At 68.3% G+C, this 52,559-nt stretch carries 69 protein-coding genes and 1 tRNA gene (1 of these 70 running past the window's edge); 22 read left to right on the top strand and 48 right to left on the bottom strand.

The genetic code is table 11. From position 1 onward, the window contains the following. On the bottom strand, positions 1–512 hold the 5' portion of the coding sequence (locus LPN01_RS13050) for a hypothetical protein (RefSeq protein WP_262828849.1). The gene continues 286 nt to the left of window position 1, outside the view; the window shows 512 of its 798 coding nt (coding positions 1–512); the start codon lies at positions 510–512; the stop codon falls past the left edge of the window. A 53-nt stretch (positions 513–565) separates the two neighbouring features. Then, on the bottom strand, positions 566–769 hold the full coding sequence (locus tag LPN01_RS13045; protein WP_262828848.1) for a hypothetical protein: 204 nt from the start codon (positions 767–769) through the stop codon (positions 566–568). A 159-nt stretch (positions 770–928) separates the two neighbouring features. Here LPN01_RS13045 and LPN01_RS13040 point away from each other — a divergent pair, with 159 nt between their 5' ends. After that, complete coding sequence (locus LPN01_RS13040) at positions 929–1,114, top strand: hypothetical protein (RefSeq protein ID WP_262828847.1); 186 nt, start codon at positions 929–931, stop codon at positions 1,112–1,114. A gap of 73 nt (positions 1,115–1,187) precedes the next feature. On the opposite strand, the gene LPN01_RS13035 is transcribed toward LPN01_RS13040, so the two are convergent. The 31 genes from LPN01_RS13035 to rpsL all read right to left on the bottom strand — a co-directional run bounded on the left by LPN01_RS13035 (position 1,188) and on the right by rpsL (position 21,415). After that, complete coding sequence (locus tag LPN01_RS13035) at positions 1,188–1,487, bottom strand: hypothetical protein (protein WP_262828846.1); 300 nt, start codon at positions 1,485–1,487, stop codon at positions 1,188–1,190. A 159-nt stretch (positions 1,488–1,646) separates the two neighbouring features. Then, positions 1,647–1,847, bottom strand: a complete 201-nt coding sequence (locus tag LPN01_RS13030) for a hypothetical protein (protein WP_262828845.1) — start codon at positions 1,845–1,847, stop codon at positions 1,647–1,649. Positions 1,848–1,989: 142 nt separating this feature from the next. Next, complete coding sequence (locus LPN01_RS13025; protein ID WP_262828844.1) at positions 1,990–3,327, bottom strand: sensor histidine kinase; 1,338 nt, start codon at positions 3,325–3,327, stop codon at positions 1,990–1,992. 40 nt (positions 3,328–3,367) lie between these two features. Beyond that, complete coding sequence (locus LPN01_RS13020; protein ID WP_262828843.1) at positions 3,368–4,063, bottom strand: response regulator transcription factor; 696 nt, start codon at positions 4,061–4,063, stop codon at positions 3,368–3,370. Between the two features lie 233 nt (positions 4,064–4,296). After that, positions 4,297–4,950: an adenylate kinase gene (locus LPN01_RS13015; RefSeq protein ID WP_262828842.1), complete on the bottom strand. Its 654-nt coding sequence runs from the start codon at positions 4,948–4,950 to the stop codon at positions 4,297–4,299. Positions 4,951–4,984: 34 nt separating this feature from the next. Beyond that, complete coding sequence (secY, locus tag LPN01_RS13010) at positions 4,985–6,349, bottom strand: preprotein translocase subunit SecY (RefSeq protein WP_262828841.1); 1,365 nt, start codon at positions 6,347–6,349, stop codon at positions 4,985–4,987. Between the two features lie 189 nt (positions 6,350–6,538). After that, positions 6,539–7,081 (bottom strand): 50S ribosomal protein L15, encoded by a 543-nt coding sequence (gene rplO, locus LPN01_RS13005; protein WP_262828840.1) that lies wholly within the window; start codon positions 7,079–7,081, stop codon positions 6,539–6,541. Positions 7,082–7,203: 122 nt separating this feature from the next. Further along, on the bottom strand, positions 7,204–7,380 hold the full coding sequence (gene rpmD / locus LPN01_RS13000) for a 50S ribosomal protein L30 (protein ID WP_230629390.1): 177 nt from the start codon (positions 7,378–7,380) through the stop codon (positions 7,204–7,206). Positions 7,381–7,385: 5 nt separating this feature from the next. After that, the gene (gene rpsE / locus LPN01_RS12995; RefSeq protein WP_262828839.1) at positions 7,386–8,159 is read right to left on the bottom strand and encodes a 30S ribosomal protein S5; all 774 of its coding nucleotides are present in this window, start codon (positions 8,157–8,159) and stop codon (positions 7,386–7,388) included. Positions 8,160–8,162: 3 nt separating this feature from the next. After that, positions 8,163–8,519 (bottom strand): 50S ribosomal protein L18, encoded by a 357-nt coding sequence (rplR, locus tag LPN01_RS12990; protein ID WP_262828838.1) that lies wholly within the window; start codon positions 8,517–8,519, stop codon positions 8,163–8,165. Then, a complete protein-coding gene (gene rplF / locus LPN01_RS12985; RefSeq protein WP_262828837.1) occupies positions 8,519–9,052 on the bottom strand; it encodes a 50S ribosomal protein L6 in 534 nt (177 codons plus the stop codon). The genes rplR and rplF overlap by 1 nt, the downstream gene beginning before the upstream one ends. After that, entirely contained in the window at positions 9,052–9,447 is a 396-nt protein-coding gene (gene rpsH, locus LPN01_RS12980; RefSeq protein WP_163959475.1) for a 30S ribosomal protein S8, read from the bottom strand. Before rpsH ends, rplF begins: the two co-directional genes overlap by 1 nt. A 9-nt stretch (positions 9,448–9,456) precedes the next feature. Then, the gene (gene rpsN / locus LPN01_RS12975; RefSeq protein WP_262828836.1) at positions 9,457–9,762 is read right to left on the bottom strand and encodes a 30S ribosomal protein S14; all 306 of its coding nucleotides are present in this window, start codon (positions 9,760–9,762) and stop codon (positions 9,457–9,459) included. Positions 9,763–9,803: 41 nt separating this feature from the next. Beyond that, positions 9,804–10,391 (bottom strand): 50S ribosomal protein L5, encoded by a 588-nt coding sequence (rplE, locus tag LPN01_RS12970; protein WP_262828835.1) that lies wholly within the window; start codon positions 10,389–10,391, stop codon positions 9,804–9,806. Then, entirely contained in the window at positions 10,384–10,701 is a 318-nt protein-coding gene (gene rplX / locus LPN01_RS12965) for a 50S ribosomal protein L24 (protein WP_262828834.1), read from the bottom strand. The genes rplE and rplX overlap by 8 nt, the downstream gene beginning before the upstream one ends. Continuing rightward, positions 10,701–11,069: a 50S ribosomal protein L14 gene (gene rplN / locus LPN01_RS12960; protein ID WP_017979484.1), complete on the bottom strand. Its 369-nt coding sequence runs from the start codon at positions 11,067–11,069 to the stop codon at positions 10,701–10,703. The genes rplX and rplN overlap by 1 nt, the downstream gene beginning before the upstream one ends. Positions 11,070–11,234: 165 nt before the next feature. Next, complete coding sequence (gene rpsQ / locus LPN01_RS12955) at positions 11,235–11,507, bottom strand: 30S ribosomal protein S17 (protein ID WP_230629380.1); 273 nt, start codon at positions 11,505–11,507, stop codon at positions 11,235–11,237. Between the two features lie 10 nt (positions 11,508–11,517). Continuing rightward, the gene (gene rpmC, locus LPN01_RS12950; protein WP_262828833.1) at positions 11,518–11,721 is read right to left on the bottom strand and encodes a 50S ribosomal protein L29; all 204 of its coding nucleotides are present in this window, start codon (positions 11,719–11,721) and stop codon (positions 11,518–11,520) included. A 1-nt stretch (position 11,722) separates the two neighbouring features. Beyond that, entirely contained in the window at positions 11,723–12,157 is a 435-nt protein-coding gene (gene rplP, locus LPN01_RS12945) for a 50S ribosomal protein L16 (RefSeq protein WP_163959480.1), read from the bottom strand. A 12-nt stretch (positions 12,158–12,169) separates the two neighbouring features. Further along, complete coding sequence (rpsC, locus tag LPN01_RS12940) at positions 12,170–12,877, bottom strand: 30S ribosomal protein S3 (protein WP_037534164.1); 708 nt, start codon at positions 12,875–12,877, stop codon at positions 12,170–12,172. Continuing rightward, positions 12,877–13,254, bottom strand: a complete 378-nt coding sequence (gene rplV / locus LPN01_RS12935; RefSeq protein WP_254289415.1) for a 50S ribosomal protein L22 — start codon at positions 13,252–13,254, stop codon at positions 12,877–12,879. The genes rpsC and rplV overlap by 1 nt, the downstream gene beginning before the upstream one ends. After that, positions 13,254–13,529: a 30S ribosomal protein S19 gene (rpsS, locus tag LPN01_RS12930; protein WP_262828832.1), complete on the bottom strand. Its 276-nt coding sequence runs from the start codon at positions 13,527–13,529 to the stop codon at positions 13,254–13,256. The genes rplV and rpsS overlap by 1 nt, the downstream gene beginning before the upstream one ends. Positions 13,530–13,531: 2 nt before the next feature. Beyond that, positions 13,532–14,371, bottom strand: coding sequence for a 50S ribosomal protein L2 (gene rplB / locus LPN01_RS12925; RefSeq protein ID WP_163959482.1), 840 nt, complete (start codon positions 14,369–14,371; stop codon positions 13,532–13,534). Positions 14,372–14,376: 5 nt separating this feature from the next. Continuing rightward, a complete protein-coding gene (locus tag LPN01_RS12920; RefSeq protein WP_262828831.1) occupies positions 14,377–14,688 on the bottom strand; it encodes a 50S ribosomal protein L23 in 312 nt (103 codons plus the stop codon). After that, positions 14,688–15,329: a 50S ribosomal protein L4 gene (rplD, locus tag LPN01_RS12915; protein ID WP_262828830.1), complete on the bottom strand. Its 642-nt coding sequence runs from the start codon at positions 15,327–15,329 to the stop codon at positions 14,688–14,690. Before rplD ends, LPN01_RS12920 begins: the two co-directional genes overlap by 1 nt. 2 nt (positions 15,330–15,331) lie before the next feature. Continuing rightward, entirely contained in the window at positions 15,332–16,081 is a 750-nt protein-coding gene (rplC, locus tag LPN01_RS12910; RefSeq protein ID WP_262828829.1) for a 50S ribosomal protein L3, read from the bottom strand. Between the two features lie 284 nt (positions 16,082–16,365). Beyond that, positions 16,366–16,674 (bottom strand): 30S ribosomal protein S10, encoded by a 309-nt coding sequence (gene rpsJ, locus LPN01_RS12905; protein ID WP_007406109.1) that lies wholly within the window; start codon positions 16,672–16,674, stop codon positions 16,366–16,368. A gap of 250 nt (positions 16,675–16,924) precedes the next feature. Then, positions 16,925–18,118, bottom strand: coding sequence for an elongation factor Tu (tuf, locus tag LPN01_RS12900; RefSeq protein ID WP_262828828.1), 1,194 nt, complete (start codon positions 18,116–18,118; stop codon positions 16,925–16,927). Between the two features lie 211 nt (positions 18,119–18,329). Beyond that, complete coding sequence (fusA, locus tag LPN01_RS12895) at positions 18,330–20,426, bottom strand: elongation factor G (RefSeq protein ID WP_262828827.1); 2,097 nt, start codon at positions 20,424–20,426, stop codon at positions 18,330–18,332. Positions 20,427–20,509: 83 nt separating this feature from the next. Next, entirely contained in the window at positions 20,510–20,980 is a 471-nt protein-coding gene (gene rpsG, locus LPN01_RS12890) for a 30S ribosomal protein S7 (RefSeq protein ID WP_262828826.1), read from the bottom strand. Positions 20,981–21,043: 63 nt separating this feature from the next. Beyond that, positions 21,044–21,415, bottom strand: a complete 372-nt coding sequence (gene rpsL / locus LPN01_RS12885; protein WP_029936467.1) for a 30S ribosomal protein S12 — start codon at positions 21,413–21,415, stop codon at positions 21,044–21,046. A gap of 277 nt (positions 21,416–21,692) precedes the next feature. Here rpsL and LPN01_RS12880 point away from each other — a divergent pair. The 4 genes from LPN01_RS12880 (at position 21,693) to nusG (ending at position 22,962) form a co-directional block, all read left to right on the top strand. After that, positions 21,693–21,768, top strand: a tRNA-Trp gene (locus LPN01_RS12880). Between the two features lie 100 nt (positions 21,769–21,868). Continuing rightward, entirely contained in the window at positions 21,869–22,012 is a 144-nt protein-coding gene (locus LPN01_RS12875) for an LPXTG cell wall anchor domain-containing protein (RefSeq protein WP_262828825.1), read from the top strand. Between the two features lie 205 nt (positions 22,013–22,217). Continuing rightward, the gene (gene secE / locus LPN01_RS12870; RefSeq protein WP_262828824.1) at positions 22,218–22,415 is read left to right on the top strand and encodes a preprotein translocase subunit SecE; all 198 of its coding nucleotides are present in this window, start codon (positions 22,218–22,220) and stop codon (positions 22,413–22,415) included. A 10-nt stretch (positions 22,416–22,425) separates the two neighbouring features. Next, the gene (nusG, locus tag LPN01_RS12865; RefSeq protein WP_262828823.1) at positions 22,426–22,962 is read left to right on the top strand and encodes a transcription termination/antitermination protein NusG; all 537 of its coding nucleotides are present in this window, start codon (positions 22,426–22,428) and stop codon (positions 22,960–22,962) included. Positions 22,963–23,069: 107 nt separating this feature from the next. Here the strand turns inward: nusG and LPN01_RS12860 are convergent, their stop codons facing one another. Beyond that, complete coding sequence (locus tag LPN01_RS12860; RefSeq protein WP_262828822.1) at positions 23,070–24,194, bottom strand: lipase family protein; 1,125 nt, start codon at positions 24,192–24,194, stop codon at positions 23,070–23,072. Between the two features lie 106 nt (positions 24,195–24,300). On the opposite strand from LPN01_RS12860, the gene LPN01_RS12855 reads away from it, so the two are divergent. Continuing rightward, entirely contained in the window at positions 24,301–24,651 is a 351-nt protein-coding gene (locus LPN01_RS12855) for a DUF3147 family protein (protein ID WP_262828821.1), read from the top strand. A gap of 13 nt (positions 24,652–24,664) precedes the next feature. On the opposite strand, the gene LPN01_RS12850 is transcribed toward LPN01_RS12855, so the two are convergent. The 4 genes from LPN01_RS12850 to LPN01_RS12835 form a co-directional block, all read right to left on the bottom strand. After that, a complete protein-coding gene (locus tag LPN01_RS12850) occupies positions 24,665–25,546 on the bottom strand; it encodes a sensor histidine kinase (RefSeq protein WP_262828820.1) in 882 nt (293 codons plus the stop codon). Continuing rightward, positions 25,546–27,459 (bottom strand): putative bifunctional diguanylate cyclase/phosphodiesterase, encoded by a 1,914-nt coding sequence (locus LPN01_RS12845; RefSeq protein ID WP_262828819.1) that lies wholly within the window; start codon positions 27,457–27,459, stop codon positions 25,546–25,548. Before LPN01_RS12845 ends, LPN01_RS12850 begins: the two co-directional genes overlap by 1 nt. A 36-nt stretch (positions 27,460–27,495) precedes the next feature. Continuing rightward, complete coding sequence (locus LPN01_RS12840; protein ID WP_262828818.1) at positions 27,496–28,416, bottom strand: ROK family protein; 921 nt, start codon at positions 28,414–28,416, stop codon at positions 27,496–27,498. 66 nt (positions 28,417–28,482) lie between these two features. Then, the gene (locus LPN01_RS12835; protein ID WP_262828817.1) at positions 28,483–28,932 is read right to left on the bottom strand and encodes a MarR family winged helix-turn-helix transcriptional regulator; all 450 of its coding nucleotides are present in this window, start codon (positions 28,930–28,932) and stop codon (positions 28,483–28,485) included. A 123-nt stretch (positions 28,933–29,055) separates the two neighbouring features. On the opposite strand from LPN01_RS12835, the gene LPN01_RS12830 reads away from it, so the two are divergent. Beyond that, on the top strand, positions 29,056–29,481 hold the full coding sequence (locus LPN01_RS12830; RefSeq protein WP_262828816.1) for an organic hydroperoxide resistance protein: 426 nt from the start codon (positions 29,056–29,058) through the stop codon (positions 29,479–29,481). Between the two features lie 52 nt (positions 29,482–29,533). On the opposite strand, the gene glmS is transcribed toward LPN01_RS12830, so the two are convergent. Genes glmS through glmU form a run of 4 tightly spaced genes read right to left on the bottom strand, consistent with a single transcriptional unit; the run spans position 29,534 to position 33,500 of the window. Further along, positions 29,534–31,357, bottom strand: coding sequence for a glutamine--fructose-6-phosphate transaminase (isomerizing) (gene glmS, locus LPN01_RS12825; RefSeq protein WP_262828815.1), 1,824 nt, complete (start codon positions 31,355–31,357; stop codon positions 29,534–29,536). 16 nt (positions 31,358–31,373) lie between these two features. Next, positions 31,374–31,754: a PIN domain-containing protein gene (locus LPN01_RS12820; protein ID WP_262828814.1), complete on the bottom strand. Its 381-nt coding sequence runs from the start codon at positions 31,752–31,754 to the stop codon at positions 31,374–31,376. Next, positions 31,751–32,122: a ribbon-helix-helix domain-containing protein gene (locus tag LPN01_RS12815; RefSeq protein ID WP_262828813.1), complete on the bottom strand. Its 372-nt coding sequence runs from the start codon at positions 32,120–32,122 to the stop codon at positions 31,751–31,753. Before LPN01_RS12815 ends, LPN01_RS12820 begins: the two co-directional genes overlap by 4 nt. Before the next feature lie 25 nt (positions 32,123–32,147). Then, positions 32,148–33,500 carry a bifunctional UDP-N-acetylglucosamine diphosphorylase/glucosamine-1-phosphate N-acetyltransferase GlmU gene (glmU, locus tag LPN01_RS12810; protein WP_262828812.1) on the bottom strand — a complete coding sequence of 451 codons (1,353 nt, stop codon included), beginning with the start codon at positions 33,498–33,500 and terminating at the stop codon, positions 32,148–32,150. 62 nt (positions 33,501–33,562) lie between these two features. Between glmU and LPN01_RS12805 the strand changes: the two genes are divergently transcribed. Next, complete coding sequence (locus tag LPN01_RS12805) at positions 33,563–34,255, top strand: HAD-IA family hydrolase (RefSeq protein ID WP_262828811.1); 693 nt, start codon at positions 33,563–33,565, stop codon at positions 34,253–34,255. A gap of 13 nt (positions 34,256–34,268) precedes the next feature. On the opposite strand, the gene LPN01_RS12800 is transcribed toward LPN01_RS12805, so the two are convergent. Genes LPN01_RS12800 through LPN01_RS12785 form a run of 4 tightly spaced genes read right to left on the bottom strand, consistent with a single transcriptional unit; the run spans position 34,269 to position 36,828 of the window. Continuing rightward, positions 34,269–35,300 (bottom strand): nucleotidyltransferase family protein, encoded by a 1,032-nt coding sequence (locus LPN01_RS12800; protein ID WP_262828810.1) that lies wholly within the window; start codon positions 35,298–35,300, stop codon positions 34,269–34,271. Then, on the bottom strand, positions 35,285–36,139 hold the full coding sequence (locus LPN01_RS12795; RefSeq protein ID WP_262828809.1) for an HprK-related kinase A: 855 nt from the start codon (positions 36,137–36,139) through the stop codon (positions 35,285–35,287). Before LPN01_RS12795 ends, LPN01_RS12800 begins: the two co-directional genes overlap by 16 nt. After that, positions 36,136–36,402 carry an HPr-rel-A system PqqD family peptide chaperone gene (locus LPN01_RS12790; protein ID WP_262828808.1) on the bottom strand — a complete coding sequence of 89 codons (267 nt, stop codon included), beginning with the start codon at positions 36,400–36,402 and terminating at the stop codon, positions 36,136–36,138. Before LPN01_RS12790 ends, LPN01_RS12795 begins: the two co-directional genes overlap by 4 nt. Positions 36,403–36,405: 3 nt before the next feature. Further along, positions 36,406–36,828 carry a hypothetical protein gene (locus LPN01_RS12785; RefSeq protein WP_262828807.1) on the bottom strand — a complete coding sequence of 141 codons (423 nt, stop codon included), beginning with the start codon at positions 36,826–36,828 and terminating at the stop codon, positions 36,406–36,408. A 130-nt stretch (positions 36,829–36,958) separates the two neighbouring features. On the opposite strand from LPN01_RS12785, the gene LPN01_RS12780 reads away from it, so the two are divergent. The 10 genes from LPN01_RS12780 (at position 36,959) to LPN01_RS12735 (ending at position 46,888) form a co-directional block, all read left to right on the top strand. After that, positions 36,959–38,197 (top strand): ATP-binding protein, encoded by a 1,239-nt coding sequence (locus LPN01_RS12780; RefSeq protein WP_262828806.1) that lies wholly within the window; start codon positions 36,959–36,961, stop codon positions 38,195–38,197. A 54-nt stretch (positions 38,198–38,251) separates the two neighbouring features. Then, positions 38,252–39,298 (top strand): substrate-binding domain-containing protein, encoded by a 1,047-nt coding sequence (locus LPN01_RS12775; protein ID WP_262828805.1) that lies wholly within the window; start codon positions 38,252–38,254, stop codon positions 39,296–39,298. A 124-nt stretch (positions 39,299–39,422) separates the two neighbouring features. Next, positions 39,423–40,799 (top strand): phosphate ABC transporter permease subunit PstC, encoded by a 1,377-nt coding sequence (gene pstC, locus LPN01_RS12770; protein WP_262828804.1) that lies wholly within the window; start codon positions 39,423–39,425, stop codon positions 40,797–40,799. Then, the gene (pstA, locus tag LPN01_RS12765; RefSeq protein WP_262828803.1) at positions 40,792–42,048 is read left to right on the top strand and encodes a phosphate ABC transporter permease PstA; all 1,257 of its coding nucleotides are present in this window, start codon (positions 40,792–40,794) and stop codon (positions 42,046–42,048) included. The genes pstC and pstA overlap by 8 nt, the downstream gene beginning before the upstream one ends. Continuing rightward, the gene (pstB, locus tag LPN01_RS12760) at positions 42,045–42,803 is read left to right on the top strand and encodes a phosphate ABC transporter ATP-binding protein PstB (protein ID WP_262828802.1); all 759 of its coding nucleotides are present in this window, start codon (positions 42,045–42,047) and stop codon (positions 42,801–42,803) included. Before pstA ends, pstB begins: the two co-directional genes overlap by 4 nt. A gap of 12 nt (positions 42,804–42,815) precedes the next feature. Continuing rightward, a complete protein-coding gene (gene phoU, locus LPN01_RS12755) occupies positions 42,816–43,526 on the top strand; it encodes a phosphate signaling complex protein PhoU (protein WP_262828801.1) in 711 nt (236 codons plus the stop codon). Then, the gene (gene phoB / locus LPN01_RS12750) at positions 43,526–44,218 is read left to right on the top strand and encodes a phosphate regulon transcriptional regulator PhoB (RefSeq protein WP_163959145.1); all 693 of its coding nucleotides are present in this window, start codon (positions 43,526–43,528) and stop codon (positions 44,216–44,218) included. The genes phoU and phoB overlap by 1 nt, the downstream gene beginning before the upstream one ends. Positions 44,219–44,341: 123 nt before the next feature. Next, positions 44,342–44,776, top strand: coding sequence for a hypothetical protein (locus LPN01_RS12745; RefSeq protein WP_262828800.1), 435 nt, complete (start codon positions 44,342–44,344; stop codon positions 44,774–44,776). Positions 44,777–44,865: 89 nt separating this feature from the next. Beyond that, on the top strand, positions 44,866–45,771 hold the full coding sequence (locus LPN01_RS12740) for an SDR family NAD(P)-dependent oxidoreductase (RefSeq protein ID WP_262828799.1): 906 nt from the start codon (positions 44,866–44,868) through the stop codon (positions 45,769–45,771). Between the two features lie 91 nt (positions 45,772–45,862). Continuing rightward, the gene (locus LPN01_RS12735) at positions 45,863–46,888 is read left to right on the top strand and encodes a hypothetical protein (RefSeq protein WP_262828798.1); all 1,026 of its coding nucleotides are present in this window, start codon (positions 45,863–45,865) and stop codon (positions 46,886–46,888) included. A 34-nt stretch (positions 46,889–46,922) separates the two neighbouring features. Here the strand turns inward: LPN01_RS12735 and LPN01_RS12730 are convergent, their stop codons facing one another. Both LPN01_RS12730 and epsC read right to left on the bottom strand, forming a co-directional pair. Beyond that, positions 46,923–47,261, bottom strand: coding sequence for a DUF2794 domain-containing protein (locus LPN01_RS12730; RefSeq protein WP_262828797.1), 339 nt, complete (start codon positions 47,259–47,261; stop codon positions 46,923–46,925). Next, complete coding sequence (gene epsC, locus LPN01_RS12725) at positions 47,261–47,953, bottom strand: serine O-acetyltransferase EpsC (protein ID WP_262828796.1); 693 nt, start codon at positions 47,951–47,953, stop codon at positions 47,261–47,263. The genes LPN01_RS12730 and epsC overlap by 1 nt, the downstream gene beginning before the upstream one ends. A gap of 171 nt (positions 47,954–48,124) precedes the next feature. Between epsC and LPN01_RS12720 the strand changes: the two genes are divergently transcribed. The 4 genes from LPN01_RS12720 (at position 48,125) to LPN01_RS12705 (ending at position 52,552) form a co-directional block, all read left to right on the top strand. Continuing rightward, positions 48,125–48,898 carry a sulfite exporter TauE/SafE family protein gene (locus LPN01_RS12720; protein ID WP_262828795.1) on the top strand — a complete coding sequence of 258 codons (774 nt, stop codon included), beginning with the start codon at positions 48,125–48,127 and terminating at the stop codon, positions 48,896–48,898. A gap of 142 nt (positions 48,899–49,040) precedes the next feature. Further along, entirely contained in the window at positions 49,041–49,604 is a 564-nt protein-coding gene (gene ahpC / locus LPN01_RS12715) for an alkyl hydroperoxide reductase subunit C (protein WP_262828794.1), read from the top strand. A 110-nt stretch (positions 49,605–49,714) separates the two neighbouring features. Next, complete coding sequence (gene ahpF / locus LPN01_RS12710) at positions 49,715–51,301, top strand: alkyl hydroperoxide reductase subunit F (protein ID WP_262828793.1); 1,587 nt, start codon at positions 49,715–49,717, stop codon at positions 51,299–51,301. A gap of 348 nt (positions 51,302–51,649) precedes the next feature. Further along, positions 51,650–52,552 carry a hydrogen peroxide-inducible genes activator gene (locus LPN01_RS12705; RefSeq protein ID WP_262828792.1) on the top strand — a complete coding sequence of 301 codons (903 nt, stop codon included), beginning with the start codon at positions 51,650–51,652 and terminating at the stop codon, positions 52,550–52,552. Positions 52,553–52,559 lie beyond the last annotated feature (7 nt).

Genomic DNA, 52,559 nt, shown 5'->3' with positions numbered 1-52,559 from the left:
AGCGTCAGGTTCGAATCGGTGACGGCCTTGATCTCCGCCTGTTTCCACGTCCCCGATGCGGCATGCGCGCCGGTGGGTGCCGGGCCGATGCGGGTTTCGGTGGACGTGCCCGACTGCTCCAGCTTCTTGACGTTGTCGGTCGAGCGCCACCGGCTGGTCAGGGTGTTGCCGTCGGCGGACAGCGTGTCGGTGTTGGCGCTGGTGACCTTGCCGTCGCGCATGAAGGTGTAGGCGATCGCGTTGGCGTCGACCGCCTTCACCGCGATATGATCCCAGTAATCGTGGCCCGACGCGGCCTGCGGCGTGCCGTCGGCCTTGACGTCGATCGCGGGGACGCAGCTGGAACAGGTGTAGCGGCCGTCCTTCAGGGCGAAGACGTCGGGTTTGGCCGGCAGCTTGGCGGAGGCGATGTCGGCCTTCCACGTTCCCGTGAAGGACGGCGCGGTCTGCGCACCGGCGGGCACGGCGAGCATGCAGGCGGCGGCGACGAGGGCATGCGGATATCGGAGCATCGTGGAGTTCCTGCGGACGAGAGGGAACGCATTACTCGGTGATGCGGCGGAGGTTATGCCCGATCCGTGACGCGGTCAACAACAGCCGCTCCGGCCCTTTGCCGGGCGAGCGCCATCCACCAGCGCCGCAGCGCGATGACCGTCCAGAGCAGCTCGACCGCACCGAACGGCCACGCCCCCTGCAGGAATCCGTAGATCGAGCTCAGCACGCAGCCCGCCGCGAACCCCAGCGTCCACCACGGCGAGCGATCCTCCATCAGCTAGCACAACAGCATGAAGAGGATGGCGAACAGCCCGAACAGACTTAGCGTATCCATCGCGTCCCCATGCTGTCCCGATCGGGGAAGACCTTGGCGTCCAGTCGCTTAACCAATGAATGGCCACCCGATTAACCAGTTGGAAGGTGCGTTTGCGGCATGAGCGATTCTCCAGCCGGAGAAGAGTTCATGGCCCCCTCGCACCACGCCTATAGCCGGATCGCCAAGCGGGTGCAGGCCCCGATGCCGATCGGCCATACGCCATGGTCCCCGCCCGCGCTCAGCGATCTGGTCGCGCGCATCGACGCCGCGATCGACGCACGCCGAGCGACTGACACCCATTGACACACAGCATTACCGGGAATTTGTGACAGACACCTCACCGGAACCGCGACAGATACGCCGAAAAGTATTCCCATCAATCAGGCAAGACAGGATCGCATCCCACAGTAAAACTGCCGTAGCATTCCCTTCCTGGTCCAGGAAAATACGTCCTGCCAGTCGGGCCGGGAGTGCTCGGACCTTCGTCACCGTACTCGCGTTTGGTACAGTAGACGTTCGCTGCGTCATCATCGCCCATGCCACGCGCAACAAATTCCGACCGGCAATTCGCGTAATCGATGTCGCGTTGCTCAGGAGATTTCTGCTGGCCTGACGCTTCTGTCGTCATTGCGGCCAACAAAGCGATGCAAGAAAAAAATCCGGATATGCGTTTCATGACCGTCTCCTCCAAGAGTTGTTGATCCACCGATCAAACAACTTCCGGTCGAGTCAGTCAAATTGATTAACGCGATGCAAAACAACGCGATAGGCATTCGCAATGAAACGTAACACGGTCAGAAAACCGTGGCCGGCCAACTAAAGGGGCGGATGCCCGTTACATCAGCGGGAACGGGGCCCTGGCGGTGAACGCCATCAGCAGCAGCATCGCCGACAGGCCAGCGGACAAGCCGCACAGCACGTAGCCGACATATTGCAGCATCGGCGGATTGGCCCGCTTCAGCCTGGCGTTGCGGGACGCGCCCTGCAACACGAAGCTCATCAGCATGCCGTAGGTAAAGACGATCGCCCCAAGCATAACGCTCCTTCTTGCCGTTCCCGGCGCAAAGCCCCTCACATGGATGCGGCCCCCCGGCCGCATCGTGTCCGTCACATTATCGCACGCTGGCTAGCAAGTGGTTAACCCGCAGGCCGGGGCGGAAATGCGATGAGCCTCGGCGTCACACCGGCAGGACGATCCGCGCGATCAGGCCCGGCGCGTTGTCGGCGAGTTCGAAGCGGCCGTTGTGCAACCGCGCGACCGCCTCGATCAGCGCCATGCCCAGCCCGGCGCCCGGCGTCGTCCGCGCCGCGTCCAGCCGGCCGAAGCGCTTGAGCGCCTGCGCACGGTCCGATTCGGCGATCCCGCCGCCGCGATCCTCGACCTGGATCGCGATCTCGCCCGCATTGGCGACCAGCCGCAGCGTCAGCACGCCGCCCGCCGCGGCATGCTTCAGCGCATTGTCGATCAGGTTGGTGATCGCCTGGCTGACGAGCTCGCGGTGCAGCAGCATCGCCGGCGCCGACACGTCGATCGCGACGGTGAAATCCAGCCCCGCCTCCTCGGCCACCGGCTCGTACAGCTCGGCGATCTCCTCGACCAGTTCGGCGGGCTCGACCAGGATGAAGCGCTCGCGCGACACCGATTCGGATCGGCTGATCTCGATCACCATGGTCAGCATCCGCATGACGAGGTCGGTTTCGACCAGCAGCCCGCCCAGCGCCGCCTCGCGCGCGGCGGGGTCGGCGATGAGCACCGCCTGTTCGGTCTTGGTGCGCAACCGCGTCAGCGGCGAGCGCAGGTCGTGCGCCAGACTGTCGGTGACGAGGCGCAGTTCGACCATCAGCCGTTCGAGCTTGCCGAGCATCAGGTTGAGCTGGTTCGCCAGGCGGTCGAAGGCGTCCCGCCGGGTCGGCGCGACCGGCACGCGCCGCGACAGGTCGCCCTCCCCCGCCGCCTCGATCACCGCGGCGATATCGTTGAGCCGCGTGCCGACGTAGCGTGCCAGCACCAGCCCCGCGCCGACGCCCAGCACCAGCGACAGCAGCACCGCGACGGTGAAGGCATCCTCGACCGCGCGGCGCTCCGCCTCGACGAGGTCGAGCCGGCGGCCGTTGAGCAGCCAGTGATCGCCGATCGGGTGCAGGATATAGCCGATATCGACCGTCGCGGCCGACGCGTCGATGTCGGCGATCCGGAACGGCGTCGGCGCGAGCGGGATCGCAATGCGCGGCGGCGCATAGCCCGCGACGCGCGCGCCGTTGCGATCGAGCACCGCGAGCAGCAGCGAGGTGTCACCGCTCGCGCGCGCGTGACCGATCGCCTCCACCACCGCCGACAGGCCGCCGACGCGGTAGATGGCGCGCATCGCGTCGGACTGTTCGATCGTCTCGCGCCGGACCGTGCCGATCACCGCGGCGTCCGTCTGTCTCCAGACGAACCCGACCAGGACGAGGTTCGACACCAGCGCCAGCGCGATCGACAGCAGCGCGATACGGGCGGTGACGGACAGGCGCATGGCCCGTCCTACCCTCATCGGCCGGAAAAGCGAGCCTGCGTCAGGCCGGATCGGCCGCAAGACGGTATCCGGCCCCGCGCACGGTATGGAGGATCGGCGAGGCGAAACCGTCCTCGAGCTTGCGGCGCAGGCGGCCGATATGCACGTCGACGACGTTGCTGCCGGGGTCGAAATGGTAGTTCCAGATCTTTTCCAGCATCATCGTCCGCGTCACCACCTGACCGGCGTGGCGGGCGAGGAATTCAAGCAGGTTGAATTCGCGCGCGCCCAGCGGAATGCTGCGCCCGGCGCGGGTGACGTGGCGCGCGAGCAGGTCGATCTCGAGATCGCCGACCGCGAGCCTGGTGCGCGTCGGCTCGGTCGCGGCACGATCGGACCGGCGCATCAGCGCCTCGATCCGCGCCGACAGTTCGGCGAACGAGAAGGGCTTGCACAGATAATCGTCGGCGCCGGCCTTCAGCCCGTCGACGCGGTCGTCGACCGCCGCGAGCGCCGACAGCACCAGCACCGGCGTCGCGATGCCGGCGGCGCGGATCGCGCTGACCATCGACAGGCCGTCGAGGCCGGGCAGCATCCGATCGGCGATGATGAGGTCGAAGATCCCCTCGCTCGCGAGGAACAGGCCGTCACGCCCGTCGCGTGCCGATTCGACCGAATAGCCGCCTTCGGACAGGCCCTTGGCCAGATAGGCGGCGGTCGAGCTATCGTCCTCGACGATCAGGATCTTGCGGCTCACGGGACCTTCCTCACGCGCTCTTCGATACAGGAAAAGCCGGCGGAAAGCATCCCTTCCGCCGGCCCCTACGGCACCCCCGGGAGTGTCGGGTACCGATCTCGTCCAAACTGCCGACCGTCGTGCGACCGTGCGTTCCGTCTAGGCGAGACCGGGTGGCGGCGCGGTGACCGTGACATGACAAAGATGTCATTCGGCCCCGACCGGGATGCGACGGGCCGCGCGACCCCGGGGGTTCAGGCGGTTTCGCCGTCCAAGATCGCGCCGATCGCCTGCGACACGTGATCGATGTCGGCCATGCCGTTGACCCGCTCGACGAGCCCGCGCGTCTGATAGATCGGCAGGATCGGTGCGGTCTTGGCGCGATATTCGGTCATGCGGGTGCGGACGGTTTCCGCATTGTCGTCGGGCCGCCGCTTGAAATCGGTCGAGCCGCAGACGTCGCAGACGCCCTCCACCTTCGGGTGCTTGAAGCGGTCGTGATAGCCCTCGCCGCACTTGGCGCAGGTGTAGCGGCCCTCGACGCGTTCGATCAGCGCCGCCTCGTCGACCTCCAGCTCGATGACATGGTCCAGCGTCAGCCCGCGCGCTTCGAGCAGGCCGTCGAGCGCCACGGCCTGCGCCGCGGTGCGCGGATAGCCGTCGAAGATCGCGCCCCCCGCGACGCCCTGGTCCAGCCGTTCGCCGATCAGCGCCGAGACGATGGCGTCGGACACCAGTTCGCCCGCCTCCATCACGGCCTTGGCCTGCAACCCGACGGGCGAACCCGCCTTGACCGCCGCGCGCAGCATGTCGCCGGTAGACAACTGGACCATGCCGCGCGCCGCCATCAGCCGCTGCGCCTGCGTGCCCTTGCCCGCCCCCGGCGGCCCGAGAAGGATGATGTTCACAGCCGCACTCCCTGTTTGCGCGCGTATGCCAGGCTTAGCGGAGACGCCCGCCCTTCAGCTTCGCCTTCTTGATGAGGTCACCATATTGGTGCGCCAGCAGGTGGCTCTGGATCTGCGTCACCGTATCCATCGTTACGTTGACGACGATCAGCAGGCTAGTCCCACCAAGGTAGAAGGGGATCGACAGCGCCGACACCAGATATTCCGGCAACAGGCAGATGATCGTCAGATAGGCCGCGCCGATCACGGTGATCCGGGTCAGCACATAGTCGAAATAGGTCTCGGTATTCTTGCCCGGACGGATGCCGGGGATGAACCCGCCATAGCGCTTCAGGTTGTCCGCGGTCTCTTCGGGATTGAAGACGACGGCGGTATAGAAGAACGAGAAGAAGATGATGCCGGCGGCATAGAGCGCCATGTACACCGGCTGCCCGTGCGCCAGATACTGGTTGAGGGTGATGATGAAATCGCCCCACTTCGATTCGCCCGCGACGCGCTGTCCGGCGAACTGGCTGATCGTCAGCGGCATCAGCAACAGCGACGAGGCGAAGATCGGCGGGATCACGCCCGCGGTGTTGATCTTGAGCGGCAAATGGCTGCGATCCGCCTGCATCCCGCGCTGCGTCTGGCGCTTGGGATATTGGATCAGGATGCGGCGCTGCGCGCGCTCCATGAAGCAGATGAACAGGATCAGCGCGACGACGGCGATGACGATGCCGATCAGCCGGACCGCGTCGATCGAGCCCGACCGCCCGCCTTCGAGCAAATTGACCAGCGTCGTCGGCAGGTGCGCGACGATGCCCGCCATGATGATGAGGCTGACGCCGTTGCCGATGCCGCGGCTGGTGATCTGCTCGCCCAGCCACATCAGGAACATCGTGCCGCCGATCAGGCTGATGACCGCCGCGACGCGGAAGGTCATGCCCGGTTCGATCACCGCGGCGACGCCGTTGGTCGCGGACAGCGCCTCCAGCCCGACGGCGATGAAATAGCCCTGGATCGCGGTCAGCGCGACGGTGCCGTAGCGGGTGTACTGGTTGAGCTTCTTGCGGCCCGATTCACCTTCCTTCTTGATCGCGGCGAGCTGCGGCGACAGCGAGGTGGCGAGCTGCACGACGATCGAGGCGGTGATGTAGGGCATCACGCCGAGCGCGATCAGCGACATGCGGCTGAGCGATCCGCCCGAGAAGGTGTTGAAGAAATCGAGCACGCCGCCCGTCGTGCGGGCGGACAGCAGGCCGAGCGCGGTCGGGTCGATACCCGGCAGCGGCACGTAGCTGAGCAGGCGGAAGACGATCAGCGCGCCGATCGTGAACCACAACCGCTTCTTGAGATCGGTCGCCTGCGCGAACTTCGCGAGGCTGATGCTTTGCGCCATCTGGTCGGCTGCGGATGCCATGCGTGTCGGTGTCCTGGAAACAAAAGCGGCGGGATGCGTTTTTCTCCGCCCCGCCGCTCATATAGGCGCTGTACGCGCCTTGTCTAATCGGGCCGGCGCTTTGTGACCACGTCGGCGGGGCCCATTTCCATGCGCCCGCGATGGCGGGAGCACGGGGCCGGGACCGCGCCTTCGCGGGGACACAAAGGCTTACGCCTTGAACGACGCCTTCTTTTCCTGGCGCGCCTTGTACTGCAAGCCCTTCTTGGCGGCGGCCTTCTCGGCGGCTGGAACGAGGACCGGGATGTCGAGCGAGCCGCCCGTCTTCTCGACCTGCGCCATCGCACCGGCCGAGGCCCCTGCGACGTGCAGAGCCAGCTTGGTGGTCAGCTCGCCCTTGGCGAGCAGACGGACGCCGTCCTTGCCGCCACGCACGAGGCCGGCCGCCTTCAGCGCGGCCTGGTCGATCGTGCCTTCGGCAGACAGCTTGCCCGAATCGATCGCCTTCTGGATCGCGCCGGTGTTCACCTCGGCATAGTCCTTGGCGAAGATGTTGTTGAAGCCGCGCTTCGGCAGACGCATGTGGAGCGGCATCTGGCCGCCCTCGAAGCCGGCGATGCTGACGCCCTCGCGGCTCTTCTGGCCCTTCTGGCCGCGGCCGCCGGTCTTGCCCTTGCCCGAGCCGATTCCGCGTCCGACGCGGATCTTGGACTTGCGGGCACCCTGGTTGTCGCGGAGTTCGTTGAGCTTCATGATATGCACTCGCTTTCGCTTTTGTCGCGCGCCCGGCCACGGCCGGGGTGTGAAAACTGGAAAAAGAAAGGGGGCCGGTTAGCCCCCTTCCCCGTATTTGTCACTAGGTGTTGATGTGGGCGTCAGCCCTGCACCTCGACCATGTGCTGCACCTTGCGGATCATTCCGCGGACCTCGGGGCTGTCCTCCAGCTCCGAAACCTTGTGCATCTTGTTGAGCCCCAGCCCGATCAGCGTCGCGCGCTGATCCTTGGTGCGGCGGATCGGCGATCCGGTCTGCTTGATCTTGACGGTTGCCATGTCGATTACTCCACGACGGCCGCAGCATCCGCCTCGGCGGTCTGCGACCCACCGCGGCCGAGCAGGTCGGCGATCTTCTTGCCACGACGCTGTGCGACCGACTTCGGCGAAGTCTGCTCGCCCAGGGCCTCGAACGTGGCGCGGATCATGTTGTACGGATTGGACGTGCCGATCGACTTGGTGACGACGTCGGCGACACCCAGGCTCTCGAAGATGGCGCGCATCGGGCCACCCGCGATGATGCCCGTGCCCTGCGGCGCCGACCGCAGCGTCACGCGACCGGCACCGAAGTGGCCGTTGCCGTCGTGATGCAGCGTGCGACCGTCCTTCAGGGGGACGCGAACCATCGCCTTCTTCGCGGCCGCGGTGGCCTTGGAGATGGCTTCCGGCACTTCGCGTGCCTTGCCGTGGCCGAAACCGACGCGACCCTTGCCGTCACCCACGACGACCAGCGCCGCGAAGCCGAAGCGCTTGCCGCCCTTCACCGTCTTCGAGACGCGGTTGATGTGGACCAGCTTCTCGATCAGCTCTTCGCCGCCATCGTCGCTGCCGGGGCCGCCACGACCGCGGTTGTCGCGACCGCGACCGCCGTCACGGCCACCGCGATTGCCGCCGGGACCACCGGGGCCACGACCACCGCCGCCGCCGCCACGACCGCCGCGCGGAGGACCGCCGCGACCGCCGCCGAAACCGCCCTGCTGGCCGCCCTGGGGCGCCGCATTGGCCTCCTGGGGAGCGCCTTCAGCCGCTGCCGGCTGCACGTTGTTCTCGTCAGCCATTCTTTAAAACTCCAATCCGGCTTCGCGCGCGGCTTCCGCCAGCGCCTTGACACGGCCGTGGAACACGAAGCCGCCGCGATCGAACACGACCTGCGTCACGCCCGCCGCCTTGGCCGCTTCCGCGACGCGGGTGCCGACCGCGGCAGCCGCCGCGATGTTGGCGCCCGACGTGTCGCGCACGTCCTTCTCGAGGGTGGAGGCCGATGCGACGGTCTTGCCGGCGACGTCGTCGATCACCTGGGCGTACATGTGCTTGCCCGAGCGATGGATCGACAGCCGCGGGCGCGTGCCCGAGCGTGCCTTCAGCGCAGTACGATTGCGCCGGCGGCGCTTCGCGAAAAGAGAGAGACCCTTGGTCATTACTTCTTCTTCCCTTCCTTGCGGAAGATGAACTCGCCGTCGTACTTGATGCCCTTGCCCTTGTACGGCTCGGGCTTGCGCCACTGACGGATTTCGGCGGCCAGCTGGCCGACCTTCTGCTTGTCGGAGCCGCTGATCTCGACCGTGGTCGCGTCAGGCGTCTTCACCTCGATGCCATCCGGCACGTCGATGTTGACGTCATGGCTGTAGCCGAGCTGCAGCTTGAGGTTGCGACCCTGCGCCGCGGCACGATAGCCGACGCCGGTGATGAGCAGCTTCTTGGTGAAGCCGTCGGTCACGCCGGTCACCAGGTTCTGCACCATCGTGCGCTGCATGCCCCAGAAGGCACGGGCGCGCTTGGTGTCGTTGGCCGGCTGCACCGAAATGCCGCCGTCCTCGATCGTGTAGCTGATCTCGTCGCGCATCGGCATCGTGAGGGTGCCCTTGGGACCCTTCACGCTGATGATGCCCTTGTCGATCGACGGCGTCACGCCGGCCGGTACGGGAACCGGCTTCTTACCGATGCGGCTCATCAGAAGACCTCCGCAAGGACTTCGCCACCGACGTTCTGCTCGCGCGCTTCCGCGTCGGACAGAACGCCACGGGGCGTCGAGACGATGGTGATGCCGAGGCCGTTGCGGACGCGCGGCAGCTCCTGCGAACCGGAATAGACGCGGCGGCCGGGCTTCGAGACGCGCGCGACGTGCTTGATCGCGGGCTGGCCCTCGAAATACTTCAGCTCGATGCGGACGCCGGCGGCCGGGCCCATCTGCTCGTCGCTGTAGCCACGGATGTAGCCTTCGCGCTGGAGCACGTCGAGGACGCGGATGCGCAGCTTCGACGACGGCGACAGGACGGAGTCCTTCTTCGCACGCTGGCCGTTGCGGATGCGGGTGAGCAAATCACCCAGGGGGTCGGTCAATGCCATGATAAATCCTTACCAGCTCGACTTTGTGAGGCCGGGGATCATGCCCTTGTTGGCCAGATCACGCAGCATCACGCGAGCGAGACGGAACTTGCGATAATACGCACGCGGACGACCGGTGATCTCGCAACGGTTGCGGATACGGGTCGGATTGCCGTTGCGCGGCAGTTCCGCCATCTTGAGGCGCGCGATCAGACGCTCGCTCTCGTCGAGGCTCTGGTCGTTGGCCATCGCCTTCAGCTTCGCCAGCTTGGGCGCATATTGCTTCACGAGCTTCTTGCGACGCTCATTCTTGTTGATCGAACTCAGTTTCGCCATGGACTTAAGCTCTCTTCCTTACTTCAGGACGGGCAGACCGCTCACGCGGCCTGCTTCTGCTGCTCAGCCTCGGGCTGAGGGAACGGGAAACCGAACAGGCGGAGCAGCTCGCGCGCCTCGTCGTCGGTCTTCGCCGTGGTGGTGACGATCACGTCCATGCCGCGCACCTTGTCGATGCGGTCATAGTTGATCTCCGGGAACACGATCTGCTCCTTGATGCCGCAGGCATAATTGCCGCGACCATCGAAGCTCTTCGGGTTCAGCCCACGGAAATCGCGGACGCGCGGCAGCGCGATCGTGATGAAGCGATCGAGGAACTCGTACATGCGCTCGCGGCGAAGGGTGACCTTCACGCCGATCGGCATGCCCTCGCGCAGCTTGAACTGCGCGATCGACTTCTTCGCCTTGGTGATGACCGGCTTCTGACCGGCGATCAGCTCCATCTCGGACGCGGCCTGGTCGACACGCTTCTTGTCCTGCGTCGCCTCGCCGACGCCCATGTTCAGGACGATCTTGTCGATGCGCGGGATCTCGTTGACGTTCTTGTAGCCGAACTTCTCGACCATCGCCTTGACGATCGTCTCTTCGTAGATGCCCTTCATGCGGGGCTTGTAGACTGCATCAGCCATCGATCTTGTCTCCGGTCTTGACCGCCACGCGGACCTTCTTGCCGTCCTGCGTCTCGAAACGGACGCGCGTCGGCTTGCCGTCGGCGGTCACGTGCGCGACCTTCGAGATGTGCATCGGCGCCTCGGTCTTCTCGAGACCGCCCTGCGGGTTCGCCTGGGTCGGCTTCTTGTGGCGGGTGGCGATGTTGACGCCCTCGACGACGACCTTGCCGTCCTTTGGCATGGCCAGCGTCACTGTGCCGGTCTTGCCCTTGTCCTTGCCGGACAGGACGACGACGCGGTCACCCTTCTTGATCTTCGCGGCGGCCATTACAGCACCTCCGGCGCAAGGCTGATGATCTTCATGTGCTTCTTGCCGCGCAGCTCGCGCACGACCGGGCCGAAGATACGGGTGCCGATCGGCTCCTCGTTCTTGTTGACCAGGACGGCGGCGTTGCCGTCGAAGCGGATGGTCGAGCCATCGGCACGATGGATGTCCTTGGCGGTGCGGACGATGACCGCGCGATGCACGTCACCCTTCTTCACCTTGCCGCGGGGCTGCGCTTCCTTGATGCTGACGACGATGATGTCGCCGACCGATGCCGTGCGACGCTTCGAGCCGCCCAGCACCTTGATGCACTGCACCCGCTTCGCGCCGCTGTTGTCAGCGACGTCGAGATTGGATTGCATCTGGATCATGGATCCGTGTCCTTCTCGTCTATGGGGTGGATACCGACCCAACCCCGCCTAAAATAATGACCCCGGCGCAGCGGACTGCACCGGGGGAGCGGCCCTGTAACCACTCCGCTGGCAGGGTGCAACCCCTGCCCTCACCCCATCCGCCGGCGCCAGCCGGCGGCGGGATCATGCGTCGACGTCGACCCGCTCGGGCGTCGCGTGGGTGTTGACCCGATCGACGACCTTCCAGGTCTTCAGCTTGGAGATCGGCGCGGTCTCTTCGATGCGCACGGTCTCGCCCTGCTTGTACTCGTTCGCCTCGTCATGGGCGTGGTACTTCTTCGAGCGGCGGATGATCTTGCCGTAGAGCGGGTGCTTGACCTTGCGCTCCACGTTCACGACCACCGTCTTCTCGCCCTTGTCGGACACGATCAGTCCGGTCAGCACGCGCTTCGGCATCTGATGTTCCTTACTTGGCAGCCGCGGCGCTGGTGCGCTGCGCCTGGAGGGTCTTGATCCGCGCGATGTCGCGACGGACTTCCTTGACGCGGCTCGGCTTTTCGAGCTGGTTCGTCGCCGCCTGGAAGCGGAGGTTGAACTGCTCGCGCTTCAGCTGGCCGAGGTTCTCGGACAGCTGATCGTCGCTCTGGCTCACGAAATCACTCTTGGCCATCTTACTCGCCTCCGAGGTGGCTGGTGTCGCCAAGGCGGGCAACGACCTTGACCTTGATCGGCAGCTTCATCGCGGCGCGCTCGAACGCCTCCGCGGCGATCTTGCCCTCGACGCCGTCGAGCTCGAACAGGATCCGGCCCGGCTTGACGCGGGCGGCCCAGAATTCGGGCGAACCCTTGCCCGAGCCCATGCGGACTTCGGCCGGCTTCGACGAGACGGGGACGTCCGGGAAGATGCGGATCCACAAGCGCCCCTGGCGCTTGATGTGACGCGTGATCGCGCGGCGGGCCGCCTCGATCTGGCGGGCGGTGATCCGCTCCGGCTCCATCGCCTTCAGGCCGTACGACCCGAAGTTGAGGCTGGTGCCACCCTTGGCGTCGCCATGGATGCGGCCCTTGAAGGCCTTGCGGAACTTTGTCTTTTTCGGTTGCAGCATGTCTGTTGCCCCTTAGCGACGGTCGTCGCGGGCCGGACGGACGCCGGAAGTCTGCGCTTCCATCATCAACCGGTCCTGCGCCATCGGATCATGGCCGAGGATCTCGCCCTTGAAGACCCAGACCTTCACGCCGCACACGCCGTAGGACGTGTGGGCCTGGGCCTCGGCGTAATCGATGTTCGCGCGCAGCGTGTGCAGCGGAACCCGACCTTCGCGATAGCTTTCCGAACGTGCGATCTCGGCACCGCCGAGGCGGCCGCCGCAGGCGACGCGGATGCCATCGGCACCCAGGCGCATCGCCGACTGCACCGCACGCTTCATGGCGCGGCGGAAGGCGATACGACGCTCGAGCTGGTCGGCGATACCCTGTGCGACGAGCTTCGCGTCGATCTCCGGCTTGCGGATCTCGACGATGTTCAGCGACACGTCGGACTTGGTCATCGCGCCGATCGTCTTGCGCAGCTTCTCGATGTCCGAGCCCTTCTTGCCGATGATGACACCGGGGCGGGCGGCGAAGATCGAGATGCGGCACAGCTTGGCCGGACGCTCGATGACGACCTTGGAAATGGCGGCCTGCGGCAGCGTCTTCATGATGAAGGCGCGGATCTTCAGATCCTCCAGCAGCAGCTGGCCATAATCATGGCCCTCGGCGAACCAGCGGCTGTCCCAGGTCCGGTTGATCTGGAGCCGCATGCCGATGGGGTTGCTCTTGTGACCCATTATGCTTCTTCCTGCTCGCGCACGACGATGCGCAGACGGCTGAACGGCTTCAGGATGCGGGTGGACTTGCCACGGCCGCGGGTCGCGAAGCGCTTCATGGTGATCGACTTGCCGACCGACGCCTCGGCGACGACGAGCGCGTCGACGTCGAGGTTGTGGTTGTTCTCGGCATTGGCGATGGCCGAGGCCAGCACCTTGCGCGCGTCGACCGCCATCGCCTTCGTCGAGAAGGCGAGGATGTTCATCGCATCGCCGACCGGCTTGTTGCGGATCAGCGCGGCGACCAGGTTCAGCTTCTGCGCCGAACCGCGGATCTGCGTGCCGACCGACAGCGCTTCCTTATCACCGACCTTGCGGGGGGAGACTGGCTTGCTCATCAGCGCTTGCCCTTCTTGTCGGCGGCGTGACCCGGGAAGTAGCGCGTCGGCGCGAACTCGCCCAGCTTCATGCCGACCATGTCTTCGTTGACCGACACCGGCACGAACTTGCGGCCGTTGTAGACGTTGAACGTGAGGCCGACGAACGACGGCAGGATGGTGGAACGACGCGACCAGGTCTTGATCGGCGAGCGGCCACCGCTGTCCTGCGCGGTTTCCGCCTTCTTCAGAAGGCTCAGTTCAACGAACGGGCCCTTCCAGACTGAACGAGCCATGGTTAGCCCTTCCTCTTAGTCGAATGACGCGACCGGATAATCATCTTGTCGGTCGACTTATTGTGACGGGTGCGCGCACCCTTCGTCGGCTTGCCCCACGGGGTGACCGGATGACGGCCGCCCGAGGTCCGGCCTTCACCACCGCCGTGCGGATGGTCGACCGGGTTCTTGGCGACGCCGCGGGTCAGCGGACGCTTGCCCATCCAGCGCGAACGCCCGGCCTTGCCGAGGTTCTGGTTCTGGTTGTCCGGGTTCGACACCGCACCGACCGTCGCCATGCACTCGCCACGGATGTAGCGCTGCTCGCCCGAGTTGAGGCGGACGATGACCATGCCGCGATCGCGACCGACGACCTGCACATAGGTGCCGGCCGAACGCGCGATCTGGCCGCCCTTGCCCGGCTTCATCTCCACGTTGTGGACGATGGTGCCGACGGGGACCTGGCCGATCTCCATCGCGTTGCCCGGCTTGGTGTCGGTCTTCTTGGCCGCAAGGACCTTGTCGCCCGGCGCCAGACGCTGCGGCGCGATGATGTAGGCCAGCTCCTCGTCGGCATACTTCACCAGCGCGATGAACGCGGTGCGGTTGGGATCGTATTCCAGCCGCTCGACGGTGCCCTCGACGTCCCACTTGCGACGCTTGAAGTCGACGTAGCGGTACTTCTGCTTGTGACCGCCGGCGATGCCGCGGCTGGTCACATGGCCCTTGTTGTTGCGGCCGCCCGACTTGCGCTTGCCCTCGGTGAGCGCCTTGACCGGCTTGCCCTTCCAGAGCGACGACTTGTCGACGAGGACGAGGCCGCGCTGTGCCGGCGTCGTCGGATTATAATGCTTGAGTGCCATGATCCTCAGATCCCCGTCGTCACGTCGATGGACTGGCCGTCCTTCAGGGTGACAATGGCCTTCTTCATGTCGGAGCGCTGGTAGGGAGCGCCCTTCCACTTCTTGGTCTTGCCCTTCTGGACGATCGTGTTCACGCCGGTCACGGTGACGTCGAAGAGAGCCTCGACGGCAGCCTTGATCTGCGGCTTGGTCGCGTCGTTGGCGACCTTGAACACGACGGCGTTATGCTCGGAGAGCAAGGTCGCCTTTTCGGTGATGTGCGGCGCGACGATCACGTCATAGTGACGGTTGTCGACGGCCTTCTGCTGCTTAGCCATTAGTTGGCCCCTCCCGGGAGGGCGAAGCGCGCCTCCAGCTTCTCGACCGCCGCGCGGGTCAGGACCAGCGTGTCAGCCTTCAGGATGTCATAGACGTTGGCGCCGGCGGCCGGCATCACGTTGACGTGGTGCAGGTTGCCCGCGGCGAGCGCGAAGCTCGTCTCGACGGCGTCGCCGTCGATGACCAGCGCCGACTTTCCGAAGCCGAGCTTGGCGAGATCGCCGACCAGCGTCTTGGTCTTGTTGCCCTCGACCGCCAGGCTGTCCATGACGAACAGCGAGCCGGCCTTGGCGTGGCTCGACAGCGCCATCTTCAGCCCCAGCGCGCGGACCTTCTTGTTGAGGCCCGGGTTGAAGTCGCGGACGCGGGCGCCGTGCGCCTTACCGCCACCGATGAAGACCGGCGCGCGGCGATCGCCGTGACGTGCGGTACCGCCGCCCTTCTGGCGACCGAACTTCTTGCCGGTGCGGGCGACGTCGGCGCGCTCGCGCGTGCCGCGCGCCGTCTCGCGACGCTTCTCGAGCTGCCAGGTGACCACGCGGTGCAGGATGTCGGCGCGCGGATCGAGGCCGAAGACCTCGTCGTTGAGCTCGACGTCCGCCGCGGCGGTGCCGGCGAAGGATTGAACCTTGACCTTCACGTTCAGCCCTCCTGGCCGTCGGTAGCTTCCGGCGCGCTCGTCTCAACGGGCGTGTCGGCTGCGGTGTTGCTGTTGGCAGCCTGCTTCAGGCTGGCGGGATAGGGAGCCTCGGCATGCGCCTTGACCTTGACCGCGTCCTTGACGAACAGCCAGCCGCCCTTCGATCCCGGGACCGAGCCCTTGACGAAGATCAGACCGCGCTCGGCGTCGGTGCCGACGACCTCGAGGTTCTGCTGCGTGCGGTACTTGTCGCCCATGTGGCCGGCCATCTTCTTGTTCTTGAAGACGCGACCCGGATCCTGGCGCTGGCCGGTCGAACCGAGCGAACGGTGCGAGACCGAGACGCCGTGCGTCGCGCGCAGACCGCCGAAGTTCCAGCGCTTCATGCCGCCGGCGAAGCCCTTACCCTGGGTACGACCCTGGATATCGACGAGCTGGCCCGCGACGAAATGCTCTGCCGAAATCTCTGCGCCGACGTCGAGGAGGTTGTCCTCGGTCACGCGGAATTCGGCGACGACCGCCTTGGGCTCGACCTCGGCCTTGCCGAAGTGGCCGCGCTGCGGCTTGGCGACATTCTTGGCCTTGGCGACGCCAGCACCGAGCTGGACGGCGGTGTAGCCATCACGATCTTGTTCGCGACGGGCAATGACCTGGAGGCCTTCGAGCTGCAGGACGGTGACCGGCACGTGGCGGCCATCATCCTGGAACAGGCGGGTCATACCCATTTTCTTCGCGATCACGCCAGTACGCATGATCCATCACTCCATTACAGAGGCACGCCGGGACCATTCCCGAACGTGCGTGCGGCATGTCCAAGGACACGCCATCCGGCCCGATTGTCGTTACGTCGCCCCGTCCCGGGCTGGTCGCCCCCGTTGCCGGGGACATGACGGGAGACGCTGGCCCGACCCCGAAGGGCCGGCGGTATCTCGTGTCTGTCAGGTGCCCCGCTGCGCGGAGTTCCCAAACCGGCCGTTCCACCGGGGTGGAAACGGCAAACCCGCGGGACTCGACGTCGACCGCGGGATGCGCGCCATTACGCCAGCTTGATCTCGACGTCAACGCCCGCGGCCAGGTCGAGCTTCATCAGCGCGTCGACCGTCTGCGGGGTCGGCTGCACGATGTCGAGCATGCGCTTGTAGGTGCGCACCTCGAACTGCTCGCGCGACTTCTTGTCGATGTGCGGGCCGCGGTTGACGGTGAACTTCTCGATGCGCGTGGGCAGCGGAATCGGGCCGCGGATGAGCGCGCCGGTACGACGCGCGGTGTCGGCGATGTCGCCGGTCGCCTGGTCGAGCACGCGATGATCGAACGCCTTGAGGCGAATGCGGATATTGCTGTCCATGATCCCTACCGATGCGATGGAGCACGACCCCGGCCGTCTCCCCCGCCGTGGCGGAGGACTCGTGCCGCTGGTGCTGGACCGGCGGGATGAGATCCCGGCCAGGCCGGGACGACGAGAAAGAGCCGTAACTCAGTAAAACTTGGAAGGCGCGCCCTAACGGAGCCCTCATAAAATAGCAACGGCCCGACTCTCCTTTTTTGGGGAGAGCCGGGCCGCTGTCTGTCAGGCCGGCGCCGGGGCGCCGGACCGATTACTTGGCGATTTCGCTGACCACGCCCGCGCCGACGGTACGACCGCCCTCACGGATGGTGAAGCGCTGGCCGACGTCCATCGCGATCGGCGCGATGAGCTTGATGCCGAGCGAGATGTTATCGCCGGGCATGACCATCTCGGTGCCCTCGGGCAGCTCGACGGTGCCGGTCACGTCCGTGGTGCGGAAGTAGAACTGCGGGCGATAGTTGGCGAAGAACGGCGTGTGACGGCCACCCTCTTCCTTCGACAGCACGTACACTTCCGACTGGAAGTCGGTGTGCGGCTTGATCGAGCCCGGCTTGCAGAGCACCTGGCCACGCTCGACCTCGTCGCGGGCGACGCCGCGGATCAGCGCGCCGACGTTGTCGCCGGCCTGGCCCTGGTCGAGCAGCTTGCGGAACATCTCGACGCCCGTGACCGTGGTCTTGCGGACGGTCGGGTGGATGCCGACGATCTCGACTTCCTCACCGACCTTGACGATGCCCGTCTCGACGCGGCCCGTGACCACCGTGCCGCGACCCGAGATCGAGAACACGTCCTCGATCGGCATCATGAACGGCTTGTCGAGCGGACGCTCCGGCTGCGGGATGTACTCGTCGACCTGCTTCATCAGCTCGAGCACGGCGTCCTTGCCGAACGTGTCGTTCGAACCCGACAGCGCGCAGGTCGCCGAACCCTTGATGATGGGGATGTCGTCGCCCGGGAACTCGTACGAGCTGAGCAGTTCGCGGATTTCCAGCTCGACCAGCTCGAGGATTTCCTCGTCGTCGACCAGATCGACCTTGTTCATGAACACGACCATCGCCGGCACGCCGACCTGGCGCGCGAGCAGGATGTGCTCGCGGGTCTGCGGCATCGGGCCGTCGGTGGCCGACACGACCAGGATCGCGCCGTCCATCTGCGCCGCGCCGGTGATCATGTTCTTCACATAGTCGGCGTGGCCCGGGCAATCGACGTGCGCATAGTGGCGGTTCGTCGTCTCATACTCGACGTGCGCCGTCGAGATGGTGATGCCGCGCTCGCGCTCCTCGGGAGCCTTGTCGATGTTCGCGAAGTCGACGGCGGTACCGCCGGTCGTCTCTGCCAGCACCTTGGTGATCGCGGCGGTCAGCGACGTCTTGCCGTGATCGACGTGGCCGATGGTGCCGATGTTGAGGTGCGGCTTGTTCCGCTCGAATTTTGCCTTAGCCATGTTCCTACCTTCTGATTCGAATTCGGTGCCGCCGGGGCCACGCGAACGCGGCCGTGTAGCGGGTGATGATGGGTAACGCCAGCCCTTCCCCGTTTTGCCGGAGAGGCCGACACCGGCGTGGATCCGGTGTCGTCGGACGGGCTCGGCTCGGGCCGACCCGAGGGCCGGCCTGTCGCCGTCTCGGGGCCAGGTTGCCCCGGCCCCGCGCGGCTTAGGCCATCTTGGCCTTCACCTCGTCGGCGACGTTCTGCGGCACTTCGTCATAGTGCGAGAACTGCATGCTGTACTGCGCGCGGCCCTGCGTGAACGAGCGCAGCTGGTTCACGTAGCCGAACATGTTCGCCAGCGGGACCATCGCCTCGACCGTCTGCGCGTTGCCGCGGCTGTCGGTACCCTGGATCTGGCCGCGACGGCTGTTCATGTCGCCGATGACGTCGCCCAGATAATCCTCCGGGGTGACGACCTCGACCTTCATGACCGGCTCGAGCAGCGTGATGCCCGACTTCTGCGCCGCTTCGCGCATCGCGCCGCGCGCGCAGATTTCGAACGCCAGCGCCGACGAGTCGACGTCGTGGTACGCGCCGTCATAGACCAGCACCTCGAAGTCGATGATCGGGAAGCCGACCAGCGAACCGGTCGCCGCGGTTTCGCGGAAGCCCTTCTCGATCGCGGGGATATATTCCTTGGGAATATTGCCGCCCTTGATCTCGTCCTTGAAGATGATCCCCGAACCGCGCTCGCCCGGCGTCAGCTTCACCTTGACGCGGCCGAACTGGCCGGTGCCGCCCGACTGCTTCTTGTGGGTGTAGTCGATGTCGACGGGCTTCTTGAGGTACTCGCGATACGCCACCTGCGGCGCGCCGACGTTGGCCTCGACCTTGAACTCGCGCTTCATGCGGTCGACCAGGATCTCGAGGTGGAGCTCGCCCATCCCCTTGATGATGGTCTGGCCGGATTCGGCGTCCGACGACACGCGGAACGAGGGGTCCTCGCGCGCGAGACGATTGAGCGCGACGCCCATCTTCTCCTGGTCGGCCTTGGTCTTCGGCTCCACCGACAGCTCGATCACGGGCTCGGGGAATTCCATCCGCTCGAGGATGATCGGGGCGTTCTGCGCGCAGAGCGTGTCACCGGTCGTGGTATCCTTGAGGCCCGCGAGCGCGACGATGTCGCCCGCGAACGCTTCCTGGATGTCCTCGCGGCTGTTCGCATGCATCAGCAGCATGCGACCGACCTTTTCCTTCTTGTCCTTGACCGAGTTGGTGACCTGCGACGCGGTCTCCAGCTTGCCCGAATAGATGCGCGCGAAGGTCAGCGTGCCGACGAACGGATCGTTCATGATCTTGAACGCCAGCGCCGAGAACGGCGCCTCGTCCGACGACGGACGCTCGTCCGGCGTCTCGCCGTCGAGCTTCACGCCCTTGATCGCAGGAACGTCGAGCGGGCTCGGCAGATAGTCGACGACGGCGTCGAGCAGCGGCTGCACGCCCTTGTTCTTGAACGCCGAACCGCAGACGATCGGCACGAACGCCATTTCGAGCGTGCCCTTGCGGATCAGCTTCTTGAGGTCGGCGACCGACGGCTCGTTGCCCTCGAGATACGCTTCCATCAGCGCATCGTCCTGCTCGACCGCCATCTCGATCAGCTCGCTGCGATACTTCGCGGCCTTCTCGGCCATGTCGGCCGGGATGTCCTGATATTCGAACTTCGCGCCCAGCGACTCCTCGAGCCAGATGATCGCGCGGTTGTTGACCAGGTCGACGAGGCCCTTGAAGCCGCCCTCGATGCCGATCGGCAGGTACAGGACCGCCGGACGCGCGCCGAGGCGCTCGATGATCGAATCGACGCAGAAGTAGAAGTCGGCGCCAGTGCGGTCGAGCTTGTTGACGAAGCACATGCGCGGCACGCCGTACTTGTCGGCCTGACGCCACACCGTTTCCGACTGCGGCTCGACGCCCGCGACGCCGTCGAAGCAGGCGACCGCGCCGTCGAGCACGCGCAGCGACCGCTCGACCTCGATCGTGAAGTCGACGTGGCCGGGCGTGTCGATGATGTTGATGCGGTGCTCGGGGCCCTTGCCCTCCTCGGCCGACCAGAAACAGGTCGTCGCGGCGGACGTGATCGTGATCCCGCGCTCCTGCTCCTGCTCCATCCAGTCCATCGTCGCGGTGCCTTCATGCACTTCGCCGATCTTGTAGGACTTGCCGGTGTAATAGAGGATGCGCTCGGTCGTGGTCGTCTTGCCGGCGTCGATGTGCGCCATGATGCCGATGTTGCGATAGCGATCGAGCGGATGGCTGCGGGCCATGATCGTGTTTCCTTAGCGATGTGGGGAGCGCAGCTTCCGCCGGCTCCCCACGATATAGGTTAGAAGGTCGAGGCTTCCAAGCCTTACCAGCGATAGTGGCTGAAGGCGCGGTTGGCTTCGGCCATGCGATGCGTGTCTTCGCGCTTCTTGACCGCGTTGCCGCGATTGTTCGCCGCGTCCATCAGCTCGCCCGACAGGCGGGCGGCCATGGTGTTCTCGCTGCGCGCGCGGGCGGCCGTGATGAGCCAGCGGATCGCCAGTGCCTGGGCACGCTCGGGACGCACCTCGACAGGAACCTGGTAGGTCGCACCGCCGACGCGGCGCGAACGCACCTCGATGCCGGGCTTGATGTTGTTCAGCGCGTCGTGGAACACGCCGATCGGCTCGCGCTTGGCGCGGGTCTCGACGGTTTCCAGCGCACCGTAGACGATCAGTTCGGCGACGGACTTCTTGCCGTCGAGCATGACCGAATTCATGAACTTCGAGAGGACCTCATCCCCGAACTTGGGATCAGGCAGGATGACCCGCTTTTCGGGACGACGACGACGTGCCATTTCAAAAACCTTTCTAACTTCAGCCTGGTGGGCGAGCCCCGCACGGCGGCAGGGCCGACCGGCTTACTTCGGACGCTTGGCGCCGTACTTGGAGCGGGACTGGCGACGATCCTTGACGCCCTGCGTATCGAGCACGCCGCGCAGGACGTGGTAGCGGACGCCGGGAAGATCGCGCACGCGGCCGCCGCGGATCAGGACCACCGAGTGCTCCTGAAGGTTGTGGCCTTCGCCCGGAATATAGCTGATGACTTCGCGCTGGTTGGTCAGGCGGACCTTGGCCACCTTGCGCAGCGCCGAGTTCGGCTTCTTCGGGGTCGTCGTGTAGACGCGGGTGCAGACGCCGCGCTTCTGCGGGTTCTGCTCCATCGCAGGGACCTTGGACTTGGCCTTCTGCGGTTCGCGGCCCTTGCGGACCAGCTGGTTGATCGTCGGCATGAAGCCTTCACCTCGTAAATGGGTTACTTTGCTGGAGCCATCACAGCACTTCGGAATACAAAAAGGGACGTGGGCAGCGCATGCGCCACCCCGGCCCCGACAATTTTGCATCCAGCAATGTTCAAGCTTGCCCACCGGATGGCTCCGGCGAACGGGGCGGGCCTATACGTGGAGTCGCGCGATCGGTCAATCGCCGCTCCGCGCCGATGGCGGGGATCGTACGGCCACGCGCCGGCTTGCCCTTTCCGGCCGACGGCGCTAGAGGGCGCGGCGCTGCAGGAGTGTAGCTCAGTTGGTAGAGCATCGGTCTCCAAAACCGAGGGCCCACGGTTCGAGTCCGTGCACTCCTGCCAGTCTCCCCGCCGCTTGCGGGTCCGGCCCGATTCGACCGGCCGAGGCCTTTCCGGCACGACGCGACGTGACGAACGCGATATCGGTGCTATAGGCGTGGGGATGGACGAGACGACCCGACACACCATCGTGTTAGCCATCATCGGCGTTTTGATATTGGTGGGCGTGCCCGCGCTGGTGCTCTACCTGCGCCGGCGAAAACGCGAAAAGCTGCGCCGCCGCGGCATCAAACGCTACGGGCACTGATCCCCGCCGCATGCGCGCGGCCGCCGCGGCGGGACGCGCGCCGTCGCCACCAGACTTGCGCTCGCCGGCCCGCCGGGCTATCTGCGCGGGCCATCCGACAGCGAGGACGGGCCTTTCGCCGGTTTCCCACATCAGGGAAAGCGGCGGAGCCTTCATGCCCCGCTGAATCGGATTTCGTGATTCCAGCGGGTTCTGAGAAAAAACAGTGGCGAAAACGACCCCCATCGAATTCATCCGTCAGGTGCAGGCCGAGACCAAGAAGGTCGTCTGGCCGACCCGGCGCGAAACGATCATGACGGGCGTCATGGTGGTCATCATGACGACCGTCCTCGCGCTGTTCTTCCTGGGCGTCGACACGTTCTTCAACGCGGTCGTCCAGGCGCTGCTCAAGCTCGCGAAGTAAGGGTTTTCCAATGGCGCGCTGGTACATCATTCACGCCTATTCGGGCTTCGAGGGCAAGGTCCGCGACGCGATCATGTCCGAGGCGACACGGCTCGGGCTGGAACAGCTGGTCGAGCAGATCGAGGTTCCGACCGAGACGATCACCGAGGCACGCCGCGGCAAGAAGATCGCGGTCGAGCGCAAGTTCATGCCGGGCTACGTCCTCGCCAAGCTCAACATGAACGACGACGTCTATCACCTCGTCAAGAATACGCCCAAGGTCACCGGCTTCCTGGGGAGCATGGGCAAGCCGCAGGCGATCAGCGAGGCCGAGGCCGCGCGCATGCTCAACAGCAAGGAAGAGGCGGCGGCGGCCCCCAAGACCAAGGTCAAGGTCGACTACGAGATCGGCGACGCGGTCAAGGTGCTGGAAGGCCCGTTCGCGAGCTTCAACGGCATCGTCGAGGAACTCGATTTCGACAAGTCCAAGGTCAAGGTGTCGGTGTCGATCTTCGGTCGCGCCACCCCGGTCGAACTCGACTTCGAACAGGTCGAACGCAGCAAGTAATGCGATCGCCGGCCCGTCCGGACGGCCGGTGACACGCGGATCGCGAGGCCGGGGTGGCGACGCCCCGGCCTTTTCCATTGCGGCGGCGCGACCGCTGCGCCGGCTGGTCAGATCCGGCCGCAGTCGCTCGGTGCCGGCCGGCCGGCGAAGCGGTCGCCGATCCAGCGCAGCGTCGCGGCCGCCGAATCCCGCGCGCTGGTCGCATGCCCCGACCCGCCGATCGTCAGGTAGCGCAGCCGGGCGCCCCCGCGGCACAGCGCCTGCGCATAGGCGCGCGTCACCGCAGGCGCGACCAGATCGTCCTTCGGATTCTGCGCGATCAACATCGGCACGCCGAACGGCGTCGTCGTCGGGCTGTTGAGCCGCGCCAGCCGCGCCCATGGCTGGATCGTGCCGAGATCCCGGTCCTTCAGCCGCGCCTGCACCGTCGCGACCCCGAGCATCGTCATCAGCTTCGGCCTGGCGTCCAGCTTGATGCAATTGTTCTTCGCCAGCCGCGTCATGATCGCCCGTGTCTGCGGACCGCCCAGCGTCGCCAGCGGCGCGCCGTAATGCGCGGCCCAGCTGTAGCCGATGAACGCCGTCATCAGCGCCCCGACCGTGCGGTCGGGTACCTGCCGGACGTTGGCGACGAGATCGGTCGTCGGCGCCGCCGCAGCCACGCCCACCAGCTGGAGTTCCGGCGCATAGGCTCGCGCGATCTGGCCGGTCCACAGCGCGGCGTGGCCACCCTGCGATTCGCCCCACACCGCAAATCGCCGGCCCGCCGCGGCCGCGGGGATCGATCGCGCCGCACGCACCGCGTCGAGCACGGAACGGCCGGTATCCTGCCCGACCAGATACGGATGCACGCCCGCGCTGCCCAGTCCGGGATAGTCGGGCGCGACCACGACATAGCCCTCGCGCACGCCGTCGAGGCCGGGCGAATGCGTCCAGAAGCCGGGCGCCAGCGACGGCGCGCATTGGGTGGCGACGCCCGACGTGCCGTGCGTCCATGCCAGCACGTCGCGCGGAACCCGGGGCGTGGCCCCCTGCGGCGCGACGACCATCCCCGTCACCCGCGCCGGCCGACCACGGCCGTCGGTGGTCCAATAGACGATCGTCCAAGCCTGCATGCCGGCGGGCGCGGTGCGCACCGGCTCCGCGGCGATCAGCTGCCCGGCGCGTTGTGCGCCCGCCGCCCCCGGACACACGGTCGCACAGATCGCGATAGAGGCTATAGATGGCCGCATACGCCCTCCCCAGGCGGCGGATGCCGCGATGGAGAGGCTATGCCGGGGATCGGCGTTTGTCGAACGATCCGCTTCATGCCGCCGCCGCCGCGGGCTACAGGAGCCCATGCTCTACCTCACCGCCAAGGCATTGATCTCCGGCGCGCTGATCGCCGTCGCCTCGACGCTCGCGCGGCGCTATCCCGGCTTCGGCGCGCTGGTCGCGTCGCTGCCGCTGGTGTCGGTGCTGGGCATGATCTGGCTGTGGAGCGACAAGCCCGATCCCGAAACGATGGCCGCGCATGCCGGGGCGACCTTCTGGTACGTGCTGCCGTCGCTGCCGATGTTCCTGCTGATCCCGGCGCTGCTGCGCCACGGCGTCGGATTCTGGGCGGCGCTGGTCGCGGGCTGCGCCCTCACCATCGCGCTCTACGCCGCCATGACGTGGATCGCGCCGCGCTTCGGCCTCCAGCTATAGCGCCGGCGCGCCGTCAGGCGGCCAGCGCCACCGGCACAGCGGGACGGAGCGTCAGGATCGCCACGGCGCCCCGCCCCCTGCCCTCGCTCTCCAGCCGCAGGCTGCCGTCCATCGCGGTCATGGCATTCGCACACCAGTGCAGGCCGAGCCCCCCCGACTTGTGGCCGCGGGTCGAGAAGCCGCGCTGGAACATCGTCGCGCCGGCCGCCGGGTCGAAGCCCTCGCCGTCGTCGCGGATCCGGACGCGAACGACATCGCCAGCGGCGTCGATCGTCACGCCGATCGAGCCGCCGTCACGGCCCGAAGCGACGATCGCCTCCGCCGCATTGCCGAGCAGGTTGCCGATCACTTGGCTGAGGATGACGCGGTTCGCCAGCACCAGGGGCGCCTCCGCCGGAAAGCCGAACGCGATCGACGCGCCGTCCGCATAGCGTGCGATGGCGGCGTTGCCGGCGAGGATCGCGCTGACGTCGCACGGGTCGAGGCGGGGGCGCTCGTGCGCATAGCGCTGTTGCTCGCCGATGATCTCCAGCACGTGCGCCATCGCCTCGCGCCCGACCCTGAGTTCGTCGCGCATCGTCTCGCGATCCGCGGCCTCGGCGGCGAAGGCCGCGGCGGCGAAGGCGGAGAGCTTCGCCCGACGATCGGGGGACAGATCGTCGCGCGCGAGCTCGTCCAGCGCACGCGCGACGGTGGCACGGTCGACCGGCGGCGGCTGGGCGATCCCCCGGCTCAGGATCGTGCTGATCGGATTGAGCGCGTTGCGGACATTGTGCATCACCGCGACCGCGCTGTCGCTGCGGCCCAGCGCGAAGCCCTGCACCTCGACCCGTTCGCGCAACGTCCTGAGCTGCGCCAGCATCGCGTCGAGGCTGCGGCCGAGCGGCGCGCGCATCAGCCGCGCGTTCCGGTCGAGGGCCGCTCCTGCGCGGGGTCGCGGCCGAAGAAACGCTGGTCCGCCAGCTCGAAGGCGAGATGCGGCTCGACCGGACGCGAGAAGAAGAATCCCTGCAGATGGCTGGCACCCGCCAGCCGCAGCGCCTGCACCTGCGCCTCGGTTTCGACGCCCTCGGCGATCACCTCCAGCCCCAGCGCCCGGCCGAGGTGGATGATCGAATGGACGATCGCCGCGCTTTCCCGCTCGCGCCCCATGCCGTCGATGAAGCTGCGGTCGATCTTCAGGCTGTCGAGCGCGAACTTGCGGATGTTGTAGAGCGAGGAATAGCCGGTGCCGAAATCGTCGAGCGCGATGCGGAAGCCCATCTGGCGCAGCCGGTACAGCGTCTCGGCGGCGCGTTCGGCGTCGTCGAAGATCGCGGTTTCGGTGATCTCGATCTGCACGCGGCCGGGCAGGACGCCGGCGCGCTCGACGCTTTCCATGAGGTGGCCGACGAAATTGTGCCGGCGGAACTGGCGCGGCGAGAAATTGACCGAGACATACTGGCCCGGGAATCGCCCGACCGCCGCGAGCGCCTCGGCGAGGACCCAGTCCCCGACGTCGTGGATGACGTTCGATTCCTCGGCGATCGGGATGAACGTCGCCGGACTGAGCGCACCATAATCCTCGGTATGCCAGCGCACCAGCGCCTCGAACCCCACCACCTCCAGGTCGCCGCGGCTGACGATGGGCTGGTAGACGAGGCTGAGTTCGCCGCGCGCGATCGCCTGCGCCAGCCCCTGTTCGATGCGGCGGCGAAAACGGATGCCTTCGTCCATCGTCTCGTCGAACAGGCGGGTGACGCCGCGGCCGGCGCGCTTGGCGTCGTTGAGCGCGAGGTCGGCGCGGCGCAGCGCATCGACGGGATCGCACACCGCCGCGCCCTCGACGACGACCAGCCCCGCCGATGCGCCGCTCTGCACCGAATTGCCGAACAGCTGATGCGTACCGGCGCAGGCGGCGACGATGCGGTCGCAGGCCATCACCGCGGCATCCTCGCCCGCGCAATCGAACAGGACGCCGAATTCGTCACCGCCGAGCCGCGCGACCACCGCGCCCTCGGGCGCCTGCGCGTGCAGAATGGCGTAGACGTCGCGGATCAGCGCATCGCCCGCGAGATGGCCGAGCGTATCGTTGACGAGCTTGAACCGGTCGAGATCGAGCATCGCGGTGGCGAACAGCCCCGGTCGCCGCGCGCGTTCGGCGAGCGCGCGCTGGAAGGCGAGCCGGTTCGGCGCGTCGGTGAGCGAATCGTGCGTCGCCATGTGCAGCGCGCGGCTTTCGTTCGCGGCAAGCTCCGCGCCCTGCACCTCGAGCTGCGCGACCTGCGCCGCCAGCTGCGCGCGCGCGGCGGCCTGCTCGCGGTCGACCTGCCACCGGTGCGCGAGCGCGGTCGCGGTCTGGACGATCTCGGCCACCTCGAACGGCTTGGCGGTGTAGAAGATCTTGTCCGTGGGGCCGGCGGCGCGGCTGATCTCGATCGGCGCGAAATCCGAAAAGCCGGTGACGATGCACAGGTTGATCTCGGGATCGACCGCGCGGATCCGCCGCGCCGTCTCGCGCCCGTCGATGCCCGGCGGCATGCGGATGTCGATGAACGCGGCGGCGAAGGGGGTGCCGGCGGCGCGCGCGGCGGCGACCGCGGCGACGGCATCGGTCCCCTGGTGACAATGCGTCAGCGCGAATGCGTCCGGCTCGTCCGCGGCATCGAGGGCGGGCGCACCGAACAGCTCGGCCGCCATCGCGTCGAGCGCCTCGCCGTCCGCACCGCGCCGGACGGCGAAGCTGCGCACGTAGCTGTCGTGCATCGCCGGTTCGTCGTCGACGATCAGGAGGCGCTTGGGTACGCTGGCGATCATCGGTACGAACATCCCTCGAATGATTGACGAGGCGGTATCCGAACGTGGTTAACAGGTTGTAAACGAATTCCGGTGATCCGCGAGCGCCTGCGCGCCCAGGACGATCGCGCCGAGCGGGCCGGCGTTGCCGCCGAGCGCGGGGGCGACGACGAAGCCGGGCTCGGCGATTTCGGGCAGCGCGATATAGCCCGCCAGGCTCTTCACCATCGCCGCGCGGACGCGGGGGAACAGGTGGTCGTTGCCGACCATGACGCCGCCGCCCATGACGATCCGCCGCGGCACGCCGGTCAGCACCAGCGTGTGGCACAACTGGCCCAGCACATGCGCGACCGGCTCCCACACCGGATCGTCCGCGGCGATCTCCTCACCCTTCCGCCCGGCGCGCGCGCCGATCGCGGGCCCTGCGGCGAGCCCCTCCAGGCATCCGCCGTGGAAGGGGCAGATGCCCATCCAGTCGTCGTGCGGCAGCCGGTCGGGGCGGATGTGACCGAACTCGCTGTGGGTCAGGCCGTCGACGGGCTTGCCGCCCGCGATCAGGCCGACGCCGATGCCGGTCCCGACCGTCGCATAGGCGATGTCGCGCAGGCCCCGTGCCGCCCCCCAGCGCGCCTCGGCCAGCGCCGCGCCGACCACGTCGGTGTGGAAACCGGTCGGCACGTCGTACCGGCGCGCGAGCCGCCCGGCGACGTCGGTCCCCGCCCAATGCGGCTTGGGGGTGGAGGTGATGTGGCCGTAATCGGCGGATGCGCGGTCGATCGAGATCGGCCCGAAGCTCGCGATGCCGAGCGCGTCGAACCCACCCCAGCCGTCGAGCACCCGCTCGATCCCCGCCAGCGCCTCGTCCGGCCGCGTCGTCGGCAGCTGTACCCGATCCTCGATCGCATCCGGCCCGCGGGCGAGCAGGCAGACGATCTTGGTGCCGCCCAGTTCGATGCCGGCTACCAGAGGGGGGACGCTCGCCACGATCATGTTCTCCTTCGCCGCCGGGGTTAGACCAGAACCGGCGGCTAGGGTAGCGGGCTCACGCCCCGCGCGTCACGCGGCGGCGGCCGCCGATGCGAGCGCGCGACGCAGCGCGCCGACCTCCGCGTTCAGCGCTGCGATCCGGTCGCGCGTCATGCCGCTGCGGCGCATCAGGATCGGGGCGAGGCAGCCGGTTTCCGCCCAGCGGGTCCGGCCGACGTCGGTCAGCCGCACGCGCACCTGCCGCTCGTCCTCGGGATGGCGCGTGCGCGTCACCAGCCCCGCAGCCTCCAGTCGCTTGGCGAGCGGCGTGATCGTGCTCGGTTCGAGCGCCAGCCGGTCGGCAAGGCCGCCGATCGACCGCCCCTCCTCGCCCGCCTCGTGGATCGCCTGCAGGACCAGGAACTGGGGATAGGTGATGCCGAGCCGGTCCAGTGCGGGCTTGTACGCACGATTGATCGCGATCGACGCGGCATAGAGCGAAAAGCACAATTGGTCGTCGAGCGGCAGGGGGTCGGCCATCGCATCCTCCTTGGGGCCGCAATGATTATCAGGAAAACGATTATCACGCAAAATAATCGTGGACAGCACCAAGCGCGCTTCCTATTTGCTTATCGCGATAAGCAATCAGCCGAGGAAAACGCCATGTCGATCGACGTCAAGTACAGCACCAATGCCACCGCGACCGGCGGCCGCGACGGCCACGCCCGTTCGGACGACGGCCGCATCGACGTCGCGCTGTCGACGCCCAAGGAACTCGGCGGTGCGGGTGGCGAGGGCAGCAATCCGGAGCAATTGTTCGCCGCGGGCTATTCCGCCTGTTTCATCGGCGCGCTGAAGGTCGCCGGCCAGCAATTGAAGGTGAAGATCCCCGATGCGGTCGCGGTATCCGCGACGGTCGGCATCGGCCCCCGTGCCGCGGGCGGCTTCGGCATCACCACCGACCTCACCGTTTCGCTGCCCGGCGTCGCGCGCGAAACCGCGGAGCGGCTGGTCGAGACCGCGCACCAGATCTGTCCCTATTCGAACGCGACGCGCGGCAATGTCGACGTCGGGCTGACGCTGGCATGACCCTGCGCCATGGCCGCGCCGCCCGGGGTCGCCGGGCCGGCGCGGTCGTGGCCTATTCCACCGTCACCGATTTCGCCAAGTTGCGCGGCTGGTCGACGTCCGTGCCCTTCGCCACCGCGACGTGATAGGCAAGCAGCTGCACCGGCACCGCATAGACCAGCGGCGCGATCAGCGGATGCACCTTGGGCATGGTGATCGTCGCGATGCAATTCTCGCCCGCCGCCTGGATACCGTCATAGTCGCTGATGAGCACGACCTTGCCGCCCCGCGCCTGCACCTCCTGCATGTTGCTGACCGTCTTGTCGAACAGCGGTCCCGACGGTGCGATGACGATGACCGGCACGTTCTCGTCGATCAGCGCGATCGGTCCGTGCTTCATCTCGCCAGCGGCATAGCCTTCGGCGTGGATGTAACTGATTTCCTTAAGCTTCAGCGCGCCTTCGAGGGCGAGCGGATAGTCCGTGCCGCGGCCGAGATACAGGACGTCGCGCGCCCCCGCGATCACGCCCGCCATCGCCTCGATCGCCTCGTCATAGGCGAGTGCGCCGTTGAGCGCCGCCGGCGCCTCGGCCAGGTGCTTCACCAGCGCGCGCTCGTCCGCGGCGGACAGCTTGCCCTTGGCGCGCGCCAGGTTGGCGGCGAGCGCGGCGAGCACCGCGAGCTGGCAGGTGAACGCCTTGGTGCTGGCGACGCCGATCTCCGGTCCCGCATGCGTCGGCAGCAGCAGGTCCGCCTCGCGCGCCATGCTGCTGGTCGGCACGTTGACGACCGCGGCGATCGTCTGCCCTTCCGCCTTGGCGTGGCGCAATGCGGCGAGCGTGTCCGCCGTCTCGCCCGACTGGCTGATGACGATCATCAGCCCGCCCGGCTCCATCACCGGCCCGCGATAGCGGAATTCGGATGCGACATCGATGTCCACCGGCACGCGCGCGAACTGTTCGAACCAGTATTTGGCGACCATCCCGGCGTAATAGCTGGTGCCGCAGGCGACGATCGTGACGCGCCTGATCGCCGCCAGGTCGAAATCGGGGATGGGCAGCGTCACCCGCTCCTCCATCCGCTGGAGGTAGGAGCGCAGCGTCTGCGCGACGACGATCGGCTGTTCGTAGATTTCCTTCAGCATGTAATGGCGGTGGTTGCCCTTGCTGACGAGGTCGCCGGTGACGCCCGAGATGGTGATGGCACGCTCGACGGGCTTGTTGTCCCGGTCGTAGACCTGCGCGCCCTCGGCGGTGCAGACGACCCAGTCGCCCTCGTCGAGATAGGCGATGCGCTGCGTCAGCGGCGCGAGCGCCAGCGCGTCCGACCCCAGATACGTCTCGCCCTCGCCATGGCCGACGACCAGCGGCGAACCGAGCCGCGCGCCGATCAGCAGCTCGGGATGCTTGCGGAACAGGATGGCGAGCGCGAACGCACCGTGCAGCCGCGGCAGCACCTCGCGCACGGCGGCGGTCGGCTCGATCCCCGCCTCCACCTTCTCGCTGATGAGGTGGGCGACGACTTCGGTATCGGTTTCGCTGGTGAAGACGCGGCCGCGCGCGATCAGTTCGTCGCGCAGCGGCTTGAAATTCTCGATGATGCCGTTGTGGACCACCGCGACCTCGTCGGTCGCGTGCGGGTGCGCGTTGTTGGTGGTCGGGCCGCCGTGCGTCGCCCAGCGCGTGTGCGCGATGCCGGTGGTGCCGGGCAGCGGCGACGCGGCCAATTCCTTCGCGAGGTTGACCAGCTTGCCGCTCGCGCGCCGCCGCTCGATCCGGCCATCATGGTCGGTCGCGATACCGGCCGAATCATAGCCGCGATATTCCAGGCGCTTGAGGCCGTCGAGCAGACGATCCGCGACGTCTTCGGCGCCGACGATTCCAACGATTCCACACATGGTACGGGACCTGCCTTCAGAGGGTGTAGGGGATGCGGACGCCCGGCATGTTCGCCGGGAAGTCCCTGGTATTGCGGGTAACGAGAATGCGGCCGCGCATCTGCGCAGTGGCGAGGATGACGGCGTCGGGCGACTTCAGCCCCGCCCGCTGACGCCGCAGCGCCGCCGCCCGCAGCGCGATGTCCTCGTCGATCTCGTCGAGGGCGAACCGTCCCAGAAACTGGAGGGCCTCGCGTACGACGCCCTCCCCTCCCTTCGACAGCACTTCGATCCACGCCATGCGACTGATGCGCAATTCCTCACCGGTATCGCCGATGCGCGCCAATTCGACATGCGCCGGCTCATGACCCAGCAACGCATCGATCAGAATATTGGCGTCGAGGCTGTAACCGCTCATGCGTCCGACGCGGGCGTCCTGACGGCAGACTTCGCCATCAAGGCGAGATAATGCGCGCGTTCCCTATCGTCCTCCGGCGTGAAACAGTCGGGCGATTCGGCGCGCACCTCCTCGTAATCGTCGTCCCAAGGACGGGTCCACTCGGCACGTCGGCGTCGGTCGTATTCGGCGGGGTCGATGACGATGCCATGACGCGCCCAAAGGCCGAACCCCTTTTCGAGCCAATCCAGAGGCCCCGCAGCAGGCGCTTCCGCCCGGTATTGCGACACCGCCTCGCGCACCAAGGCGGCGCGCGACTTGCCTTGCTCGGCCGCCCGGCGATCGAGCCATTTCATATCGTCCTCGGGCAAGTCGATCAGCGTGCGCATAGCTTCACGATATCATCGACCGATATCACTTTCCAGCCTTGCGCGCCCGCATCATGTCGCGAAAGCGCGCCGCCCAGCCGGGCTTGGTCGCGCGTTGCGCCCGCACCAGCGTCAGGGCGTCGGCCTCGACGTCCGTCGTCACCACCGATCCGGCCCCGACGATCGCGCCCGCGCCGATCGAAACCGGTGCGACCAGCGCCGAATTCGATCCGACGAACGCGCCCGCGCCGATCACCGTCCGGTATTTGAAGAAACCGTCGTAATTGCAGGTGATCGTGCCCGCGCCGATGTTCGCGTCCGCGCCGACCTCGGCATCGCCGATATACGACAGGTGATTCACCTTGGCGCCGACGCCGATCGCCGCCTTCTTGATCTCGACGAAATTGCCGACCTTCGCCTTTTCCGCCAGCGTCGCGCCGGGGCGCAGCCGGGCATAGGGACCGACGTCCGCCTGCGCGCCGACGGTCGCACCCTCCAGATGGCTGAACGCCCGGATCGTGGCGCCGTCCGCCACGTCGACGCCCGGCCCGAAGACGACGTTGGGCTCGATCACCACGTCGCGGCCGATCTGCGTGTCGTGCGCGAACCAGACCGTGGCGGGCGCGACCAATGTCGCGCCATCGGCCATCGCCTGCGCGCGCCGCGCCGCCTGCCAGCCCGCCTCGACCGCCGCCAGCTCGCCGCGGCTGTTGATCCCGGCGACCTCGTCCTCGCCCGTCTCGATCGCCACCGCGCGACCGCCCTCCGCGATCGCCAGCGTGACGATGTCGGGCAGATAATATTCGCCCGCCGCATTGTCGTTGCCGACCGCGTCGAGCAGCCGCCACAGATCGCGCGTGCGCACCGCGGTGACCCCCGAATTGCACAGGTCGACGGCGCGTTCCGCGGCGCTGGCGTCCTTGAACTCGACCATCTTGCGGATCGTGCCGTCGGCGTCGGCGATGACCCGGCCATAGGCGCGCGCGTCGGCGGGGCGGAAGCCGAGCACCGCCACCGTCGGCGCGTCCGCCGCCTCCAGCCGTTCCGCCAGCCGCGCGACCGTCTCGGTCGCGAGCAGCGGCGTGTCGCCGAAACAGACGATGGCGACGCCGTCGAACCCGGCGAGCGCGTCCCGCGCCTGCAAGGCGGCGTGTGCGGTGCCGAGCTGGTCGTGCTGCCACGCGATCTCGACCCCGGTCGCCGCGACCGCGCGCTCGACCTGTTCGCCCGACGCGCCGACCACGACGACGCGGCGGACCGCCCCGGCGCGATCGAGGCTGTCGATCAGGTGAAGCAGCATCGGCCGACCGGCGATCGGGTGCAGGACCTTGTGCAGGTCGGACTTCATCCGGGTGCCCTTGCCCGCGGCGAGGATGATGACGGCGAGAGGCGTGTCCATGGCGCCAGCGCCTGCCATGGAAGGCTTGCCATTTCCATACCGAGCCGTCACCGCGCGGCGATATGACGCAGATTTCATCGCCCCGTCCGCCGTTCGACATCGTCGGATTCGACCTCGACGGGACGTTGCTCGACACCAGCGGCGACCTGGCCGCGGCGGTCAATCACGCGCTCGGGTCGATCGGCCGCGCGCCCCTGACGGTCGAACGGGTCCGGCCGATGATCGGCGGCGGCGCGCGCCACATGCTGGCGCAGGGGATGGCGGCCTCGGGCGGCTGCGACGAGGCGACGCTCGACCGGCTCCACCGGCGGCTGCTCGCCTGGTACGAAGAGCATATCGCGGTGCTGACGCAGCCCTATCCCGACGTGCTCGACACGCTCGACGCGCTGGCGGCGCGCGGCGTGCGGCTGGCGGTGGTGACCAACAAGCTGGAGGCGCTGGCCCGCAAGCTGCTCGACGCGCTCGACCTGACCCCGCGCTTCGCCTGCATCATCGGCGGCGACACGATGGGGCCGGGCAACGCCAAGCCCAGTCCCAAGCCGATCTACGAGATGCTGGCGCGCTGCGGCGGCGGCACCGCGGCCTTCGTCGGCGATTCGGTCTTCGACATCCGCGCCGGCCAGGCCGCCGGGCTGCCCACGGTCGCCTGCTCGTTCGGTTTCCTGATGCAGCCGGTCGATGAGCTCGGCGCGGACGCGATCATCGACGGCTATGCCGAACTGATCCCGGCGCTGGAGCGGCTCGCGGCGCGCTGATGGGCACCACGCGCTACCGTCCGCGCGCGCGCCACTTGGTCCACAGATGCCGCGCCAGCATGGCCGGCGGCATGCGCAGCCAGTGCGAGCGGACGTAGAAGGCGAACCGCGTCACCGGCCGGGTCGGCCGCCCCCAGTCGTCGCGGGCGAGCAGGCGGCGGCGGTAGAGGGCATCGAGCGGCGCCGGCGCCACGCCGACCCGCGCCGGCCGGTCGGCTTGCGTCACAGGCGTACCGAAGATCCGGTGCGTCAGCCGCAGCGCGCGCGCCACCGCCGCCGACAGGCCGTGCCGCGCGGCCTCGTCGACTACCGCCAGCGCGACATCGGGATCGTCCTCGGCGCCCTCGCAGAGCAGGCAGTGGATGTCCCACAGGTTGCGCAAGCCACCCGACAGGTCGCCGTCGGCGAACAGGTGCGCGGCGGCATGGACCACCATCGCCTCGGGCGACAGCACCGACAAGCCGTTGCCGAGCGGCACCGCGCCGGCGAGCAACGCCGCCGCATCCGGCGTGACCCGCGCGGTCAGCGGCAGGATGGTGTGGTGGACGTCGATCATCCGGTCGCGCGTGCGGTGGATCAGCGGCGGCAGTTCATGCATCCAGCGGCGGTAATAGGCATCGTCATAGGGATCGGGCTTGACCCATTCCCAGCCCGCGCCCAGCAGCGCCGCCTCGACCGCGGCGAGCGCGGCGTGCGGCACGAGGATGTCGAGGTCGCCGATCGACCGGCCCCGCCCCGCCGACAGGCCGGCGGCGACGAACGCGGTGCCCTTCAGCAGCACCACCGGACAGCCGATCGGCGCCAGCGCGCGCCGCGCCATCTCCGCCTCCCACAGCGCGGCGCGGCGCCCGTTTTCCGCCGCGTCGCGCGCGTCGGCGAGCAACAGCGCGACGTCCTCGGGCAACGGCAGCCCATCGAGCCGATACGCCAGCGTGCCCAGCAGCCGTTCGGCGCGCGCGGTGGTGACGAGGCCGATCCAGTCGGTGTCGAGCGTCAGCGACTGCGGGTCGGCCAGCGCGCGGGCGAGGGTCAGAGCGTCCGCCACGCCGCCTCCACCTGCGCCACCGCCGCCGCGCCGTCGGGATAATCGATCGCACGCGCGGGCACGTCGCGGACCAGGCGGGTGAGCGCGCCGAACCCCGCCTCGCCCAGCGCGACGTAATTGGTCGACGCCTGCGTCAGCCGCACGAAGGCTTCGCTCGGCCGGACCGCACGCACGTCCGCCGCCGCACCGAAGCGGGGGAACAGCAGCAGCGCGGGCCGGGCGGGCTCGTCCATGGCGCCGACCGCGAGTCCGTCGGGGACCATGTGGCGGATGGTGCCCTTGGGCGTGCCCGTCAGCAGCGGCCCGAGCTGCGCGTCCGGGCGCGCCGCGTGCGCGGCGGCGATGCCCTCGTTCTTGAGACTGACGAGGCGGGGAAAGGCGTGGACGAGGCCGGTGTCGGGATCGATCAGGGCGAATTCGTCGCCCATGAACCGCCATCCGCGCGCGGCGAGCAGCACCGCCAGCGTCGACTTGCCCGCGCCCGATTCGCCGGTCATCAGCACCGCGCGCCCGTCGCGCTCGACGCAGGAGGCGTGGAGCAGCAGGAACCGTCGCCCGCCGAGCGCCAGTTGCAGGTTCATCGCCATTTCGGCGGCGAGCAGCCCCTGCGCCAGCGGCAACGGCGCGGCCTCGGGCAGCATATGGTCGCCGCCGATGCAGATCGACGGGCGGATCCAGCGCCGCCACGGCCGCCCCGCCTCCAGCCGCACGGTGAAATCGGGCAGGTTCGGCGACGGGTAGAAGCGGTACAACTCGCGCAGCTGCTCGACCGGCGCGCGCCAGTCGCTGCCGATCCGGAAGCCGATCGGGCCGATCCGCACGGTGAAGCTGTGCCTCATGTCGCCTCGACCAGCCCCGCCTCGCGCAATTCGTCGAGCCGGGCGGCGAGCGCGTCGCGATCCGCGTCGGCGAGCGCGAAGCGTCCGGCCAGTCGCGCCAGCAGGTCGTCGAGGTCGAGCGAGGCGTCGCCCAGCACCGCCAGGATCTCCGGCGCCGGGCTGGCGAGCAGGTGGGTGATCCCGGACGGGCGATGGAAGACGGCGGTGAACGCGTCGAGGTCGGCGGTCAGCAACGCCTCGGGTGGCGGGGCGCGGTATCGCAACGGTCAGCCGCGCGGCATCTGCAACGAGGCGAAACAGGTGAAGCCGCCCTGCCCGCGCTGGAGCCGGCGGATATAGCCGATATAGGCGCGGTTGCTTTCGTAGCTGGTGCCGGGCAGTTGCGTGCCGGCGAGCGCGCGGCGCACCTCCTCGCCCTTGAACGGGCGGGGCGCGGGCGGGAACGCGCCCTTGGTCCCGGCAGGGACGACGGCCCCGGTCGGATCGATGAAGCTGCCCGCTCGGCTCATGTCGGGAACCGGGATCTCGCAGGTCAATACCGACCCCGCCGTCTGGCCGAGCGCCGGCCGGATCGACACCACCGCGCCCGCGGTGATCGCGCCCAGCATCAGCACGCGGCGGCGGTCGGCCAGGGGCGCCGCCGCCCCCTCCGTCGGATCGTTGCCCTCGATAGGCGTCTCGTCGCTCATGGCCCCCCGCTAGCGGATCTTGCTTTCACATTCGCTAACCACTGGCAAGCGCCCGGCCTTTCCGGCGCGCGGGGGCAAGGCCCGACGATCCCCCTCCCCGTCGCGGCCAACCTCGGCTAGCCAGACGCGCATGATGTCCCGATTCGCCCGACGGCTCAGCGGCGCGCTGGGGATCGCGCTCGCCGCCGCGATCGGCGTGCTGGCGGTGGACGGGCGCATCGACGGCGCGGCGGTGGCGCTGGTCGGGGCGGTCGCCGCCGCCCTCGCCGCCATGGGCCGCGGCGACGAGGGGATCGCGGCGACCGGGCACAGTGCCCCCGACGCCAACCTGTTGCTGGCCGAGGTGATCGACGTGATCGCCGAACCCGTGCTGCTGGTCCGCGGCGGCATCGTCACCTGCGCCAATACCGCGGCCAGGGCGTTGCTCGGCCGTCATATCGTCGACGAGGACGTCCGCGTCGCGATCCGCCATCCCGCCGCCGCCGACCGCCTGACCTCTGGCGCGCCGCTGCCGGGGCGCCCCGTCGAGCTGGTCGGGCTCGGCACCCCCGACCAGAAATGGGAGATGCGCACCGGCGAGACCGGCGATGGCGCGCGCATCGTCCATCTGGTCGACCGCAGCGGCAATTACGCGGCGGAAAAGATGCGCGTCGACTTCGTCGCCAACGCCAGCCACGAACTGCGCACGCCGCTCGCCTCGATCCTGGGGTTCATCGAGACGCTGAACGAGGAGGCGGGCGAGGACCCGGCCTTGCGCAAGCGCTTCCTCGACGTGATGTTCGCCGAGGCGCAGCGGATGCAGCGGCTGGTCGAGGATCTGATCTCGCTCAGCCGGATCGAGGCGGAGAAATACCGGCTGCCCGACGCCCGGATCGACCTCGGCGAATTGCTCGACGACGTCGTGGCGGAAATCGCGGCGGCGCGCAGCCCGCGGGCGGACGACGTCGCGGTCACGGTCGAGCCGGCGTTGCCCGCAGTGATCGGCGACGAGGCGCAATTGTCGCAGCTGCTCCACAACCTGATCGGCAACGCGATGAAATACGGCCGCGCCGGGACGCCGGTGACGGTGCAGCTCGGCCTCGACCGGTCGGGGCTGCTGCGCCTCGCCGTCACCGACGAGGGCGAAGGGATCGCCGCCCAGCACATCCCGCGCCTGACCGAGCGTTTCTATCGCGTCGACGCCGGGCGCAGCCGCAGCGTCGGCGGCACCGGGCTCGGCCTTGCGATCGTCAAGCATATCGTCGAGCGGCATCGCGGCCGGCTCGACATCGCGAGCAAGGTCGGCATCGGCACCACCGTGACCGTCGCGATCCCGCCGGCGGAAACGCTCGCGCGCGCCGCGTCCGGGACGGGTGTCATCAAAGGGTAACCGAACCGTCACACAGGCGGGGCGTGGCGACTCGGGGTCGCCTGCGGGAACCCGATGCGCCTTCCTTCTCTCGGCCTTTTCGTCGCGTCGGCCCTGGGCCTGGCGGCCTGTCGGGACCAGGCCGACGGCGGCGGCGGCGGATCGCGCGAACAGATCACCGCGGTGGGATCGTCGACCGTCTATCCGTTCACGACGCTGGTGGCCGAGACGTTCGTCGCCAACAATCCCGATGCGAAGGCGCCGGTGATCGAATCGACCGGCACGGGCGCGGGGATGAAGCTGTTCTGCGCGGGCGTCGGCGCGGGCCATCCCGATATCGAGGATGCGTCGCGGCGGATGAAACGCGGCGAATATGCCGCCTGCGCGGCGAACGGCGTCGGTCCGGTGATGGAGGTGCAGGTCGGGATCGACGGCATCGCCTTCGCCGAGGCGAAGGGCGGGCCGGGCATGACGCTGACCCCCGCCGACCTGTATCGCGCGCTCGCGGCAGCACCGCTCGGGCGGCGCAACACCGCGCGGCTGTGGCGCGACGTCAACGCGGCGCTGCCGGCGACGCCGATCCAGGTCTATGGCCCCCCGGCGACCAGCGGGACGCGCGACGCGCTCGCCGAACTGATCCTGACGCGGGGCTGCGAGGCGACCGATCCGGCCGCGAAGGCGCTCGATCCGGAGGCGCACAGGGCGCGCTGCACCCGCGTGCGCGAGGATGGCGCCTATGTCGACGCCGGCGAGAACGACAATCTGATCGTGCAGAAGCTGGCGGCGAATCCGACCGCGATCGGCGTGTTCGGCTACAGCTATCTCGAACAGAATGCAGCGAGCGTGAACGGCGTCGCCATCGACGGGGTCCGCCCGACCTATGCGACGATTGCCGCCGGCGCCTATCCGGGATCGCGGCCGCTCTACCTGTACGTCAAGATCGCACACCTGCGCGCGGTGCCGGGGCTCGCGACTTTCCTGAGCCTCTATGCGGGCGCGTGGGGACCGCAGGGACCGCTGGTCCGCCGCGGCCTGATCGCCGCTCCCGCCGCGGTGCGGGCGAAGGCGGCGGCAGTCGTGGCCGACGAGACGCCGCTCGATCCCGCGACGCTGCCGTCGTGACGCGCGATGCGCTCGCCCCGTCACCCCGGACCGGTTCCGGGGCTCACCGCGCCGCAGGGGCAGCGCTGGCAGGCGGCGCGCGCCTTGCCACCCCCCGACTCCCGGCCGACGGATTTCGGCCAGCATGAGCGGGCTCGCGATCGTTATCGTCGTGGTCGGGCTCGCGCTGATCGGCTGGCTCGTGGCGCGCATGCGGGCGGCGACGTTCCGCAAGCCGGGGGTGGCGCGGTTCACCGCTTTGCCTGTCCATTACGGCTATTTCGTCGCGATCTGCGCGCTGGCGCCGCCGCTGCTGTTCCTCGCCGTGTGGAGCCTCACCTCGCCCGCGCTGGTCACCGACGCGGTCGTCGCGACCCCGGCCGCCGCGGCGCTGCCCGCCTCGGGCTTCGAGCGCGCGTCGATCCTGTCGGAGGCGCGGGCGCTCGCCGCCGGGCGGGGCCACGGCGCCTTCCATGCGCTGTCGCGCGACCTCGCCCCCGCCTATGCCGCCGCGCAGGCGCGCTACGACTGGATCGCGACCGCCGCGGCGCTGCTGCTCGCCTTCACCGGCGGCGGCGTCGCCTTCACGCGCGTGCGCCCCGATTTCGCCGCGCGGACGCAGGTCGAGCGCGGCGTCATGCTGCTGCTGCTCGCCGCATCGCTGATCGCGATCCTGACCACGGTCGGGATCGTCGCGTCGCTGCTGTACGAATCCGCGCGCTTCTTCCGCATCGTGCCGGTGGGCGAGTTCCTGTTCGGGACGCACTGGAGCCCGCAGGTCATCGATGCGCGCGATCCGGGCGCGTCGCTCGGCGCGGTGCCGCTGTTCTGGGGGACCTTCTTTATCGGTGCGGTGATCGCGATGGCGGTGGCGATCCCGTTCGGGCTGATGAGCGCCATCTACCTGACCCAATATGCAAAGGGCTCGACCCGCCGCTGGATGAAGCCGGTGCTGGAGATGCTCGCAGGCGTGCCCACCGTCGTCTACGGCTATTTCGCCGCGCTTACCGTGGCACCCGCGGTGCGCCAGTTCGGCCTCGCGCTGGGCATCGCCGATGCCTCGTCGGAAAGCGCGCTGGCGGCGGGCGCGGTGATGGGGATCATGATTATCCCCTTCGTCTCGTCGATGGCCGACGATGCGATCGCCGCGGTTCCGGCCGCGATGCGCGACGGCAGCCTGGCGATGGGCGCGACGCAATCGGAGACGATCCGCCGCGTCATCCTGCCCGCGGCGCTGCCCGGCGTGGTCGGCGGCATCCTGCTCGCGGTGTCGCGGGCGATCGGCGAGACGATGATCGTCGTCATGGCCGCATCGGGCGTCGCGACGCTTACCGCCAACCCCTTCGCCAGCACCACCACCGTCACCAAGCAGATCGTCGACCTGCTGACCGGCGAGGCGGAGTTCGACAGCGCCAAGACGCTCGCCGCCTTCGCGCTCGGGCTGACGCTGTTCGTTATCACGCTGGCGCTCAACATCGTCGCGCTGACCGTCGTGAAGCGGTATCGCGAGGCGTATGAATAGCCCCCGCCAGCCGACCGACTGGAAGGCCGCGGCGGTGCAGCGTCGCACGCGCCGGCGCTATGCGGCCGAGCGCCGCTTCCGGCTGATGGGGCTTGCCGCGGTATGGCTGTCGGCGGGGTTCCTCGCCTTCCTGCTCGCCAGCATGCTGTGGCAGGGGGCGAGCGGGTTCCGCAGCACGCGCGTGCTGCTGCCGGTCGATCTCGCCGCGGCGCGGCTGCCCGTGACGGCGGCGCAGGTGCAGGGCCCGGGCGCGGATCTGGCGCTCGCCGCCACCGGGCTGGAAACCGCGGTCGATGCGGCGGCGGTGCGGGCCTATGGCCGCGACGGCACGATGCTGTTGTCCGACGGCGCGTGGCTGGTGGTGCGCGACCGGATCGAGCACGATCCCGCCGTGCTGCACGGCCGGCTGACGATCGCCGTGCCCGTCGCGAGCGCGATCGACGTCGCCGCCAAGCACGACGGCAGCCCGGCGGCGGAGGCGATCGTTGCCCGGCTGGCGGCGCGGGGCGTGCTCGACACCGGCTGGAACCTCGGCTTCCTCACCGGGGCCGATTCGACCGACCCGACCCGCGTCGGCATCTGGGGCGCCTTCAAGGGATCGCTGCTCACGATGCTCGTCACGATCGGCCTCGCCTTTCCGATCGGCGTGCTGGCGGCGCTCTACCTCGAGGAATATGCGCCGCGGAACCGCTGGACCGACCTGATCGAGGTGTCGATCAACAATTTGGCCGCGGTCCCGTCGATCATCTTCGGGCTGCTCGGCCTCGCGGTGTTCCTCGGCACGCTGCACCTGCCGCGCTCGGCGCCGCTGGTCGGCGGGCTGACGCTGGCGCTGATGACGATGCCGGTGATCGTCATCGCCGGCCGCAACGCGATCAAGGCGGTGCCGCCCTCGATCCGCGACGCCGCGCTGGCGGTCGGCGCCTCCCCGGTCCAGGTGGTGTTCGACCACGTCCTGCCGCTCGCGCTGCCCGGCATCCTGACCGGCACGATCATCGGCATGGCGCGGGCGCTGGGCGAGACCGCGCCGCTGCTGATGATCGGCATGCGTGCCTTCATCGCCGCCGCACCGTCGCGGCTGACCGATCCGGCGACCGTGCTGCCGGTGCAGATCTTCCTGTGGTCCGACGACGTCGATCGCGGCTTCGTCGAGAAGACGTCGGCGGCGATCGTCGTGCTGCTCGTCTTCCTGCTCGCGATGAACGGCCTCGCCATCTACCTCCGCAACCGATTCGAGACCCGCTGGTGACCCCCAAGATCTCCGCCCGCGACGTCAGCGTCTTCTACGGCGCCAACCAGGCGATCGACCACGTCTCGATCGACGTGACGCAGGACAATGTCGTCGCCTTCATCGGCCCGTCGGGCTGCGGCAAGTCGACTTTCCTGCGCACGCTCAACCGGATGAACGACACGGTGCCGTCGGCGCGCGTGACGGGGCAGATCCTGCTCGACGGCGAGGATATCTATGCCCCCGCGATGGACGTCGTGCAGCTGCGCGCACGGGTCGGCATGGTGTTCCAGAAGCCCAATCCCTTCCCCAAGTCGATCTACGAGAACGTCGCCTACGGCCCGCGCATCCACGGGCTGGCGACGGCGCGCGCCGACCTGGACGCGATGGTCGAGCAATCGCTGCGCCGCGCCGGATTGTGGGACGAGGTGAAGGACCGGCTGAGCGACAGCGGCACCGCGCTGTCGGGCGGCCAGCAGCAGCGGCTGTGCATCGCCCGCGCGATCGCGGTCGATCCCGAGGTGATCCTGATGGACGAGCCGTGCAGCGCGCTCGATCCGATCGCGACCGCGAAGATCGAGGAGCTGATCCACGCGCTGAAGGGCCGCTACGCGATCGTCATCGTCACCCACAACATGCAGCAGGCGGCGCGCGTCTCGCAGCAGACCGCCTTCTTCCACCTCGGCCGGCTGGTCGAGTTCGGGCGCACCGGCGACATCTTCACCAACCCGCGGGAGGAACGCACCCGCGACTATATCACCGGCCGCTACGGCTAAGGATCGGCGCACATGGTTGAACATACCGTCAAGGCGTTCGACGCCGACATCGGCCAGCTGCGGGGCATGATCTCGCAGATGGGCGGGCTGGCCGAGGACGCGATCGGGCTGGCGATGCAGGCGCTCGCCCGCCCCGACCCCGAACTCGCGGCGCGGGTGCGCGCCGACGACAAGGCGATCGACGCGATCGAGGCGGAGGTCGAGCGGCTGGCGGTGCGGATCATCGCGCTGCGCGCACCGATGGCGGTCGACCTGCGCGAGGTGGTGGCGGCGCTGAAGATCGCCGCGGTGGTCGAGCGGATCGGCGACTATGCCAAGAACATCGCCAAGCGCGTGCCGATGATCGCCAGCACCAACGAGGGCGGCGACCACCGCATCGAGCCGATTTCGCTGCTGCCGTCGATGGCGCGGATGGCGAGCGACATGGTGCGCCGCGCGCTCGACGCCTTCGCCGCGCGCGACGCGGAAGCGGCGATCCGGGTGGTCGAGAGCGACGCCGCGCTCGACGATTTCTACGACAGCATCTTCCGCACGCTCGTCACCTACATGGTCGAGAATCCGCGCACGATCAGCCAGGTCGCGCACCTGCTGTTCGTCGCCAAGAACCTGGAACGGATCGGCGACCACGCCACCAATGTCGCCGAAATGGTCTATTTCGCCGCTACCGGCACCCAGATGGCCGACCGCGACCGCGGCGGCGCCAACTTCGAGGACAAACGCTGATGGCACGCGCATCCATGCTGCTGGTCGAGGACGACGCCGCCCTCGCCGAACTGCTGATCTATCACTTCAAGCGCGAGGATTTCGAGGTCGCGCACACCCCCGACGGCGAAGAAGCGCTGCTGCTCGCCAAGGAAAAGGCGCCCGACATCGTGCTGCTCGACTGGATGGTCGAGGGACTGTCGGGCATCGAGGTGTGCCGTCGCCTGCGCCGGATGACCGAGACGCAGAACGTGCCGATCATCATGCTGACCGCGCGCGGCGAGGAGGAGGACCGCATCCGCGGGCTGGAGACGGGCGCCGACGATTACGTCACCAAGCCCTTTTCCCCGCGCGAACTGGTCGCCCGCGTCAGCGCGGTGCTGCGCCGCGTCCGTCCGGCGCTCGCCGGCGAGGCGCTGACCTATGACGACATCGAGATGGATACGGTCGGCCACAAGGTCCGCCGCTCGGGCGAGGTTGTGCCGCTGGGGCCGACCGAATTCCGCCTGCTCAAGCACTTCCTGGAACATCCCGGCTGGGTGTTCAGCCGCGAACGGCTGCTCGACGCGGTCTGGGGCCACGACAGCGACATCGAAAGCCGCACCGTCGACGTCCACATCCGCCGCCTGCGCAAGGCGATCAACGTCGGCGATCGCCCCGACCTGATCCGCACGGTACGGTCGGCGGGCTATTCGCTCGATTCGGGCGCCTGACCTGCCCGCCGGGACGGGGCCGGATAGAATCGCATACGAAACGACGGAGAAAAATACCGCATCGGGCGTTGGGCGGGGGTGTCGAAGCCATTCGGCGCATGAGATTCCAAAGGAGACCCCGCGATGAAGCTCATTCTGCTAGCCGCCACGGCCCTGATCGCCGCCCCGGTTCTGGCGCAGACCACGCCGCCGCCACCGCCGCCCGCCGATGCGCAGACCGCACCCGCCGACCCCGCCACCGCGCCTGCCGATCCGGCAGCGGCGCCGGCCGCGGGCGACCCTGCGATGGCACCAGCCGATCCGGCCGCGCCAGCGCCCGCCGCACCGATGCCGCAGGCCGGTACGCCGGCGCCGATGGCGACCGGTTCGGGTGATCCCGTCGGCGGTTACGCCCCGACCGGTTCGGCGGTGACCGGCACGCCCACAGCGGGGGTTCAGCCCACATTCCGTCCCGCGCCGTCGCCGGCCGAGGCCTATCCCGCCCCGGCACCGCTGGCGAAGTACCCGATCTGCAAGAAGGGTCAGTACGACAAGTGCATGCAGCGCGGCGGCAAGTGAGCCGCTGACGGCGGCCGGCAAAGCCGGTTGCCAGATGCTACTTAACGTTTAGGGAAAGGCGCTCCACGGGTACGAGGAGCGCCTTTTCCATGTCCAATCCCATTCGCTTCGATGGCCGCGTCGCCATCGTGACCGGTGCCGGCGGGGGCCTCGGTCGCCACTATGCGCTCGAACTGGCGCGGCGTGGCGCGCGGGTGGTGGTCAACGACCTCGGCGGGGCGCGCGACGGCACCGGCCATTCCGACGCCGCACTGGCGGTGGTCGAGGAGATCCGCGCGGCGGGCGGCGAGGCGATGTCGAACGGCGGCAATGTCGCCGATTTCGATCAGATGGCGGAGATGGTCGCCAAGGCGAAGGAAGCCTGGGGCGGCGTCCACATCCTCATCAACAATGCCGGCGTGCTGCGCGACAAGACCTTTGCCAAGATGGATCCGGCCGATTTCGAATTCGTCGTCCGCGTCCATCTGATCGGGTCCGCCTTCGCCACCAAGGCATGCTGGGAGACGTTCCGCGACCAGAATTACGGCCGCGTGCTGATGACGGCCTCGTCGACCGGACTGTTCGGCAATTTCGGCCAGGCGAACTACGGCGCCGCCAAGATGGGCCTCGCCGGCCTGACCAAGACGCTCAGCATCGAAGGCGCGAAGAACAACATCCGCGTCAACACGATCGCACCGACCGCGGGCACCCGCATGACCGAAGACCTGTTCCCCGACGCCGCGTTCAAGGCGTTCGCGCCCGAAAAGGTCGCGCCGGGCGCGCTGTATCTGGTCAGCGAGGACGCGCCGACCAACGTCATCCTCGGCGCCGGCGCGGGCGCGTTCCAGACGTCCTACGTCACGCTGACCAGGGGCGCGCTGCTCACCGGCGACGACCTGTCGCCCGAAGGCGTCGCCGCGCATTGGGCAGCGATCGCGGACCGCACGGACGAAATCGTGCCGCGGACGGGCGCGGAACAGTCGATGTCGATCGGTAAGCTCCTGCAAGGCGGTTGACACCCCTGCCTCCCTTCCGCGCTCGCGACAGGTGTATTGATTCCATAATACACAGCTGGTACCGCCTTCCGGTCAACAAGGGAGGAAGGCCATGTACAGCGAAAGCGACATCGATGGCGCGGTGACGGCGGGGGCGATCTCGCCCGACGCCGCCGCCGCGCTGCGCCGCCACGTCGCCGCGAGCCACGCGACGCCGGCAGTGGACGAGGAACATTTCCGGCTGCTGACCGGATTCAACGACATCTTCGTCTCGATCGCGATCGTACTGCTGCTCGTCGCGGTGGGACAGATCGGCCTGTCGATCGCGAAGCCTGCGGGCGGTGCGCTGGTCGCCGCCGCGGCCTGGGCCCTCGCAGAATATTTCACCGCGCGCCGCCGCATGGCGCTGCCGAGCATCCTGCTGCTGGTCGCCTTCGTCGGGGGCGTCGCCGGCGGGTTGATCGGGCTGGTCGAAACGATCGCGCCGGACATCGACGGACGCGCCGGCGCGCTCGCCGCCGCGGCCATCGGGCTCTGTTCCGCGGGCGCGGCGTGGCTGCACTGGCGCCGGTTCATGGTGCCGATCACGGTCGCGGCGGGGGCGGCGGCGCTGGTCGCGACCGGCATCGGACTCGTCGTCGCCGCGATCCCGGACATCAGGCAGGCGGTCTGGCCGCTGCTGCTGATCGGCGGGCTGGCGGTGTTCGCGGTCGCCATGCGCTGGGACATGAGCGACACCGAACGCAAGACGCGGCGCGCCGACGTCGCCTTCTGGCTGCACCTCGCCGCCGCGCCGATGATCGCACATTCGATCTTCCAGATGCTCGGCGTGTTCGCGGGCGACATCGGCGCGGGCAAGGCGCTGGTCGTGCTGGCGCTCTACCTCTGCTTCGCCGCGGTCGCGCTGGCGGTCGACCGCCGCGCGCTGCTCGTGTCCGGCCTCGTCTACGTGCTGGCGGCGCTCTACGCCCTGTTCCGCAGCGCGGGCGCGATCGAACTGGGTGCGGCGCTGACCGCGTTCGTGATCGGATCGGCGCTGCTCAGCCTGTCGGCGTTCTGGCAGCCGATGCGGCGTGCGGTGGTCACCGCGCTGTCGCAGTCGCTGCGCCATCGCCTGCCCCCAGTCGCGGTGGCGTGACGATCCGCGTCCCCCGGCCGGTGCCGGGGGACGCTCAGTCGACCAGCTTCATCAGCCGCCGTTCGACCGGTGCGAGCACCGGACCCAGCTCATGGCCGCGCTTCAGCACCATGCCCTGTTCGCCGATCAGCGCCCACTGCCCCTGCCGCCCGCGCAGCGCCGGGCGCTTCTCGATGCGGAACTCGGGGCGTTCGGCGGCGCGACGGAACGCGGCGAAGACCGCGGCGTCCTTGCCCAGATCCATCGCATAATCCTTCCAATGCCCCGCGGCGACCATCCGGCCATACAGGTCGAGGATACGGTTGAGCTCGGCGCGCTCGAACCCGACCTGCGCGGGCGGGGCGGCATGGGGAAACGGCGTGACGATACCCATCAGGCGCGGTCACGCTCCGCTTCGGGCGATTGCTCGGCGAGCAGCGCGTCGAGCCGCTTGCGCATCGATTCGAGTTCGCAGCGCATGATCTCCATCTTCTGCGTGGCGGGGTCGAACATCTCGCTGCACGGCGTGCCATAGGGGACGAAGCGGCTCGGCACCGTCGCCGCGCCGCCCTCCACCATCGTCGCGCGCGCCGGGATGCCGACCATCACCGCGCCTTCGGGCACGTCGCGCGTCACCACCGCATTGGCGCCGACGCGCGCGCGCGATGCCACCAGGATCGGCCCCAGCACCTGTGCGCCCGACCCGATGATGACACCGTCGGCCAGCGTCGGATGGCGCTTGCCCGCGACCCCGTTGTCGGGGCTGGTCCCGCCGAGCGTCACGCATTGGTAGATAGTGACGTCGTCGCCGATCTCCGCCGTTTCGCCGATCACGACGAAGCCGTGGTCGATGAAGAAATTGCGGCCGATCTTCGCGCCCGGATGGATGTCGATCGCGGTCCAGCCGCGCGCGATGTGGTTGACCAGCCGGGCGAGGAAGAACAGCCGGCGCCGGTACAGCCGATGCGCCACGCGGTGGAGCCCCAGCGCCCAGACGCCGGGATACAGCAGGATCTCCGCCCGGGAATGCGGGGCCGGATCGCGCGCCCTGATCGAATCGAGATAGGCGCCGAGCCGTCCGAACATCCACCATATCCCTTCAAACCCCGCCGCATGTAATCGCTCCGCCCGCCGATTTCCATGCCCGCGCCGCCGCAGCTTGGCGCGGGCAAAGCCCAGCTTTGTTGTCGGGATTGATCCGGACGTGCAGGTAAGGCCGGGCGGACCTTCCCGCGCCTTGCGGAGTTACGCGCGCCGATGCCAGATTTCCTCACCGCCATCGACTGGAGCCAGGTGGTGCCGTTCATCGCGATCGGTTTCGCCGCGCAGGTCGTCGACGGTGCGCTGGGCATGGCGTTCGGCGTCATCAACTCGACGCTGCTGGTGACGGTGATGGGCGTGCCGCCGGCGGTCGCCTCCGCCAGCGTGCACGCGGTCGAGACCTTCACCACCGCCGCGTCGGGCATCAGCCACATCGCGCATCGCAACGTCGACTGGAAGCTGTTCCGGCGGCTGGTCATCCCCGGCATGATCGGCGCGATTTTGGGCGCGACGCTGCTGTCGAACATCGACGCCTCGGTCGCGCGGCCGTTCGTGATGCTCTACCTCGCCTGCATCGGGCTCTACCTTCTGTTCCGCGCCGTGAAGGGCACGATCGAGCCGCGCAAGCCGCGCGTGATCGCGCCGCTGGGCCTCGTCGGCGGGTTCCTCGACGCGGCCGGTGGCGGCGGCTGGGGGCCGGTGGTGACGAGCAACCTGCTGATCCAGGGGGCGACGCCGCGGCACACGATCGGGACCGTCAACACCGCCGAATTCTTCCTGACCGCGACCGCGTCGGTGACGTTCTTCATCGCGATCGGCTGGTCGGCGTTCACCGTCCATACGCTGGGTATCCTCATCGGCGGGCTGGTCGCGGCGCCGATCGGCGGCGTGCTCGCCAAGCGGGTGCCGACCCGCCAGCTGATGGCGCTGGTCGGCGTGCTGCTGACGCTGACCAGTGCCTGGTCGGTCTATGCCGCGTTCGCGAAGTGAAATTGCGGCTGCCCTTGGTCCGCTAAGTCACTCTTTTCGCTGCTGATCGTCTCAGGCGATCACGTCGCGGAAAGAGATTGATTTTGCACTGCGGCATGACACCCCATATCCCGCGTTCATCCATTCCACCGGAGACGCGATCATGTCCCTCATCGGCAGCAAGCTGAAGCCCTTCACCACCCAGGCGTATCGCCAGGGCAAGTTCGTCAGCGTCGGCGATGCCGACGTGCTCGGCAAATGGGCGGTATTCTTCTTCTATCCGGCCGACTTCACCTTCGTCTGCCCGACCGAGCTCGAGGACCTCGCCGACGTCTATCCGACGCTCCAGAAGATGGGCGTCGAGGTGTACAGCGTGTCGACCGACACCCACTTCAGCCACAAGGCGTGGCACGACAGCTCGCCGGCGATCGGCAAGATCAACTATTACATGCTGGGCGACCAGAGCCACGCGATCAGCCGCAACTTCGACATTCTGCGCGAAGGTCAGGGCCTGGCCGATCGCGGCACGTTCGTGATCGATCCGGAGGGCACGATCCAGCTGGTCGAGGTGACCTCGGAAGGCGTCGGCCGCAACGCCGCCGAGCTGCTGCGCAAGATCAAGGCCGCGCAGTACATCGCCGCGCACCCGGGTGAGGTGTGCCCGGCCAAGTGGGAAGAGGGCGAAGAGACGCTCGCCCCCAGTCTCGACCTCGTCGGCAAGATCTGACGCGACGTCCGGCGCCCGCACCGCGCGGGCGCCGGACCCTGCCGCGCCGCCCCTTCGCAACGGGGCGGCGCGCCTGCCCTCTACGACGCCCGCATTTCAGGAATTCCATCATGCTCGACGCCAATCTGACGCAGCAGCTGAAGGCCTATCTGGTCAACATCCGCCAGCCGATCGAGCTGGTGACGAGCCTGGGCGACGACGCCAAGTCGCGCCAGATGGGCGAGCTGGTCGACGAGATCGCGGCGCTGTCGGACAGCATCGCCGTCGTCGCCGCGGACGACCGTCGCAAGCCGAGCTTCATGATCCGCCGCGTCGGCACCGACATCGGCGTGCGCTTCGCCGGCCTGCCGATGGGGCATGAATTCACCTCGCTGGTGCTGGCGCTGCTCCAGGTCGGCGGCCATCCCTCGAAGGCCGCGCAGGAGCTGATCGCGCAGGTCGAGGCGCTGGAGGGCAGCTTCCACTTCGAAACCTATTTCTCGCTGTCGTGCCAGAACTGCCCCGACGTGGTGCAGGCGCTCAACCTGATGGCGGTGCTCAACCCCCGCGTCACCCACACCGCGATCGACGGCGGCCTGTTCCAGGACGAGGTCGCGGACCGCAAGGTGATGGCGGTGCCGACGATCTTCCTGAACGGCGAGGTGTTCGGACAGGGCCGGATGGAGCTCGAACAGATCGTCGCGCGGCTCGACACCGATGCGCCCGCCCGCGCCGCGGCGAAGATCGCGCAGAAGGATGCGTTCGACGTGCTGGTCGTCGGCGGCGGGCCGGCGGGCGCGGCGGCGGCGATCTACACCGCGCGCAAGGGCATCCGCACCGGCATCGTCGCCGAACGCTTCGGCGGGCAGGTGCTCGACACGATGGCGATCGAGAATTTCATCTCCGTCTCGCACACCGAGGGGCCGAAGCTCGTCGCCGACCTCGAACGCCATGTGCGCGACTATGACGTCGACATCATGAACCTGCAGCGCGCCGAGCGGCTGGTCCCGGCCGGGCCCGACGGGCTGTACACGGTCGCGCTGGCGAACGGCGCGTCGCTGCGTGCGCGCACCGTCATCCTGTCCCCGGGCGCGCGCTGGCGGCAGATGAACGTGCCGGGCGAGGACGCCTATCGCAACAAGGGCGTCGCCTATTGCCCGCATTGCGACGGGCCGCTGTACAAGGGCAAGCGCGTCGCGGTGATCGGCGGCGGCAATTCGGGAGTCGAGGCGGCGATCGACCTCGCCGGCATCGTCGCGCACGTCACGCTGATCGAATATGATGCGGAACTGCGCGCCGACGCGGTACTTCAGCGCAAGCTCGCCAGCCTTCCCAACGTCCGCATCGTCACCTCCGCGCAAACCATTGAGGTGGACGGCGACGGCGACCGGGTGACCGGCCTGTCCTATCGCGATCGCAACCGCGACAGCGTGCACCGTATCGATCTGGAGGGCGTGTTCGTGCAGATCGGGCTCGTGCCCAACACCGAATGGCTCGCCGGTGCGATCGCGCTCAGCCCGCGCGGCGAGATCGAGGTCGACCATCGCGGCCAGACGTCGCTGCCCGGCGTGTTCGCGGCGGGCGATGCGACGACGGTGCCCTTCAAGCAGATCGTGATCGCCATGGGCGAAGGGTCGAAGGCGGCGCTGTCGGCGTTCGACCATCTGATCCGCATGCCCGCCGAGGAAACCCACGACTGGGAAGAAGCGGCGGAATAGCCCTCCCTTCCGCAGGGGAACGATCCCCGCAATTCCTCCCCTGCTTTCGCAGGGGAGGGGACCGTTCGCGCCAGCGAATGGCGGATGGGCAGCCCAGCCGGACCATTGCCCGCGACTGCCCCTCCACTCCCGGCTGCGCCGGGCGGTCCCCCTCCCCGTACCGGGGAGGAATGACGTTCCGCGATCCGCACCTGCGAATGATGGGCACAGCACTGCGGGATTACCGCCCGTGGCTGCCCGTCCGCCGTACCAGAGGCGAACGAGATCCCCCGCGCCGCTGTGGTGCCCACCGCAAAAGCGCAGGATTGGGGGTGGCGCCTCCCCCGCGGCGCCTCTATCGCCCCGCGCATGGCGGCGACGTATCTCCCCACGCTCAAACAGCTCCAGTATCTCGTCGCGCTGAAGGACGCGGGCCATTTCGGCCGCGCTGCGGAAGCGTGCTTCGTCACCCAGTCGACGCTGTCGGCGGGCCTGCGCGAGCTCGAGACGCTGATCGGCGTGACGCTGGTCGAGCGTACCCGGCGCGTCGTCCGCTTCACGCCGCTCGGCGACCGGATCGCGGACAAGGCGCGCCGCGTGCTGCGCGAGGCGGAGGAACTGGGCGATATCGCCCGCGCCGCCGGCCGGCCGCTGTCGGGCGAGATGCGGATGAGCGTCATCCCGACGATCGCGCCGTTCATGCTGCCCCATATCCTGCCCCGCCTGCGCCGCGACTATCCCGACCTCAAGCTGTTCCTGCGCGAGGAACCGTCGGGCGCGGCGTGCGAGGGGCTGCACAACGGGCGTACCGATTGCGTGCTGCTCGCCCTGCCCTTCGCCTGCGGCGACGTCGCGTCGCACCCGCTGTTCGACGATCGCCTGTTCGTCGCCTACCAGCCGCAGGACATGCCGAGCGATCCGCCGAAGATCCCCGCCGCGCTGATCGACGAGACGCGGCTGCTGCTGCTCGAGGACGGCCATTGCCTGAAGGACCATGCGCTGTCCGCCTGCAACCGGCCCGAACTGCGGGCCGAGGCGACGATGCTCGGCACCTCGCTCCACACGATCGTGCAGATGGTCGACAACGGGCTCGGCATGACGATGCTGCCCGAAATGGCGCTGAAGGCCGGCATACTCGACCATACCGGCATCGTCGCGCGCCCGCTCGATGCGGACAATGCCGTGCGGCGGATCGCGCTCGTCTGGCGGCGCGCGTCGCCGCGCGAGAAGGATTTCCAGCTTCTCGCCGAAGCGCTGGCCGAGGCACGCTGATGCAACC

Source organism: Sphingomonas sp. A2-49 (assembly GCF_025548555.1).
Lineage (GTDB): Bacteria > Pseudomonadota > Alphaproteobacteria > Sphingomonadales > Sphingomonadaceae > Sphingomonas.
The sequence above is the reverse complement of the archived record's forward strand: the minus strand, read 5'-3'. Positions and strand labels throughout refer to the sequence as shown.

Excerpts from the sequence above, each read along its gene's own strand:
- LPN01_RS12840 (WP_262828818.1), bottom strand. The coding sequence starts at position 28,416 with ATGATCGTGGCGAGCGTCCCCCCTCTGGTAGCCGGCATCGAACTGGGC.
- LPN01_RS12785 (WP_262828807.1), bottom strand. The coding sequence starts at position 36,828 with ATGAGCGACGAGACGCCTATCGAGGGCAACGATCCGACGGAGGGGGCG.
- LPN01_RS12875 (WP_262828825.1), top strand. The coding sequence starts at position 21,869 with ATGGACGAGACGACCCGACACACCATCGTGTTAGCCATCATCGGCGTT.
- LPN01_RS12815 (WP_262828813.1), bottom strand. The coding sequence starts at position 32,122 with ATGCGCACGCTGATCGACTTGCCCGAGGACGATATGAAATGGCTCGAT.
- fusA (WP_262828827.1), bottom strand. The coding sequence starts at position 20,426 with ATGGCCCGCAGCCATCCGCTCGATCGCTATCGCAACATCGGCATCATG.
- ahpC (WP_262828794.1), top strand. The coding sequence starts at position 49,041 with ATGTCCCTCATCGGCAGCAAGCTGAAGCCCTTCACCACCCAGGCGTAT.
- LPN01_RS12835 (WP_262828817.1), bottom strand. The coding sequence starts at position 28,932 with ATGGCCGACCCCCTGCCGCTCGACGACCAATTGTGCTTTTCGCTCTAT.
- ahpF (WP_262828793.1), top strand. The coding sequence starts at position 49,715 with ATGCTCGACGCCAATCTGACGCAGCAGCTGAAGGCCTATCTGGTCAAC.
- LPN01_RS12860 (WP_262828822.1), bottom strand. The coding sequence starts at position 24,194 with ATGCGGCCATCTATAGCCTCTATCGCGATCTGTGCGACCGTGTGTCCG.
- rplN (WP_017979484.1), bottom strand. The coding sequence starts at position 11,069 with ATGATCCAGATGCAATCCAATCTCGACGTCGCTGACAACAGCGGCGCG.
- rpsG (WP_262828826.1), bottom strand. The coding sequence starts at position 20,980 with ATGGCACGTCGTCGTCGTCCCGAAAAGCGGGTCATCCTGCCTGATCCC.
- nusG (WP_262828823.1), top strand. The coding sequence starts at position 22,426 with ATGGCGCGCTGGTACATCATTCACGCCTATTCGGGCTTCGAGGGCAAG.
- LPN01_RS12720 (WP_262828795.1), top strand. The coding sequence starts at position 48,125 with ATGCCAGATTTCCTCACCGCCATCGACTGGAGCCAGGTGGTGCCGTTC.
- LPN01_RS12805 (WP_262828811.1), top strand. The coding sequence starts at position 33,563 with ATGACGCAGATTTCATCGCCCCGTCCGCCGTTCGACATCGTCGGATTC.
- rplE (WP_262828835.1), bottom strand. The coding sequence starts at position 10,391 with ATGGCTGATGCAGTCTACAAGCCCCGCATGAAGGGCATCTACGAAGAG.
- rplX (WP_262828834.1), bottom strand. The coding sequence starts at position 10,701 with ATGGCCGCCGCGAAGATCAAGAAGGGTGACCGCGTCGTCGTCCTGTCC.
- secY (WP_262828841.1), bottom strand. The coding sequence starts at position 6,349 with ATGGCATCCGCAGCCGACCAGATGGCGCAAAGCATCAGCCTCGCGAAG.
- LPN01_RS13035 (WP_262828846.1), bottom strand. The coding sequence starts at position 1,487 with ATGAAACGCATATCCGGATTTTTTTCTTGCATCGCTTTGTTGGCCGCA.
- LPN01_RS12820 (WP_262828814.1), bottom strand. The coding sequence starts at position 31,754 with ATGAGCGGTTACAGCCTCGACGCCAATATTCTGATCGATGCGTTGCTG.
- LPN01_RS12795 (WP_262828809.1), bottom strand. The coding sequence starts at position 36,139 with ATGAGGCACAGCTTCACCGTGCGGATCGGCCCGATCGGCTTCCGGATC.
- glmS (WP_262828815.1), bottom strand. The coding sequence starts at position 31,357 with ATGTGTGGAATCGTTGGAATCGTCGGCGCCGAAGACGTCGCGGATCGT.
- rplP (WP_163959480.1), bottom strand. The coding sequence starts at position 12,157 with ATGCTGCAACCGAAAAAGACAAAGTTCCGCAAGGCCTTCAAGGGCCGC.
- rplV (WP_254289415.1), bottom strand. The coding sequence starts at position 13,254 with ATGAGCAAGCCAGTCTCCCCCCGCAAGGTCGGTGATAAGGAAGCGCTG.
- LPN01_RS12730 (WP_262828797.1), bottom strand. The coding sequence starts at position 47,261 with ATGGGTATCGTCACGCCGTTTCCCCATGCCGCCCCGCCCGCGCAGGTC.
- rplB (WP_163959482.1), bottom strand. The coding sequence starts at position 14,371 with ATGGCACTCAAGCATTATAATCCGACGACGCCGGCACAGCGCGGCCTC.
- LPN01_RS12850 (WP_262828820.1), bottom strand. The coding sequence starts at position 25,546 with ATGCGCGCGCCGCTCGGCCGCAGCCTCGACGCGATGCTGGCGCAGCTC.
- LPN01_RS12745 (WP_262828800.1), top strand. The coding sequence starts at position 44,342 with ATGAAGCTCATTCTGCTAGCCGCCACGGCCCTGATCGCCGCCCCGGTT.
- rplC (WP_262828829.1), bottom strand. The coding sequence starts at position 16,081 with ATGCGTACTGGCGTGATCGCGAAGAAAATGGGTATGACCCGCCTGTTC.
- glmU (WP_262828812.1), bottom strand. The coding sequence starts at position 33,500 with ATGGACACGCCTCTCGCCGTCATCATCCTCGCCGCGGGCAAGGGCACC.
- LPN01_RS13025 (WP_262828844.1), bottom strand. The coding sequence starts at position 3,327 with ATGCGCCTGTCCGTCACCGCCCGTATCGCGCTGCTGTCGATCGCGCTG.
- LPN01_RS12735 (WP_262828798.1), top strand. The coding sequence starts at position 45,863 with ATGTACAGCGAAAGCGACATCGATGGCGCGGTGACGGCGGGGGCGATC.
- LPN01_RS12705 (WP_262828792.1), top strand. The coding sequence starts at position 51,650 with ATGGCGGCGACGTATCTCCCCACGCTCAAACAGCTCCAGTATCTCGTC.
- rpsJ (WP_007406109.1), bottom strand. The coding sequence starts at position 16,674 with ATGGACAGCAATATCCGCATTCGCCTCAAGGCGTTCGATCATCGCGTG.
- pstC (WP_262828804.1), top strand. The coding sequence starts at position 39,423 with ATGAGCGGGCTCGCGATCGTTATCGTCGTGGTCGGGCTCGCGCTGATC.
- rpsN (WP_262828836.1), bottom strand. The coding sequence starts at position 9,762 with ATGGCGAAACTGAGTTCGATCAACAAGAATGAGCGTCGCAAGAAGCTC.
- pstA (WP_262828803.1), top strand. The coding sequence starts at position 40,792 with ATGAATAGCCCCCGCCAGCCGACCGACTGGAAGGCCGCGGCGGTGCAG.
- rplR (WP_262828838.1), bottom strand. The coding sequence starts at position 8,519 with ATGACCAAGGGTCTCTCTCTTTTCGCGAAGCGCCGCCGGCGCAATCGT.
- rpsL (WP_029936467.1), bottom strand. The coding sequence starts at position 21,415 with ATGCCGACGATCAACCAGCTGGTCCGCAAGGGCCGCGAACCGCAGAAG.
- LPN01_RS12920 (WP_262828831.1), bottom strand. The coding sequence starts at position 14,688 with ATGGCTAAGCAGCAGAAGGCCGTCGACAACCGTCACTATGACGTGATC.
- rpsH (WP_163959475.1), bottom strand. The coding sequence starts at position 9,447 with ATGGCATTGACCGACCCCCTGGGTGATTTGCTCACCCGCATCCGCAAC.
- phoU (WP_262828801.1), top strand. The coding sequence starts at position 42,816 with ATGGTTGAACATACCGTCAAGGCGTTCGACGCCGACATCGGCCAGCTG.
- LPN01_RS12740 (WP_262828799.1), top strand. The coding sequence starts at position 44,866 with ATGTCCAATCCCATTCGCTTCGATGGCCGCGTCGCCATCGTGACCGGT.
- LPN01_RS13045 (WP_262828848.1), bottom strand. The coding sequence starts at position 769 with ATGGAGGATCGCTCGCCGTGGTGGACGCTGGGGTTCGCGGCGGGCTGC.
- LPN01_RS13030 (WP_262828845.1), bottom strand. The coding sequence starts at position 1,847 with ATGCTTGGGGCGATCGTCTTTACCTACGGCATGCTGATGAGCTTCGTG.
- rpmC (WP_262828833.1), bottom strand. The coding sequence starts at position 11,721 with ATGGCCAAGAGTGATTTCGTGAGCCAGAGCGACGATCAGCTGTCCGAG.
- rplF (WP_262828837.1), bottom strand. The coding sequence starts at position 9,052 with ATGAGCCGCATCGGTAAGAAGCCGGTTCCCGTACCGGCCGGCGTGACG.
- rpsS (WP_262828832.1), bottom strand. The coding sequence starts at position 13,529 with ATGGCTCGTTCAGTCTGGAAGGGCCCGTTCGTTGAACTGAGCCTTCTG.
- epsC (WP_262828796.1), bottom strand. The coding sequence starts at position 47,953 with ATGTTCGGACGGCTCGGCGCCTATCTCGATTCGATCAGGGCGCGCGAT.
- phoB (WP_163959145.1), top strand. The coding sequence starts at position 43,526 with ATGGCACGCGCATCCATGCTGCTGGTCGAGGACGACGCCGCCCTCGCC.
- rpsE (WP_262828839.1), bottom strand. The coding sequence starts at position 8,159 with ATGGCTGACGAGAACAACGTGCAGCCGGCAGCGGCTGAAGGCGCTCCC.
- rpsQ (WP_230629380.1), bottom strand. The coding sequence starts at position 11,507 with ATGCCGAAGCGCGTGCTGACCGGACTGATCGTGTCCGACAAGGGCGAG.
- rpsC (WP_037534164.1), bottom strand. The coding sequence starts at position 12,877 with ATGGGTCACAAGAGCAACCCCATCGGCATGCGGCTCCAGATCAACCGG.
- LPN01_RS13040 (WP_262828847.1), top strand. The coding sequence starts at position 929 with ATGAGCGATTCTCCAGCCGGAGAAGAGTTCATGGCCCCCTCGCACCAC.
- rplO (WP_262828840.1), bottom strand. The coding sequence starts at position 7,081 with ATGAAGCTCAACGAACTCCGCGACAACCAGGGTGCCCGCAAGTCCAAG.
- LPN01_RS12775 (WP_262828805.1), top strand. The coding sequence starts at position 38,252 with ATGCGCCTTCCTTCTCTCGGCCTTTTCGTCGCGTCGGCCCTGGGCCTG.
- rpmD (WP_230629390.1), bottom strand. The coding sequence starts at position 7,380 with ATGGCAACCGTCAAGATCAAGCAGACCGGATCGCCGATCCGCCGCACC.
- LPN01_RS12855 (WP_262828821.1), top strand. The coding sequence starts at position 24,301 with ATGCTCTACCTCACCGCCAAGGCATTGATCTCCGGCGCGCTGATCGCC.
- tuf (WP_262828828.1), bottom strand. The coding sequence starts at position 18,118 with ATGGCTAAGGCAAAATTCGAGCGGAACAAGCCGCACCTCAACATCGGC.
- LPN01_RS12780 (WP_262828806.1), top strand. The coding sequence starts at position 36,959 with ATGATGTCCCGATTCGCCCGACGGCTCAGCGGCGCGCTGGGGATCGCG.
- LPN01_RS12845 (WP_262828819.1), bottom strand. The coding sequence starts at position 27,459 with ATGTTCGTACCGATGATCGCCAGCGTACCCAAGCGCCTCCTGATCGTC.
- LPN01_RS12830 (WP_262828816.1), top strand. The coding sequence starts at position 29,056 with ATGTCGATCGACGTCAAGTACAGCACCAATGCCACCGCGACCGGCGGC.